Here is a 57,671-nt window from a genome sequence, read left to right as displayed (position 1 = left end):
TGAGACTCTTCTTCCTTTGCGTTCAGCGCCGCCACCTCCTCGCGCATTTCGATGGCAGCTAGAGAAGCAGAATAGGCGTGCTGCGTGTGATCAAGCGGCGCGTTCCAGAACGCCATGACCGCATCACCCATGAATTTGTCGATCGTGCCGTCATGCTGCAAAATTGGTTGTGACAACACGTTGAGAAAGCGGTTCATCAACAGCGTCAGCCCTTGCGGATTGTGCTTGAAACCCTCCGAGATTGCTGTGAAGCCGCGCACATCGCTGAACAGAACGGTGAGTTCCCGCGTTTCGCCGCCCAGCGCCAGACCACCCGGCTTATCCGCCAGCTTGTTGACCAGATCGGGCGAAACATATTGCCCAAAGGCCTGTTTTATCTGCCGCCTGCGACGCTCTTCCTGAAAATAGTTCGCGCCCGACAACACGATGAACACGGCTGTGGTGGAGAGAAACGGGAAGGTCGGATCAATCAACATTCTGAACTGTGAAAAGGCGAGAAACGAGCCCGCGAAATAGCCACCGACCAGAAAGCCGCCCAGGACAAACGACCAGAACGCGCCGAGATAAGGGATGAGCACAATCGCCAAAAGGCCGACCAGCGCAATGGTGGCAAGCTCCGCGCCAATGGCATAATTCGGGCGCACCAGCATGGATTTAGACAGGATGTTCTCGATGATCTGCGCGTGGATTTCCACCCCCGCCATGATCTGTGCCATCGGTGTGGCACGGTAGTCCTCAAGCCCGATGGCGGATGTGCCAACCAGCGTAAGATGCCCGCGCAACCGCTCCGGCGGCACCTTGCCGTCGAGAATATCGCCAGCCGAGACGAAACGCTCCTGCCTGCTCTCAGAGAAATGCGGCCATACCGCGCCGTAGGGGTTGGTCTCGATCAATTGCCTGGCGACCACAATTCCATCAATGCCCGCAGCATTGGACCGCACCGCAAAAGCGTCGCCTCCTGTCGCCACCCGCAGGACTTCGGCGGAAAGAAACAGGCGAACCTTGTCCTGCACCATCATCACCAAGGGGAATCGGCGGAACACGCCATCGGAATCAGGCTCGATTGTGAACACGCCATAGCCTTTGGCTGCCGCTTCCAGCTCGGGCAGGTTTTGCACGATGCTGGGATATTTTTTCATGAACTTGGTCGGATCAGGCCCCAAAAATGCATGAGGAACATCCTTCATTTGCGGTCGTTCGAGTGTGACATCCGCTCCACTGCGCACGCTGGTCTGGCCGACCACAACAGCAGCCTTGGAGATTGCTGCAGCAAAGATCGCATCATTGGATGGTAAGCTCTTAAGCGCGTCTCGCACCTTAGGACTGACTGTCGGATTGTCATCGGCAAATAATTGAGGTGAAAGCCGATCAGGCTCAGCGAAGACAATGTCGAATCCGATGGCAGCAACGCCCATCGCGCCAACCTTGTTCACCAGTTCAGCCAATTTCGTTCGCGGCCACGGCCACTGCCCGTGCTGGCGGATGCTCGCCTCGTCAATATCGATGATTGCCACCGGCTGGCGTTGATATTCCCGCGGTTGCAAGCGTTGGTAGAGGTCGAAAGCCTGATTGCGGAACGATTGGAGCGGGGTCGGGTCCCACACCCGCATCGCAAGCATCATGCCCAATACTGCAAGGCCAGCCAGTCGACCCAGGCCAAATTTGGCAATCAACGCTTTCAAACGGCCATTCCCCAACCAAGCCCCGTTTTTCGAGCGCCTTCTTGCACGCTTGGTATTGTCGTCCCGAAAGCGCCGCTCATGCCATACTGGCAGATTGCAACCAAACAACAAGTTCTCGCGTCAGCAGCGCGATGTGTGAGGAAAGTCGCAGACCGTCCAAGCCCATAAAACGTACAGTTCAGCCCAACAAACGCCGTTCACTATGCACCTACCGAATTGACAGGCAGACTCGCCATAATTCCTTGTGTCTGCTACAAAAATCGAGGGGCGGTGCAATAAACTTGGGGGAGACCGGATATGGTCGCCAGCACTCTGCTTGGAAACGAAAGCGAACAGGCCACCTGGACGGCCCGTTCAGCGTCAGGCGATGCCGTTACAGTTCCCGACACAACACTCATGTTCCAAGGCGACTATGGCCGCATCGGCCATGATCTGCTCATCAGTGACGGTACCAATAGCTTTCGCATTGCAGACTATTTCAAACACACCGACACCCCTGATCTCGTCTCACCAGAAGGCGCTGTTCTTGATGGCCGCACTGTGGAGTTACTGGCCGGCCCCACCATGCCAGGCCAGTATGCGCAGGCTGGCAATGCGCCTGCCGCTGCCCCCATTGGACAAGTGGAGACTGTCACCAACGGTGCCCGCGTTCAGCGCGCCGACGGTACGGTTGAAACTCTCGCGGTTGGCACCAAAGTCTTCCAAAACGATGTTGTCACGACGCTAGAGGGCGGCGGACTATCGCTTACCTTTCTAGACGGCACGATTTTCACCCTGTCGGCCAATGCCCGCATGGTGCTGAACGAAATGGTCTTCGACCCGGCAAGCCAAGACAATTCCGCCGTGTTCAATTTGGTAGAAGGCTCGTTCGTTTTCATCGCAGGCCAAGTGGCCGGAAGCGGTGGCATGGAGGTTAACACCCCCGTTGCCACGATGGGTATCCGCGGCACCACCGTGAAAGTCGATATCGAAACCACCAATGGCGTCACCACGGTTCAGGTATCGCTGAACATCGATCCAGACGGCGGCATCGGCCAAGTTGAACTGACTGACCTCAATGGCAACCTCATCGCCAACATCACAACAACGGACACCAAATGGATTGTCTCACCCGTCGATGGTGAAACCCGCGAAATTGCCCGAACACCTGTTGAACTGGCCAACGATCAAATCATCCTCAATCAGGCGATCAGCGCATTTCAGTCAGCCGTGAACCGGGTGCAGCAGGGCGATCAGTTCGTATCGCCTGACGACCCCAATGAACCAGACCAGCAGCCACCACAGGACGACACACCACCCAATGATCAAGACGATGGTCAGCAAGGCGAAGAGCCAGAACAGCGTGGCGACCTCGGCAGCGGCATCGAAACGGCTTCCGCTACCGATACCCGAACAAATATAGGCGATGGCGGCGACAGCTCCACGGGCGCTTTAGGCGATTCATCCAGCTTTGGTGGTGCATCCGGACCGCGCGGCCCCCTTGGCATTGACGATCTAGGTTCAGGCCCGCGGCCCAGTGGTTCTATATTCACCGCGACGGATGAAGCGCCCACCGAAAATGGCACACAGACGAATCCTGTGCCTTTGGATGTTGCCAATTCCGCACCAGTGATAACCCTGCCGACCCTGACAGGATCTGTGCAGGAAGACGGCGCAATCGCGCTTTCGGGCTTCAACTTGTTCGATGCCGACGGCGACATTCTCACGGTCACGCTGACCGCAGGTTCAACCGTGTCTATCGCTCCCGGAAGCGGTGTCACACTCCTGTCAGGCACAGGCACTGATGACGAGCAGTTGGTGATTGAAGGCACGCCCGACGATCTCAACACCGCCCTCAACAGCATCATTTACAAGCCTACGCCCAACGCCGATGACGAGGGTAGCCTTCAGATTACGGTGACCGATGGCACCAACACATCAAGCGCAACGCTGGTCGTCGATATTGAGCCCATTCAGGACGCGCCAACGGCATTGGACGATTCCGTCAGCCGCGACGCCTCCTCCAACACGTTTGCTGGCGATTTATTGCTAAACGATTCAGACCCGGACACCACGCCAGTTCCCGATGTGCTGACGGTTGTTGATGCCCAATATCAGTCGGCGATCTCTGGCAGCATTTCAGTCCCAGTAGGCTCACCATTTACATTGGATTCCGGCGCGACAATCACGTTGTTTGAAACGGGCCAGTATTCCTTCGATCCCGGCACTTCGTATGCCTTCCTCAACAGCGGCGAAACCGCCACCGAGACAATTACCTATACAATCGATGATGGCGCTTCCAACCGAGCCAGCGCCGCATTGCGGCTGACGATTACCGGCACCAACGATGCACCAACCATCGTGGGTACAAATGAGGTTTCAGGCGAAGAAGGCACAACGATTACGCTGACCGCAAATGAATTAAGCGCCGTTGATCCCGACGATGCCAACGGCGACCTTGTTTACACCATTACCAGCGCCCCAACGAACGGGCAGATCGAAACCGTCTTTGCGGCGGGAACCGCAATCACGGAATTCACACAGGCTGACGTTGACGCAGGCTACGTGGTCTATGTTCATAACGGCTCGGAAACCCAAACCGACAGCTTCGCTTACCAGGTAGCCGATGGTGGGGAAGATGGTGCAGCACCTGTCTCTGGCACCGCAAGCATCAACATCACCCCCGTCAACGATGCGCCGACAGGAAGCGGCCTTCCTGATCGCGCTGAAGTCGATGGCGACGCCATCAGCACTGCGATCAATTTGAGCAGTCTGACACTCTCTGACGATGACGCCGCAACGAACGCGCTGGAGCTTCGCTTCGCTGCGGATGACGGTACGCTTTCAGCCGCCAACGCAATTGGCGTAAGTGTCTCTGGCGCAGGCACCAGCACATTAACGTTGACCGGCTCCATAGACGACCTCATTTCCTATCTGAGCAATCCGAACGCAGTTTCCTATACTGCGTCCGGCAGCATTTTCGGCAGCGATGCTGCACTGATTTCAGTCGAGATTGACGATCTGGGAAATTCCGGTTCGGGCGGTGGTCAAACGACCGGCCTTGGCACCATTGCTCTCGACATTTCTCAATCGAACAGTCCTCCGGACGTCACGACAAGCAACCCTGACGCCATTTCTGAAGGCACACCGCCCACGGTTACCGCGCAAGAATTCGATATTCTCGATTTCTTGGATGCCACTGACCCAGACCCGAGCGATACGCCAACAGTCGTTACTGACAGCATCAGCGTCACTGCCGGCGCTGGCTCGGCCATCACCGACACATCATTTGTCAGCGTCAGCGGCACAACCATCAGCTTCGACAGCGCGCAATACAACGCAATGGCCGTAGGCGAGCAAAGCGTTCTCGTCGTGACATTCGATGTGGAATCAGGTCCAGACACTGTTCAAGCCAGTTTTGAGATCACTGTCACCGGCACCAATGACGGCCCAACCGTTAGCGGTGACTTGGCTTTGAGCGCGACGGAAGGCGAAACCGTTATCATCACTTCCGCAGATTTGGGCGCAACGGATGCCGATGATCTGGACAGCTCGTTGATCTACACTGTTTCCAGCGGACCAACCAACGGTCAGTTGGAATTTGCCGCAACACCCGGCACAGCTATCGCCACCTTTACCCAAGCCCAGCTCGCCGAAGGATTGGTTGTTTACCGTCACGATGGCAGCGAGACCGTCACTGATACGTTTAGTGTTTCCGTATCCGATGGAGGCGAAGACAGCGCTGCACCAGCCGACGCGACAATCACCGTAACAATTGATGCCACCAACGATGCGCCAACGGGTTCAGGTCTAACAACAGAGGCGACGGTAACCGAAGACGAATACACCGCTATCGACTTGTCTGGCCTCACTATAAGCGATGCAGATGCAGGATCGGGCAACCTCACCGTAACCTTCACAGCCAGTGAAGGAACGCTCGCCACGGTCCCTTCCAGCGGCATCACAGTCAATTACATCGATACAACCACACTCAGCCTAAGCGGCACGGTAAGCGATCTGAACAACCAGTTCGCCCAGTTCAACGCACTAAGCTATTTGGGAGAGTCAGACGTTGCGGGCGATAACGCAGCAACGATTGCGGTGAGCATAAACGACAACGGCAATTTTGGCGCGGGCGGCGGCACGGACGTATCGCTCGGCTCGATCACTGTGAGCATTGATGCGGTCAACGATAACCCAACGGGCGCGAACTTACCCAATAGGATCAGCGCCGTTGAAGACACAGCAAGCGATGTGGACCTGTCCACTTTTACGCTTGGCGATGTAGACGCAGGAGCGGGCAGCTTAGCGCTAAAATTATCTGCGGACGTAGGATCGCTAAGCGGCGTGGCAACGGCTACAGTGAGTGTAAACCATGTCAGTGCAGGGGAGATCGAGCTTTCCGGATCACTGGCCGACCTCAACGCATATCTGCAAACCGCCAGCAACATCCAATACACCGGCACAACCAACGCCGAAGGCGTTGATGCCGACATCATCACGCTAACAGCATCCGACCTTGGCAATACAGGCTCTGGCGGCGGCGGTGTGGTGAATTTGGGCACTGTCGTCGTCGACATCACACCCGTCAACGATGCTCCTTCAGTGAGCGGGCTGCCATCAAACCTCACTTTCCTAGAAGACGTGATTGATGCAATCGTCGGCTTCGGCACATCCGTTGACCTAACAGATCCAGATGTTGCCGATACTACTTTGCAGGTTCGATTGTCTGCGGAATCCGGCACTTTGGACGCGATCGCGAATTCCGACATAACGCCGACATTTGACAGCGGTGACGTTGTGCTTACCGGCACCCACAGCCAGCTGGAAAGCTATCTCAGCGGCACATTTGTTAGTTATTCCGCTCCAGCAGATGCAACTGGCACGACTGCAGATAGCATCAGTTTCTCTGTGAGCGACGGCACGGAAACGGTCACAGAAACGATCAGCATTGACCTCACCGCGGTGAACGACGCGCCCATCATCACAACAAATGAAGACGGCGCGAATCTGGTTTCCAATCCGGGCTTTGAAATCGGACCGGATGTGACGCCGCTTACGCTCGTTCCTGCGGGCAGCGGTGCAATCTCAAACTGGAATGTCATCTCCGGCAGTGTTGACCATATTCAAGGCTATTGGACGTCCTCCGAGGGTAACAATTCCATCGACCTGAACGGAGACGGCCCGGGGATCATCGGCACCAGCATCACCACCGTTCCGGGTCAAACTTACATCGTCACCTTTGACCTTGCAGGCGATCCACTGAACGGTGAGCCGATCAAGGACGTTCGCGTTCAGGTTTCCGGCACGACCGTCGAACCTTCGTTTGATACCGCTGGCAACACGCTGGCCAATCCGGGCTGGGAACAACAGACTTTCACCTTTGTGGCGGATGGCACGTCGGCATCGCTGATCTTCACCAGCCTCGACCCGGGCGCCGCTGGCCCCGGCATCGACAACGTGAGCGTGCGAACGGCGGCCTATGAAGTGGCGGAAGACACTGCCACCGCTCTCACCAACATCTCCTTAGACGATGTGGATGCAGACACCGCAGACGCCACCGCCACATTCGCGGTCACCAACGGCACACTGATTTTTGACACCAGCGTGGCTGGCGGCATCAGCGCGGCACAAATCACCGGCAACGGAACCGACAGCCTTTCGATTACCGCGCCACTGGATGCGATCAACGCCACACTTGCCGCCACCGACGGACTACTTTTCACCGGTGACGCAGATTATTTTGGCCCCGCGCAACTCACCATCGGGGTCAACGATCTCGGCAATTCTGGCCTCGGCGGACCGCAGGTGAGCAGCAAGACGGTTAGTATACTCGTCACGCCCGTCAACGACGCGCCCTCGAATCTCGACGAAGATGGCTTCAGCGGCACGATCACCGAATTGTCTGACGGGGACAGCGGCGAGAACGCGAGCACACTGGGCGCAACCATTGCCGATCTGGCGTTCGACGATCCAGACGGAGCGACGCCGACATTCCAGATCACGCCCGATGCAGGCAATCCCAGCGTACCCTTCACCGTTAATTTCGTTGAGCAATTCGTCGACAACGGTGGCAGCCGGGATCGGTTGCAATTGATCGCCCAGATCGAAGACGCTGACATCGCTTATCTCTCTGACGGCGATACGATTGAACTCAGATACGATCTCGTGATCGACGACAATGCAGGCGGCACGACGCCGGTGGCGCTGCAAGCAACCCTGACGATCAACGGTTCTGCCGATGCGCCGTTTGTTTCTACTGTCACCAATCCAGACAATTTCGCTGAAGGCACACAGGGTGTTGTGGATTTGCGGACGATCGATCTTAACACGCTGCTGACCTTCTCCGACGAAGACGCAGCCGACACGCCGTTCATTGACCCCGACAGCATCGTGCTGACGGGCGTTTCGGCTTCTGACATCGGCCAGACCCTGCCCTTCTGGCGGGTGGATGGAACGGAAGTCGCCATCGATCTCGGTCTCTACGATGTGCTGGAAGACGGTCAAACCGCTGCCGTCACCGTGGACTTCAACGTCGTGTCCGGCGAGGACGTTGTGGCCCGCCAGGCGATTTTGACTGTCGATGGCGTGACAGACAGCACGATCAACGTGATCGAAGGCACAATCAATGGCGAAGAATTGATCCCTGCTACTACCAACACCGACGATTTCATAATTGGCGGTGGTAACGCCGACTTGGCCGAAGAATTTTTATCAGGTCGTGGTGGAAACGATATCCTGTTGGGTTCCAACGATCCGGAATCTTTCGACGGCGGCGACGGGAACGACACGATCATCACGGGTGATGGCGGCTTCATCGGTGACAGCGTTAAAGGCTCAACGGGCAATGACCGCATCCAGTATTCGGGCAATCTCGGCGGGTATCAGGCGATCAGCTACGCCGCTCTTGCAGCAGGCATCGTGTTCACCCTTGATACGCCCGCAAACACCGCCACCGTGGACAAGGGATCGGACGGCACCGATACAATTCTCGATATCAACAAGCCGATGGCTGACGAATTTGCCGCTGAAGGCTTCGGCATCGAAGGGACGGTGCTGGCCGACACATTCAACATCACGAACCACGACGCCTTTCTTCAACTACGTGGCGGAGAAGGCGACGATATCTTCAACATCCTCTCCGGCTATGTTCGCCTCGACTATGCGTTCCAGCAGAATTCAACCACCGGTCTCAACATTAATCTGGCAACTGGGAATGTCTCGAATGATTCCACTGGCGGCACAGACACAATTACCGGCACGCAGGCTGTCCGTGAAGTCCGCGCCACCGATGAAGACGATGTGATCGTTGGCTCTGCCGCGGACGAATCCTTTATCCTCAGAGCGGGCAACGACACCCTCGACGCTGGCGACGGTTTCGACCGCGTTCGCTACGACCGCAATGGCGTGTCCAGCGTGAATGTCGATCTCGACACAAATTCAGCAACCGGACTTTGGAAAGTATTTGACCCGACAGGAGAAATAAATGTCATCAATACGTTCAATCACACACTCACCAACGTCGAATGGATCCGTGGCTCCAATCTCGGCGTAGACTTCATTGCTGGTTCCAACGCGGACGAAAAATTCGAAGGCTATGACGGCACGGATTTCATCGAAGGGCGCGGCGGTAATGATGAAATTGATGGTGGGGCAGGCGCTGACGTCCTGAAATTTAGCCCCGGCTCCGGCTTTGACACACTCACCAACTTTCAGATTGGTACAGACCGCATTGATGTCGTCGCATTCGACTTCACCAGCATCAGCCAATTCCAGTCTTTCAATTTTGACGGCACCGATACCCTGATAAGTTTCACCGCGACCGATGGCATCAGAATTGCAGGACAAGAACTGACACCAGCGCAGGCAGAAGATTTGTTTGTTCTTGGGGGGCTTACCGGCACTTCGGAAGATGAAACGCTGGAAGGCAGCACAGGCAACGATATCATCGACGCACGCGGCGGCAACGATCGCGTTTTTGCCGGCGAAGGAAACGATATCGTGTTCTCCGGCGTGGGCAATCAAACATGGATTAACAACCGTTTTGATGGCGACTTCATTGACGGCGAAGGGGGGGACGATCTGCTGATAGCCAGCACAGATTCTTTCGTCAGAATTGTGGGCGGCGAGGGAAACGATACGATCACCGTCGTAAACGTTGCCGATAACAGCGACGAAACGAAGTGGTTTGAAGGCCACGTTGCATCTTATCACTCATCACCCACAGGCATAACCGCAAACCTCACGGGTGGCTCTCTCGGTGGTCTGGCTTCTGGAACGGTAGCTGATGGGTTTGGAACGGTTGATACCGTGAGCGGCATCACAACTATTGCGGATAGCAGGTTTAGCGATGTCATCACGATAGACAGCACGCTTGAAAACCGCCATCCAGAAAATCGGATCGAAGTGCGGCTGAGTGCTGGCGACGACAGTGTTGACTTTCTGACATCGCCCCGCGGACGAATATCGTATCAAGACGCGGAAGATGCCGTCAGCGTCGATTTGGGCGCAGGAACCGGCGCAGACCTGAACCTTGCAAACGGCGATCAGATTGGCAGCGACACATTCAACAACGTCCGAGAAGTTAAAGGCTCAAGGTTTGATGACACGATCATCGGCTCGGCTAACGACGACACTCTGCAAGGCCGTGAAGGCAACGACACGCTTGACGGCTTGGGCGGCATCGATTTCGCAGGCTATTGGAGCAGCTTGGAAGCCATCCGAGTGGACTTCAACCTGAGCACGGACAATGTGTTCCAGGACGGTTGGGGCAGCGCTGATACGCTCTTCAACATTGAAGGCATTGCAGGCTCTCTGTTTGCCGACCGCATCTCCGGCAGCTTTGATAATCAGATCATGGACGGTTACGCAGGCAACGATGTTCTGATCGGTGAAGGCGGAAACGATTTATTGCGCGGCGACTACAACATGGGCGCTGCGGGCTTCGCCGGTGGCGGCGATTTCCTGAACGGTGGAGACGGCAACGATCAGCTTTTCGGCGGCGTCGGCGCGGATATTTTCTTCATAGCGCAGAACAGTTCCCTCGACACAATTGAAGATTTCAACGCAGGACAGGGCGATCTGATCGACATATCTGAGTTTGGGTTCAACTCAACAGCCGATTTTCAGTCCTTCACGTTCGACGGCGCCAGCACCGTCATCGAGTTAGGTAGTACCGACACCGTAACCGTTACCGTCGAAGGCGTCGATCTGACCAGTTTCTCGACGCCCGACAACCTGTTCCTGTTTGACGTTATAAACGTCAACACCGGCAGCGCAGGCACCAGCGGCGACGATTGGCTGCGCGTTGGCAGTCAGTCTAGCAGTGTGGCCGACAGTCTGGTTTCCGCCTTCCAAGGCGATGACATCATCGACTTCTCGCTGGCAGGCGACGCTTTCCACGGCGTCAGCTATAACGGCTTCGGAGCCGACCCGATCACCGTGTTCATCGATGGCGACGCGAACGAAGGCAGTGTCGACAAGGGCTCTCTCGGCGTGGACAAGTTCTTCAACGTCCAAACCGTTCTACAGTCCGGCTTTACCGGCAATACGAACGGCGGCTTCCAGATTTTCGACACGCCTGGAGCGGACCAGTTCAGCCTGGATGGCGGCGACTATTCCTGGATGGCTATCCGCTCGCAGGGCGGCAACGACACGTTCAACATCGATTCCGGCCTCGTTCGGCTCGATTTCAGAACAGCGACCGATAGCGTCAACGCCAATCTAGCAGCGGGAACAATTGCCATTGGAACCGACAGCACGATGAGCGTCGGCGGCGACCGGGGCGCATGGGAAATATTCGGTGGCGACTTCGTGGACACTTTCACGGGCACAGCCAACGATGAGTCCTTCATGACCGGCGCCAGCAACGATATCGTCGATGGCGGCGATGGTTTCGACCGCATCCGATATGATCGGTCCGAACACGGTGTGAGTGGCATCACCGCCGACCTTTCCGCCGGAACCGTGCAAGGAACATGGTCCGGCGTCGCCTTCACGGACACCATCTCCAATATCGAATGGGTACGCGGCAGCGCAGGCGGCGATAGCCTGACCGGAACAACAGCGGACGAACGTCTGGATGGGCGTAATGGCAATGACGTGATCACCGGCGGCGGCGGGAGAGATGTGCTTCAAGGCGGCAATGGCGACGACACCATCACAGTGCCGGACTTCAATTATGAAGAAGTCTCCGGCGGCTTAGGGCAAGACACGCTGGTTATTGAGGGCGGCGGTCAGGTGATCGACTTCACCCAACTCGACCAATTGATGGACGCACCAAAGACATCTGGCTTTGAATATTTCGACCTTGGCTTGGGCGATGGCACAACAGAGATAACCATCGACGAACAGAGCGTTATAAATGTCTCTAACGAAAGCAATTCCCAGCTCAGCGATTTCTTGAGCGGTGGAGCAGAGGCGGTTTTGATCGACGGTGATGGCAGCGATATTGTAAATCTTGAGATCAGCGGTGAGATTACAGGTGCAAGCTGGCAATTTGATGATGCCGCGGGCATTACGGATTACAGACTGTATGTCTTTACTGATGGCGCCACAGACTTCGCTTATGCAGCTATTGATGAGGACATCGTAGTTACATCCTAAATCTGATGCGCGGCGCGTGTCGTGCCGCCTTCTATCAATTCCGGTTGCATCAACACAGCTCGCTGCGTAATCGCGTTCGCTATTCGCGCCACAAGCATCGTCGCGCCCGCCTTCCCCATTTGCGCTCGCGGCGTTTTGATTGTGGTAATCGGCTGATCGAGCACACCGTTAATGTTCAGCCCATTGAAGCCAACAATTCCGACGCCCTGCGGAACAGGAACGCCGCAACGCTCAAATTCTAGTTTGCCGCCGAAAGCCATATGGTCGTTGAGAAAATGCACCACATCCGGTTGAGCCGCCCTGGCCAAAAGCTCACTCACCCCCTTCTGCCCTGCTTCAAACGACACCGCGTCGGACAGACGCACATCAGCTATCAGAGCGCAGCCAGCCGCGTCAAAAACTTCACGAAACCCTTGAACGCGCTTGTCAGCGCGAACATCCCGTCCCTGCTCAACACCCACATAGGCGGGGCGGTGATACCCCAGAGACAACAGATATCGCGCCGCCTGCCGCCCTGCCTCGCGGTGGTCTATGCCGATGCAAATATCGATGGGGTCTGCGGAATAATCCCATATTTCCAATGTTGGAATTCCGCTCTCCGACAGTTTTCGCCGGGAGGTGCGGCTATGGGTGATGCCGCTGAGAACGATGCCAGCAGGGCGCCACGCAATCATCCGTTCAATCCAAGCCTCTTCCCGTTCGGGACGGTATTCGGTCGTGTCGAAGACAGTCTGAAAGCCCAAACGGTTGAACACTGGGCGCATCCCTTCGAAGATTTCGCCGAAGACCGCGTCGTCCAGCGTCGGCACGGAGACGCCAATTAGTGTGGAGTTCGCAGCAGCGAGAGCACCTGCAACGCTACTCGGTTGATAGTTCATGCGCTTGGCAATCTTCAAAATTTTAGCGCGTGTTTTGGGCGACAGCCCCTCCACACCGCGCATGGCACGCGAAACCGACATGATGCTCACGCCAGCCGCTTCCGCCACATCTTCAATCTTTGCGCGTTCCAACAGTCCGCTTGCTCCTCACAATCCATATCGATCATGTGGGAACGTTAGCGCTAACGCAACTTTGCAGATTTGCGTTTGAACAAAGTTGGAAATTGCAGTCTCCTACCAATTGAGGGATTGGGAGGTCTGCTTGCCAACAATCGAATTCAGTCAAGTCGAAAAAAGTTTCGGGCCAGTGCGCGTTTTGCCACCGATGGACCTGACACTGGATGATGGGGAATTCACAGTTCTTGTCGGTCCTTCCGGCTGTGGCAAATCCACGACGCTGCGCATTCTTGCAGGGCTGGAAACTCTCAGCGGCGGAGAAATTTATTTCGACGGCAAGCCAATCAGCGGCCTCGCCCCGAAAGAGCGCGATCTCGCGATGGTTTTTCAAGACTATGCCCTCTACCCGCACATGAACATTGCAAAAAATATGTCCTTCGCCCTGCGCCTCAAGGGCACGCCGAAGGCCGAAATTGACGCCAAGGTGAAGCGCGTTGCCGATATGCTAAACATCGGGCAGTTGCTTGAGCGCAAGCCCGCTCAACTTTCGGGCGGTCAGCGCCAGCGTGTTGCGATGGGTCGAGCCCTTGTTCGCGATGCTTCGACATTCCTGTTTGATGAGCCACTGTCCAATTTGGATGCGAAGTTGCGCGCTAAGATGCGCACCGAACTCGCTGAAATGCGCAACACGCTCGACAAAAACATGGTCTACGTAACCCACGATCAGATTGAAGCCATGACATTGGGTGACCGCATCGTGGTCATGTCCGAAGGACTGATTCAACAACAGGGCACGCCGGAAGAACTGTTCAAGACACCGGCCAACAAATTCGTGGCAGGCTTCATCGGCTCTCCGACAATGAACTTTTTGGATGCGGAGCTCGTGGAAGAAAAGTCACGGCTGCACGCTAAAGGTCCAGGCTTCGATATTCGCCTGACGGGCGACCTTGCAAAACGTTTGCGCGGCGGAAAGGCAAAAGACATCACGCTGGGCATCCGCCCATCATCGTTCAGTCTCGACAAGAAGGCAGGCGAGCCTTTGGAACTGCGTATCGTGGTTGCCGAATACCTTGGAGCACAAAGCACGCTGGTAACGCGTTGCGCTGATGCCGAGGTTCTGGTGGAGCACGAAAGTTCAAGCCCCATTTCCAGCAACACCACCATGAAATTCTACGTGTTGATGGATGAAGTTATGGCGTTCGACCAACAGTCGGGCGTTCGACTATGACAAGAATGAAACTCAGCTAGGGAGGAAACCATTATGCTGAAAACCCTCAAGACCACCTTGGTCGCCACCTCCATGCTCGCCGTGAGCATGACTGCCGTGATCGCCGGAAGCCATAGTGCCGGCCCATACGCACCCTACGCTGGCCAAACCGTGACCGCCATTTTCCCGGCGCATCCCCATTACGATGCGGTGATGAAAGTGTTGCCAGAATTCACCAAAGAGACCGGAATCAAAGTCGAAGTGGACCAACTGCAATATCTAAAACTGCGCGAGAAATCGACGCTGGAACTGACCAAGCGCGAAGGCGACTACGACCTCATGTCCTACGTTGTCTTCTCCAAAGCCGACTACGTTTTTGCGGATCAACTTGAGAACCTCGCCCGCTTCTTCATGAACCCGAAACTGGCTGACCCAACATATGACGCGGACGATCTGATCGACGGCTACGTGCAGAACATCGGCGTTGCTGGCGGCAAGAAGGGCTATCTGCCCGGCCCCACAGGCTCGCTGTTTGGCATTCCTTTTGGTTCCGAAACATCCGTACTGGCCTACCGCAAGGACATCTTCGAGAAGCACGGCATCAAGGTTCCAGAAACCTATGACGAATTGCTGTTCGCAGCTTGTGAAGTGCCGAAGAAAGAGCCGGGCATGGGCGGCATGGCATCGCGCGCTGCGTCCGGCCACCAAGCCAGCCACGCATTTCTTTTGCATCTAGCACCGCTGGGCGGCCGCGTCTTCGACGACAATTGGCAGCCGATCGTCAACAACGAAGCCGGTGTTGCCGCAGCCAATGCGCTGAAAACCATCGTTGATTGTGGTCCTGAAGGCGCAACCACGTTTGGCCCGGCTGAAGCGGCAGAATCCTTCCGCCAAGGCACCAGCGCCATGTTCATGGACTCCATCGCCTTCGCTGCCGGTTTTGAAGACCCATCGAAATCCAAAGTCGCCGGCAAGGTTGGCTATGCGTTGCACCCAAAAGGCGTGCGCCGCGGTTCGCAGACAGGTGGTTTCGGCATCGGTATCCCGAAAAATGCGAAAAACAAGGAAGCAGCCTTCTTGCTGATGCAGTGGCTCACCTCCAAAAAAGGTGACCTGATGATCGCCATGGAGGGCGGCAACCCATCGCGTTTCTCAACCTATGAAAATGCAGAGCTGAACGCGAAATACCCCTATTCCGCAACATTCGGTGAAGCTCTCAAATATGCCGATCCAGACTGGCGGCCGATCATCCCGACATGGGGTAAGATCAACGCTGACATCGGCACAACCATGTCAAAAGTGTTGACCGAGGGTCTAGACCCGCAAGAAGCACTGAACGGCGTGGCGGAGCGGGCCAAGGCCACAATGGAAGAAGCCGGTTACTACACCTGGCAGAAGTGACCTAACGAACGCTGCTTCCCACTGCCCCTGGGCGAGCAGCTGCCGGACCGTGCCTACAGACGCGTCACCGCGTTTCTGGGTACGGTCCGGTTCCCTTCGTTTCCAGCACCGGAATTACTAGACCATGACCGCCGCAGCACGGCTCAACAGGCTCACGCCCTACATGTTTCTTGCACCAGCGCTTCTAGTGCTGGTCGTCGCGCTGATGTATCCGATTGGCTATATGGTCTACGCCAGTTTTCTAGACTGGAGACCTTCACAATACATCTCCGAAGCGGAGTTCGTCGGGTTTCGCAACTACATCAATCTTTGGAACGACGAAGCCTTTCTTGAGAGCTTCGGCGTCACCCTGAAATTCGCTGCTGTCGTCGTCAGCATCGAAATGGTGCTTGGCGTTGGCCTTGCGCTCCTGCTCGACCGCAAATTGCGCGGCATGGCAGCCCTACGCACTATCTTCATTCTGCCGATGATGATCGCGCCCATCGTGGTCGGTCTCATGTGGCGCTATATGTATCACCCCACCGTGGGCATTTTTAACCGCACGCTGAAAGACTGGGGCTTTGAGCCGATCCCATGGCTGGCCGATGGCACATGGTCTTTCATCGCCGTCATCATCGCCGACGTTTGGCAATGGACGCCCTTTATTTTCATTCTGTCGCTTGCTGCCCTCCAGTCACTACCGCAATCAGCGTTGGAAGCTGCGGAAATTGACGGAGCAAGTGGTTGGCAAAAGGTCATCTACATCAAACTGCCGCTGATGATGCCCGTACTTATCGTCGCCCTGCTGCTTCGCCTGATTGATGCATTCAAAGTTCTGGAAGTCATTTTGGTGATGACCAATGGCGGCCCGGGGTTGTCGACCGAAATCCTTAGCCTGCGCATCTATCGAACAGCGCAGGAATTTCAAGAACTCGGCGTGGCAGCGGCGATGTCTAACTACCTGCTTATTCTGCTGATGCTGCTAACGACCATCATGTTCGTCTACAACAAGACGATGGAGAACCGCGCGGCCCGTCTGCGCGCTGCGGCGGAGGAAGACCTATGACCGCCCATACGGACAAGCCAGCCTCTCCAGCATTTTACGCGCTGATGGTGTGCCTTATCATCATGGCGCTCGGGCCAATCATGCTCATGCTGGCGACCTCGTTCAAAACCAATCTCGATATCAACGATGTGAACGTCAGCGCCTTCATCTTTACGCCGACAATCGCAAACTATGAATCCGTGCTGTGTAACGTTCTTTGGTACGAGCGGGCCAATGCAGACTATTGCGACCCGACATTTGGGCGCGCGCTTGGCAACTCGCTCTTCATCGCTCTGGTTTCTACTGCGATCACACTGATCATCGGCTGCATGGCAGCCTATGCACTGGTGCGGTTCCGCTTCATGGGGCGCGGGACGGTATCCATGACAACCCTGCTCATGCGCATGGTGCCACCAGCCGTTTTGCTGGTTCCCGTCTTTGGTATTTGGACCTTCCAGTTTGGCCTTGATGGTTCCTATTCGGGCATAATTCTCGTCTATGTGGCGATGAACCTGCCGTTCGTGATCTGGATATTACAGAGCTTCATCGTCCAAGTTCCCATCCAGCTTGAAGAAGCAGCCACGATGGACGGGGCAAACCCCTTGCAGGTTTTCTTCCTCGTCGTCCTGCCAATCATCAAGCCCGGCCTTGCAGCCGCAGCCATCTTCACCTTCCGTATTGCATGGAACGAATTCCTGCTCGCCAACGCCCTGTCGGGGCGCAGCACGCGCACAGTGCCAGTCACCATCGTCAATTCGATCACCGAATACGATATTGACTGGGGCGCGATCATGGCGACGGGCATGTTGCTGGCAATTCCACCCGTTATTTTCACATTCATTGCTTCAAAGCAGATCATCACTGGGATGACCGCTGGTGCGGTTAAGGGCTGATGTGGGAAGCGCTTTGGCAATGGCTCTGGTTGCCAATAGATGCCTCCCGCGCCCACGGCCTTGAGCAAAACGTTGCGTGGCACGGCCGATTGATGGTTGCCACATGGGGCTTTCTGTTCCCCATTAGCATCATCATCACCCGCTTTTTGAAAGTCACCCCACGCCAGCAATGGCCCAACGAATTGGACAATCGCTTCTGGTTTCGCGTGCATGTTGCCGCGCAGGTCTCAGGCGGTGTCCTCACTGCATTCGCAGTATGGCTTGTTTGGTCACCCGGCAGCGAAGGCAATCTTCCTTGGCTACACCGACTGTGCGGCTGGTCAGTTGTAAGCCTCTATTGTGCACAGTTCATCGGCGGCATAGCACGGGGAACCCGCGGCGGCATGGATGAACCAGCACCAGATGGATCAATACACGGTGATCACTTCGACATGACAACCCGCAGGGTGATTTTCGAATATGCACACAAAACGCTTGGCTACACGTCCATTGTTCTGGCAGCGATGGCGATGCTGCTCGGACTTTGGATCACCAACGCTTACATTTGGATGTGGCTCGGCCTCTTCGGCTGGTGGTGTTTTTCAATTACCGTCTATGCCGCGCTCCAGCGCAAAGGTATGGCACTCGATACCTATCAGGCAATCTGGGGGCCAGACCCAAACCTGCCAGGTAACCAGCGCAAACCCATCGGCTTTGGCATCCAGCGGCGCAATGGATAGAGCGGTGGTTCACTCAATCCACAACGTCCGCGCCAATAGCAGCAAGTGCTGCTTGCGCCACGGCAACGTCTTGCTCGCCACTGCCGGAGCCGACACCTATGCCGCCGACTGCCATACCCCCCTTCAAGATCGGCAAACCGCCAGGCAAGCCTGTAACAAAGCCTTCGGTGGCAGCGCCAATAGCGGGCCGCACTGCTTCTGGAATCGACGTCGTCGGCGCACCGATAGAAGCGGCTGTCATCGCCTTGGCGAGAGCACTTTTGCGGCTAAGAAACTTGGCACCCGTCATCCGCAATTCGCCCAACACTTCGCCGCTCGCGTCGACGATCACGATACACTGCGGCTGACCGATCTCTTCCGCTTTCAACATCGCCGCATCCAATGCCGCCAAAACGGCGCGGTGCGTGAGGTGTTGGCGCGTTTCAAAATAATCCACGATACATTCCATTTGTTCGGGTTCGCTCGGCTGTCACACTATTCTTACCGGAGGAAATCCGCATGTCCTTTTTCGAAGTGATTGATCCAGTCTTCGCCACCTATGTCATGGGCAATGCGCCGGTGAAGCAATTGGCAACCGGCTTCGATTGGGTGGAAGGACCGGTTTGGTTCGGTGATGCCAATTGCCTGCTGTTTTCCGATATTCCCAACAACCGCATCATGCGTTGGTCGCCAGAGACGGGCGTTTCGATCTACCGTGAACCGTCCAACTTCTCGAACGGCCACACCCGCGATCTACAAGGCCGCCTGGTTTCCTGCGAACACGGGGCGCGCCGCGTCACCCGCACAGAATTTGACGGTACGGTCACCGTGATCGCGGATTGCTTTGATGGCAAGCGGCTGAACTCGCCCAACGATGTGGTGGTGAAATCCGATGGCTCGATTTGGTTTTCCGATCCCCACTACGGCATCATGACCAATTACGAAGGCTACAAATCGGAACAGGAATTGCCCTGCAATGTTTATCGGGTGGACCCCGCCACCGGCGCCATTGATGCTGTTATAACCGACATGCAATGCCCCAACGGCCTTGCCTTTTCGCCCGATGAGTCCCTGCTTTACGTGGCAGACACCGGCACGATGTATTCGCCAGATGCCAAAAAGGAAATGCGGGTTTACGATGTGGCGGGCACTAGCACCGCAAACGGACGCTTCTTTCACAAGGTCGATCCTGGCGCGTCAGACGGCTTTCGTCTCGATACCGATGGCAATATCTGGACGTCCGCCGCCGATGGCGTTCACTGCATCGCGCCGGACGGTAAACTGTTGGGCAAGATACTTGTGCCCGAACTGGTGTCGAACGTGTGTTTTGGCGGCCGCGGCAATCACCGGCTTTTCATCACCGCAACAACCAGCTTCTACGCCATCAGCCTGAACCGCGCGGGCCAGCGACACGCACTTCCTGCGTAAGTCCTACTCCGCCGCGTCAGGCAGCGAGGACGGGTTGTTCGGGTGCGTCGTCCAGTTTTCGTAGTTGGGATTGATCGGCTGCTTGGTACGAGGGTCGGTTCCTTCAATGCGCTCCATCGTGATGCAATTATCCACCGGGCAAACATTCACGCACAGATTGCAGCCGACGCATTCCTCGTCGATCACCTCAAAGCGCCGCACACCATCCACCATGTTCGTGATCGCCTGATGGGACGTGTCTTCGCAGGCAATGTGGCAGCGGCCGCATGAGATGCACAAATCTTGGTCAATACGGGCCTTGGTGACGTAGTTGAGATTGAGATATTGCCAGTCGGTCACGTTTGGCACGGCCATACCTCGGAAGTCTTCAATCGTCTCAAAGCCCTTCTCGTCCATATAATTCGAAAGGCCTTCGATCATCTCTTCGACAATCCTGAAACCATAAGTCATCGCCGCCGTGCAGACCTGCACGTTGCCGCAACCGAGCGCTATATATTCTGCTGCGTCGCGCCAAGTGTTCACGCCGCCAATGCCGGAAATCGGCATGCCTCTGGTCTCCGCATCACGGGCAATCTCGGCCACCATGTTCAAAGCAATTGGCTTAACCGCTGGGCCGCAATAGCCACCGTGCGAACCTTTACCGTCGATTGATGGCTGGGGTGAAAAATCATCCAGATCCACTGAGACAATCGAGGAAATGGTGTTGATGAGCGACACAGCATCGGCACCGCCAGCCTTCGCCGCGCGGGCCGGATAGCGAATATCCGTTATGTTTGGCGTCAGCTTCACAATGGTTGGCATACGCGAATGTTGCTTGCACCAACGCGCTACCATTTCGATGTATTCTGGCACCTGCCCAACAGCCGCACCCATGCCACGCTCGGACATGCCGTGAGGACAGCCAAAGTTCAGCTCAATACCATCGGCCTCGGTTTCCTCAACGCGCTTGAGAATTTTTTTCCATGATTCCTCCTCGCACGGAACCATCAGCGATACGATCATCGCCCGGTTGGGCCACTTGCGCTTCACCTCTTTGATCTCGCGCAGATTAGTCTCCAAATCACGGTCGGTGATGAGTTCAATGTTGTTCAGTCCCAAAAGCCTGCGGTCCGGCCCCCAGATCGCGCCGTATCGAGGGCCGTTGACATTGACGACCGGCGGGCCTTCCTCGCCAAGTGTCTTCCAGACGACACCACCCCATCCAGCCTTAAAGGCACGTTCTACGTTGTATGCCTTGTCAGTCGGCGGTGCTGAGGCCAGCCAGAACGGGTTGGGTGATTTGATACCTAAAAAATTCGTTGCGAGGTTGGCCATGGTGTTCTCCTAGCCCATCAATGTGCGGTGAATATCTTCGGCGGCGATCTTGCCGTCTTCGACCGCGACGACCGTCAGATCCTCGCCTCCGGCAACACAATCTCCACCGGCCCAGATTTTCTCGTGATTGGATTTGCGCGCTTCATTTACAACGATCCGACCACGCTCCAAGGCCAAATCAACGCCGCCAAGAGGGCTCGCATCCGCTGTCTGACCTATGGCCTTGAACACCTGGTCGGCTTCGAGAATGACGGTCTCACCCGTGCCTTCCAGCGAACCGTTGCTGCCGCTTGTGTATTCCAATTCGATGGCAGCAACTTTTCCATCTTTCATGTGCAATTGCTTCGGCTGCAACCAGTGACGGATGCTAACGCCGTGGGTCTGCGCCACTTCCTGCTCATAGGCGCTCGCGCTCATGGCATCCGCACCGCGCCGGTAGCAAATGGTGACGTTCTCAGCGCCCAAGAGCTTAACCTGAGTCGCAACGTCAATTGCCGTCATGCCGCCACCGATCACAACCACATCGCGACCAACTGGGAGTTTGGACAGATCATCTGACTGGCGTAGTTGGGCGATGTAGTCGACAGCATTGATGCAATTTTCCGCATCGTCGCCTTCCAGTCCAAGATCATTCACGTCGCTCAGTCCGGCACCGACGAAGACTGCGGAAAAGCAATGGGTCAGGCTTTCAAGGGTCAATTCATCGCCCAAAGCCATCCCATATTTGATTTCAATACCGCCAATGCCCAAAATGAAGTCCACTTCACGGGAGGCAAAGTCATCGGTCGATTTATAGGCCGCAATGCCAAATTCGTTCAGACCACCTGGCTTTTCCCGCGCTTCGTAAATCGTCACATCGTGCCCATGCTGTGCAAGCCGGTGTGCGCAGGAAAGGCCAGCAGGACCAGCGCCGATGATGGCGATTTTGTGCCCTGTCTCTGGTGCTCGTTCAAAAGGCTGCTCACCAACAACTTCCATATAGTGATCAGTCGCATAGCGCTGGAGCAGCCCGATCTTGACCGGCTTGCCCTCCGCCATCTCGCGAACACAGACCTGCTCGCACAACGTCTCGGTAGGGCAAACGCGGGCACACATACCACCCATGATGTTCTGCTCGAAAATCGTCTCCGCCGATCCCTTCGGATTGTCTGTCGAAATTTGGCGGATGAACAGCGGAATATCGATGCTGGTCGGGCAGGCAGTCACGCAGGGCGCATCGTAGCAGAAGTAGCAGCGATCCGATTCCACCAGCGCCTCGTGGCGCGTCAGCGGCTCGTGCATGTCGGTAAAATTTTCCGCGTAAGCCTCCGCAGGCAAGCGCCCAGTCTTGATGTCGATTTCGTCTTTGGAAGTTGCCATGCGCAGTCTCTCCATCAAGCGATGCCTTTGCTGAAATCACTTCAGACCGGGCATTGTGTCGATATCGAAAGCCTACGAAATTTTATCAAAAGGTCAAATTTTTTCTTCGTTCAGGAGCCTGCAACAGTAAACAAAAAGGGCCGCTTCACAGCGGCCCTTTTCAGCGTTAAACGGCGTCTAAGCCTACTGCATAGACATCGCTTTTTTGGTGATAGCGTCCGTCCAAGCACCTTCAGGCTTCTTGGTGATGACAGGGTCATCGCCGCCGGAGAGCAACGATTCTACTGTCACTTCAGCGGCCGCCACATCCAGCGTTCCGTCGGAACCTTCAGTCAGCTTGTTGACCTCGCGCATCATGCGCTTTTGGTGTTCTTCCGTCTGAGCACCGGATGCATCGTTTTCAAGCACAATACCGGCAGCTTCATCAGGGTTCTCACGAGCATAGGCCCAGCCCTTCATGGAAGCCGCAACGAAACGCGCAAGCTTGTCGGCCATTTCCGGATCGTTGAGCTTTTCTTCCGTGGTGTAGAGGCCGTCTTCCAACGTGGCGACGCCTTGGTCTGTGTAGTTGAACACCACGAGATCATCCGGCGAGAAGCCAGCGTCGATGACCTGCCAATATTCGTTATAGGTCATGGTGGACACGCAGTCGGCCTGCTTTTGAATGAGCGGATCAACGTTGAAGCCCTGTTTCAACACAGTCACGCCATCGGCACCGCCTTCGGTGGGAATGCCCAGCTTGCTCATCCACGACAGGAACGGGAATTCATTGCCAAAGAACCACACGCCCAGCGTCTTGCCCTTGAAATCGGCAGGCGAGGTAATGCCTGTTTCCTTGCGGCAGGTCAGCATCATGCCAGAGCGTTTGAACGGCTGCGCGATGTTGACCAGCGGCACCCCTTTTTCGCGCGCGGCAAGCGCGGCCGGCATCCATTCCACGATCACGTCAGCACCACCACCGGCGATGACCTGAGGTGGCGCGATGTCCGGACCGCCGGGCTTGATTTCGACGTTGAGATTGACTTCATCATAGAAGCCTTTGTCCTTCGCGACGTAGTAACCGGCGAATTGTGCCTGCGTTACCCATTTAAGCTGCAAGGTAAGATTATCTGCTGCCCAAGCGAGCGAGGTCGAGGCCAGCGCCATTGCGGCGCCTGCGGCCAGTGAGATCCATTTATTCATTGGTGATACTCCTTTGTTGAACTTCGGTAGGTTTAGTCCTCGTTACCTGACTCCCGGTCTTTGCCGCTCTCTCCATCCTCAGGTTCTGTTTGACGGATGCCAGAAGGTCACAGACCGCTCGATCAGCGCAAGTGCGCCATAAGAGAGCGATCCGGCCAAGGCCGCCACGAAAATGGTGGCCCAAACCATGTCGACATTCAATCGTCCGACTTCGGCAGAAATTCGGAAGCCCATCCCAACGATGGGGGTGCCGAAAAACTCGGCCACGATCGCGCCGATCAAGGCAAGCGTCGAATTGATTTTGAGCGCATTGAAAACGAAAGGCATGGCAGCAGGAAGCCGCAGCTTCAGCAGCGTCTGCGATTTTGATGCCGCATACGTGCGCATCAAATCGCTCTCCATCGCACTGGTCTGGTTCAGCCCCGCCACGGTGTTCACCAGCATGGGAAAGAACGTCATGACGATCACAACGGCGGCCTTCGACTGCCAGTCAAAGCCGAACCACATCACCATGATGGGCGCGATGCCGATGATGGGAAGCGCCGAGACCAGATTGCCAATGGGCATGATGCCCGCTTTCCAGAAGGGTGAGCGGTCGACCAGAATAGCGGTCAGGAAACCCAGCCCGCAGCCCATCACATAGCCGCTGATGACGGCCTTCAGATAGGTCTGCTGGAAGTCAGCCCAGAGGATCGGCAAGGAATTGATGATCCGCTCCCATATCATCGACGGCGGCGGAAGAATGACAGGTGGCACACCCAGCCCTCGCGTCACGCCCTCCCAAAGTGCGATAAGCGCCGCACCGAAAAGAACAGGTATCGCCAAGTTGACCATAGTTTGCTGCGTCGCATTTGTCGTCTCAATCCGTGAGAGGCGGGTGTTGGCGAACCATGCGGCCAGCCAAAAGACCACGCAGACCGTGAGAAGAACCGTCCCGCTCACAGCGCCGCCTCCTGCACGCCCATGCGCCGGTTCACCCGCTTGCCGATAACACCGATCAGCGCCACCAGCGTGCCGGCGAGGATGGCGGCGACGATAAGCGCCGACCAGATTTGCACCGTCTGCCCGTAATATGAACCAGCCAGCAGCCTAGCGCCAAGACCCGCCACGGCACCAGTCGGCAATTCGCCGACGATGGCACCGACGAGCGATGCAGCGATGGCAATTTTCATGGACGTGAAAAGGTAAGGCACAGCCGTCGGCCAACGCAATTTCCACAGCACTTGAGAAGCGGGCGCAGAATATGTCTTCATCAAATCGAGATGCATCCGATCCGCCGAGCGCAGCCCTTTGACCATGCCAACGGCCACGGGGAAGAAAGAAAGATAAGTCGAGATGATCGCCTTTGGCAGCAGGCCGGTCACCCCAACCGAGTTGAGCACAACGATAATCATCGGTGCGATGGCAAGAATGGGGATCGTCTGCGATGTGATGATCCACGGCATCAGCGATTTATCCAGTACCCGCGAATGCACTATGCCGATGGCCAGCGCGACGCCCAGCAGCGTGCCGAAGACAAAGCCCAACAGGGTCGCCGAAAGCGTGATCCAAGCGTGATAAATCAGACTGCGCTTTGAGGTGATTTTCTTCTCAACAGTCGTCTCCCAAATTTCCACCGCCACCTGATGCGGCGCGGGCAGAACGGGACGCTTCTGCGCCATCGTCGCGGGCAGGACTTCGATAAAACTGACGGACTTACCCGCCCGTTCCGCCTGGTCGTATTGAAACTTGGCGTTGAGCAAAGCCGCGCCCGCGTACCAAAGCGCGATGATCATCGCGACAACGGTGATGACAGGCAGTGCGCGGCTCCTAATCATAGGCGTGCCCCGCTTTCAGCCCGTCGCGCACCTTTTGGGCAATCTTCAGAAATTTCGACGTCTCGCGGATTTCCAGCGGCCTGTCCTTGCCCAGATTGCAGTCGATCACCTCATGAATGCGTCCGGGACGCGGGCTCATGACGACGATTTTGGTGGAGAGATAAACCGCTTCGGGGATGGAGTGCGTGACGAAAACGATGGTCTTCTGCGTCTCCGCCCAAAGCTTTAACAATTGCTCGTTCAGGTGATCGCGCACGATTTCATCCAGTGCGCCGAACGGTTCGTCCATCAGCAGCATGTCCGGCTGAACCGCCAGCGCCCGCGCAATCGATGCCCGCTGCTGCATGCCGCCGGAAAGCTGCCAAGGGAACTTCTGCTCAAAACCGGTAAGGTCCACCAGCGCCAGATTGCCACTCACACGCTTATGCTGCTCATCCTTGGAAAGTCCCATCACTTCCAGCGGCAGCGCGATGTTGTCGGCAATCGTGCGCCAGGGAAACAAAGCCGCCGCCTGAAACACATAGCCATAAGCCCGCTTCAGCCGCGCCTGCTCAGGCGTCATGCCGTTCACCGATATCGTGCCGCCGGTTGGTTGCTCCAGATCAGCGATCACGCGAAGCAGGGTCGTCTTCCCGCAGCCCGAAGGACCAATCAGCGAGACGAATTCGCCCTTCTCGACATCCAGATCAATACCCGATAGCGCATGCACCGGCGCGTCGGCCGTCTGAAACGTCAGATCAAGACTGCGAGCGGAGATGACGGTCAATGTGGCCTCACCGTTTCGCTTGCCCCCGCTGGCACGTCAAACCCCCGTTGCCGGAATGCCGGTGCGTTTTACGGGTGTGGGGGCGGTCAGCTCTTTCCACTTCGACAGAGCTGCGTTGACGGGTGCGTTTGGTTTGCGTTTGACAAATTTGCCGTGGCCCTCGCGGGTCTTCACTTCGCCGTCGTGGATCGAGACATGGCCACGAGAGAGGGTGAAGCGCGGAAGGCCCCTCACCTGCTGACCTTCGAACACGTTGTAGTCGATGGCGGATTGCTGCGCACCTGCGCTGATCGTCTTTTCCTTCTCGGGGTCCCACACCAGGATATCGGCGTCCGCACCGACGATGATCGCGCCCTTTTTAGGATACATGTTCAGGATTTTCGCGATATTCGTGGAAGTGACTGCAACGAACTCGTTCATCGTCAGGCGGCCCGTCTCGACACCGTGGGTCCACAGCATCGGCATGCGGTCTTCCAGACCACCGGTGCCGTTGGGTATTTTGGTGAAGTCACCCACACCGAAGCGCTTCTGTTCGGTTGTGAAGGCACAATGGTCGGTCGCAACAACGGAAAGCGAGCCGGATTGCAGACCGGCCCAGAGCGAGTCCTGATGCTTCTTGTTGCGGAACGGCGGGCTCATCACGCGGCGTGCGGCATGGTCCCAGTCCTGATTGAAATATTCGCTCTCATCAAGCGTCAGATGCTGGATGAGCGGCTCGCCCCATACCCGCTTGCCCTGCATCCGTGCCCTGCGGATGGCCTCGTGCGCCTCCTCGCAGGACGTGTGCACCACGTAAAGCGGCGCACCTGCCATGTCGGCAATCATGATCGCGCGGTTGGTCGCTTCGCCTTCCACCTGGCTGGGGCGCGAATAGGCGTGTGCCTCCGGCCCCGTATTGCCCTCGGCCAGCAGCTTGGCGGAAAGCTCCGCCACCACATCGCCGTTCTCCGCATGCACCATCGGCGTAGCGCCAAGCGCAGCGCAGCGCTGGAACGAGGCGTAGAGCTCGTCGTCGTTCACCATCAGCGCGCCTTTATAGGCGAGGAAGTGTTTGAACGTATTGATGCCGCGGTCCTTGACGACCGTTTCCATCTCGTTGAACACCTGCTCGCCCCACCAGGTGATCGCCATGTGGAAGGAATAATCGCAGTTCGCGCGGGTCGATTTGTTGTCCCACATCTGAATGGCATCCAGCAGGCTCTGCTCCGGCGACGGCAGACAGAAGTCGACGACCATCGTCGTGCCGCCAGCAAGCGCCGCACGGGTGCCGGATTCAAAGTCGTCGCTGGAATAGGTGCCCATGAACGGCATTTCGAGGTGCACATGAGGGTCGATACCGCCGGGCATGACGTAGCATCCCGTTGCGTCCAATTCCGTACCGCCGGAAAGGTTCGGCCCGATCTCCGTGATAACCCCACCTTCGATTTTAACGTCGGCTTCATAGGTGAGATCGGCGGTGACGACGGTGCCGTTTTTGATGATGGTTGTCATGGGTCAAACCTTTCAATGACTATGTCACGATGAATAAGAGACCAATTTGGGTTCATCCGGATTCCCCATGTGGGATTGTCGATCAGCCACTTGGCCGCATCTTCAATTCTCTCAAACTCGCGATACTCGGAAAGGGAATTGTCAGGTTTCTTCAAGCCACACACAAATCGGTTATTGGCGTTTTTTTCAGCAACTTGATTGCTAGATGATTTTCGTATCTTCACCCCACAATCTCCGCCGCTTCCACAACGGCGTGGAACAACACTTCCGCCCCCGCCGTGCTCCACTCTTTCGAAATATCTTCCGCCTCGTTGTGCGACAGGCCATCGACGCAAGGGCACATCACCATCGCCGTCGGCGCGACGCGGTTAATCCAGCAGGCGTCGTGGCCCGCGCCGCTCACGATATCCATGTGCGAATAGCCGAGCCGTTCCGCCGCGTCGCGGATGGATTGCACCAGTTTCTTGTCAAATGCTGGCGGATCAAATTGGCCAACGATTTCAGCCGAAAATTCCACGCCAATCGCCTCGCACAGTTTCGGTGCCTCGGCCATTAGCCGCTCATTCATCCCTTGAAGCGTATCCAGTTCGTGACTGCGGAAATCCACCGTGAAGACCACCTTCCCCGGAATGATGTTGCGGCTGTTGGGATAGACATCGATATGGCCGATGGCACCCACTGCGTTCGGCGCGTTGTCCATCGCGATCTCGTGGACGAGCTCCGTCACCTGCGCCAGACCGCGCCCGGCATTTTTGCGCATTAGCATGGGGGTGGAGCCGGTATGGCTCTCCTTGCCGGTAATCGTACATTCGATCCACCGCAGCCCCTGCCCATGGGTAACGACGCCGATATCCTTGCCCTCAGCTTCAAGGATCGGCCCTTGCTCGATGTGCAATTCGAGGAAAGCGTGCATCTTGCGCGCGCCAACCTCCTCATCACCTTTCCAGCCAATCCGCTCAAGTTCATCACCAAATTTCAGGCCGTTGGCATCGACCTTCTCGTAAGCCTCTTCCTTTGGAAAGATGCCCGCGAACACGCCAGACGCCATCATGGCGGGGGCAAAACGGGTGCCTTCTTCGTTCGTCCAGTTCGTGACCACGATCGGGTGTTTGGTTTTAATATCGAGGTCGTTAAGCGTGCGGACGATCTCCAGCCCGGCCAGCACACCCAGTACGCCATCATAGCGCCCGCCAGTCGGCTGCGTATCCAGATGCGAGCCCACGTAGACCGGCAGCGCGTCCGGGTCCGTGCCTTCACGGCGCATGAACATCGTGCCCATCTGGTCAACACCCATCGATAAGCCAGCATCTTCGCACCACGTTTGAAACAGCCGGCGCGCCTCAGCGTCTTCATCCGTCACCGTCTGGCGGTTGGAGCCGCCAGCCACGCCAGGACCGATTTCTGCGATTGCGTGTATGGTATCCCAGAGCCTGTCGCCGTTTACCCGAAGGTTTTCGCCCGGTGCCGCCATTGCTGCCTCACTTGTTGAGCCGAAATAAAAACTTGACTGCTTGGTCAAATTTGAAGGCTATAAAGGCGACCAGCATTGGTCAAGCGGGATTTCAGCAAGCCAGCAAGGGGGCCACAGAACTTTGGCAGCGACAGCAAAGAAAAAACGCAGCCGCATCCAAACGGCTAATCGCAGCGCAATCATCGAAGCGGCACTCGACGTGTTTTCCACAGACGGTTACCGCGGCGCCACGCTCGACCGCATAGCCGACCGCGCGGGCTTATCAAAAACCAACCTGCTCTACTACTTCCCTTCAAAAGAAGAGGTTTACAAAACCGCCCTGGAGCAAACAGTCGAAGGCTGGCTTGATCCGTTCGAAGAAATATCGCCCAACGGCGACCCGATTGAAGAGCTGCGCCGCTACATAACCTACAAACTGCAAATGTCAGCCAAACAGCCCGAGGCATCGCGCCTCTTTGCCAACGAGGTGCAACGCGGGGCACCCTTGATGCTGGAATTTCTGCAAACGCGCCTGAAGGCTTTGGTAGACGAAAAAGCGTCCGTCATTCGCGGCTGGATAGACGAGGGAAAGTTAGCCCCCGTTGATCCCTATCATCTGATTTTCATGATCTGGGCAACCACACAGCACTACGCCGACTTCGACACCCAAATCGTCGCCATCATGGGAAAACAGAGCGCAAAGAAGGGCTTCCACGAACAAACTGCACACGCAGTGCTGTCGATAATACTAAACGGCATAAAGCCTCGATGACTGAGGACAATTGTAGGTGAATAGTGTTTGTAAGTTGGTTGCGGGGGTAGGATTTGAACCTACGACCTTCAGGTTATGAGCCTGACGAGCTACCGGGCTGCTCCACCCCGCGACAGTGTCGAATACGACGAGGCTTATATGTAGGTTTGTCCAGTGGAATTCAACCCGAATTCGACACCGACATTGCCTTTGTTTCGCAAAAGGCTGACAAAATCGCAGTTATTATATGATGGGCAAACCGCAATGAGCAGTCGAACCAAAATGTCGAAGCCGAAGAGATTTGTTTTGTTGATTGCAGGGCCCTCCGGTAGCGGGAAAAGCACATTTATCCAGCAGCTCAGAGATGGTGTTTTGCCTGCTGAAATCAGATATATTCTACCTCAAAATTGCTGTGACTGGCCGATGATAGAAGGGAATGACCTGCTGAAGATAGAACGTCGTCCGTCAAGAAAGAGCGCATTGGACGAGTTGGTATCTGCAGCAGAAATAATCGCCCATTACGACTCGTATTTTATTCGCAACACACCGTGCGTTCGATATGACGAAGATCCGGCCCATGGCCTGTGGGCTACAGCGGAACAGTTCGCGGTCGTCAGTGTTGAAATTGACCACGAGGAAAACCGCGCGCACCTTTTGAAGCGAAAGCAACTTGCGAGAAAGAAGAGTACGGCCAGTCGAATTTGGGCGTCATCGAAGCGCTTGTTTGGGCGCCGCCGCAAGGAGATCACAATGGAGCAGATGCTCGAAAACGAAGAACTACTGGACATTTGGACTGCAAAGTGGACAGCCTACCTTGTAGAATTGGGAACCATGCCAAATTGTGTGCTGATCTCAAAAGTGAAGCCAGATCGCGAAAGAAACGGAGGGTTTAGGCTTGCTTGAGAGTTCCAACGCTTAGGTTTTAAAGACGCCCAGCTCTTTAAGTCTCTCTGCCAAGGCCGAACCGCCAAGCAAATCCAGTTTTTCTAGATGCTCCATCGCTTCCGTGCTGTTATCGCTGGAGTGAACCACACGCATAGGCTGGCCACCCGGCCCTGGCATCAAAGCTCGAATTTCCTGCTTTGCTGCGCGAACCCGGTCATTATCAAGATTAGGAAACTTTCGGCCCGTGCGTTTGGTGGGTATCTCTACGCTATGATCCCAAGTCACAAAGATATGCGTAGGAAGAGCTAAGGTGTTCTGCTCTTTGTCATGCCAATTGCCGCCGCGTATCTCGCTAACAGCGAGCTTTTGCATCTCGGCGGTGAGGTCAACTTCTTTCAAAATTTCAAATCGCTTATCCAGCAGAACTCTTACGTTCTCAACTGCTTGCGGATACATCGCAAAATCCCGTACCAGAAATGTCGCTAACCCAGCCTTCAAACCATCTGCCTGCACATATCGCCCTTTAACAAAGGGGTTACGTCTCGCGTAGAAGGCCATAAGATCGTGACCGGGAAAATATCCCTCGGCTTTTAGGGCAGCTTCAATATCGCTGATAGTTTGCGGGCGGGCCATCAGCGCTTCGCTGGCAGCATCGCACAAGTCTTGATAGGTGGTCGCTGACTTGAATGTGTGTTGGTCGAGGCTTTCGTGTTGGGGGTCAAGATGCGCGCTCTTGGCATGAAACAGAACATGGTAGCCTAGTGACAGGTAACGCATTCGCGCATTGGCCGCCTTGATCCCGCTTTCTCTTTGCTGAGAGGTCGTCAATATATCTTGCGCAAAACGCGGCACAAAGTAGGGCACTGTTTTATAGTCATGCCCACCAACGCCCGATACGCTGTAGACATCCATCGCAACCGTGGAGACGGTTTTTGAAAACGTTTCATGCAGGCTTTCGATATCTTGATCATCAACCAGCAGATCCAAGTCCTTAAAAGGCGTCTGATTTTCAACTCGTTCGATTGAGCGAAGAAGGACATATTTCAGCTCCTTCAACTTGTTCAATGCTTCCATAGGCTTCAATTCGCGCGGATAGAAAGCGTGGCGGTTGTCAGTCAATTTTGGCGCTACTGCCAAGACAATGAAGGCGCGTAGCTTTCCTCCGTGCTCAATTTCCACAGTGCCGATCCGCGACAGCAACCCACTTTTGAAATATCGACGACCAAGCCAGACGATAATTTCAGTGGACACACTCATGGGCATCAAAAGATGCCTAATTCTTGCAGCGAAGAAATATCGTTTTTTGAGAAGGGCCAGCCTCGAGATGCCCGAAAGAATGACTGTCGAACAATTACTGGCAGCAATATCGCGCCAATGGGTATAGGGACCGCTCAACCACTCGTTGCGTTGCCAGTCATTTTTTCGAGGATTCAGTTGGAGAACATCGTGTGCGCCAAAGTTGAGAACCGCTTGTGCCAGCGTCTCATCGTCAGAGTTTATCAGAGCAACAAGTTTGTCGCCGAGAACGGTCTGTTCAAGATTTTGTTCTTGGTCCATTGGCGAGCAACCTGGATCCGTGTCACGGTCGGTTTGGCGTGATATGTTGGGCGCGGCAACCCTTTTGTTCAAACATTTTCTGAGTCTTCCATTGTGAAACTGCTTCTCATCAGCGATGGCCGTCCTGGCCACGTGCATCAAAGCGACGGAATATTGGCAGCGATTCGCAAGATGAGCCAACCAGAAGTTTATAGAGCACATCTAGAAAAACGCAGTTGGCCGCCCAGGCGCATCAGGACCGCAATCCTAGCGTCAAAAAACATGCGGCAGATCTTGCCCACTGCCACCAGCTTAAAACTCGCGGGTTTGGATGTAGGGTCAATACCGTTCAAACCGGACATTATTATATCGACCGGTGGCGCCTGTCTTGGAGCCAGTGTAATGGCTGCTCAAGTGTTTAACGCAGTGAATATCCACAGCGGGTCAACGCGTGGTTTTTCTGACAGTGACTTTTCTGTCGTCCTGCATCTCAATCCGTCTTTTTCCGATCGATCCAATTACATTATTGGGTTGAAGCCATCTGCTATACAGCCCATTCCACGCGCGGCTGATCAAAAGTCCGGCCTTGCATTGCTCATTGGAGCACCAACATCGAGTCATCCGTTCTCAAAGGCTGAGTGGAGCGCACTTGTCAGTTGGCTTGAGAAAACTGAGTTTCAACTGGAAATTCTAAGTTCGCCAAGAACGCCCTTAGCGTGGACGAACGATTTGCTTCGGGTCTCATCATCAAACAGCGCTAGGATTATGTTTCGTAACTTTCAATCTGAAGGCGTGGGAGGCGTTGCAGAAGCACTCGCATCTTCAATGGGCGTGATGGTGACAGCGGATTCCAATTCCATGATTGCTGAAGCCGTGGCGGCCCAAGTGCCTGTCGTCTCTTTAGAACCAAGTTCATATGGCAAGGTTCCGGATGTGGAATACAATCAATTGCTGCGCAGCAACGGTTGGGTTGAGACTCTCAAGATAGAGATCATTTCCGACGAGCAAATCGCAAAGAAAATAGCTACATGCACGCCCATGACTGAGAATCATCTAGATACTCTCGTCAAGAACTTAAGGGAAAAGCTCCCGCAACTTTTTGGGTCTTTGTGAACGTCAAAATCGCTGACACCTTCCAAAACAAAAAAGCCCTGAGCGATGATGCTCAGGGCTTTTTGTTTGGGTATGCAGAGAATTCCATGAATGCGATTGGCAGAGCTGGCAGCGACCTACTCTCCCGTGCCTTAAGACAAAGTACCATCGGCGCTGGAGCGTTTCACTTCCGAGTTCGGGATGGGATCGGGTGCAGCCACTCCGCCATAACCACCAGCTCGGCCAAGCGCATTCATGTGTGAAACTGGAATTTAATATATTTTTCGATTGTTTGCCAGAAAACCCAAATTTGGGCTCATGGTCACAAGTAATGAGAACGATCAAGCCGATCGGACTATTAGTACTGGTAAGCTTCATACCTTACGGCACTTCCACACCCAGCCTATCAACGTCGTAGTCTTCGACGATCCTGTTTAGGGAATACTCGTTTCGAGGTTAGTTTCCCGCTTAGATGCCTTCAGCGGTTATCTATTCCGTATATAGCTACCCTGCAATGCGGCTGGCGCCACAACAGGTCCACCAGTGATACGTCCATCCCGGTCCTCTCGTACTAGGGACAGATCCTCTCAATATTCCTACACCCACGGCAGATAGGGACCGAACTGTCTCACGACGTTCTGAACCCAGCTCACGTACCGCTTTAATTGGCGAACAGCCAAACCCTTGGGACCTGCTCCAGCCCCAGGATGCGATGAGCCGACATCGAGGTGCCAAACAACCCCGTCGATATGGACTCTTGGGGGTCATCAGCCTGTTATCCCCGGCGTACCTTTTATCCGTTGAGCGATGGCCCTTCCACGCGGGACCACCGGATCACTATGACCGACTTTCGTCTCTGCTCGACTTGTCAGTCTCGCAGTCAGGCTGGCTTATGCCATTGCACTCAACGACCGATTTCCGACCGGTCTGAGCCAACCATCGCGCGCCTCCGTTACTATTTGGGAGGCGACCGCCCCAGTCAAACTACCCGCCACACAATGTCCCGGACCCGGATAACGGGCCGCGGTTAGACATCAATAATAATAAGGGTGGTATTTCAAGGATGGCTCCACGCTATCTGGCGACAACGCTTCAAAGCCTACCACCTATCCTACACATATTATCACTAATGCCAGTGTGAAGCTGTAGTAAAGGTGCACGGGGTCTTTCCGTCTAACCGCAGGAACCCCGCATCTTCACGGGGAATTCAATTTCACTGAGTCTATGCTGGAGACAGCGGGGAAGTCGTTACGCCATTCGTGCAGGTCGGAACTTACCCGACAAGGAATTTCGCTACCTTAGGACCGTTATAGTTACGGCCGCCGTTTACTCGGGCTTCAATTCAAGGCTTGCACCTCTCCTTTTAACCTTCGAGCACCGGGCAGGCGTCAGACCCTATACGTCGTCTTGCGACTTCGCAGAGCCCTGTGTTTTTGATAAACAGTCGCCACCCCCTCTTTTGTGTCACCATACGCGGCTTGCGCCACGCAAGGTCATGCTTATCCCGAAGTTACGCATGCAATTTGCCGAGTTCCTTCAGCATAGTTCTCTCAAGCGCCTTAGTATTCTCTACCTGTCCACCTGTGTCGGTTTGGGGTACGGTCTTAACGGTGGAGCTATTTCCTGGAACCGCTTCATTGCCCACTCAATCCAATAAGAGTGAACCACTTACGCGATCCGTCACTACCACCAGGTACAGGAATATTAACCTGTTTCCCATCGACTACGCATTTCTGCCTCGCCTTAGGGGCCGACTAACCCTGCTCAGATTAACTTTAAGCAGGAAACCTTGGACTTTCGGCGAAGGGGTCTCTCACCCCTTTTATCGTTACTCATGTCAACATTCGCACTTCTGATACCTCCAAGAGCTCTCACGAGTCTCCCTTCACAGGCTTACAGAACGCTCCGCTACCGCGTGCCCGAAGGCACACCCGCAATTTCGGTGTATGGCTTTAGCCCCGTTACATTTTCGGCGCAGAAACCCTTATTTAGACCAGTGAGCTGTTACGCTTTCTTTAAATGATGGCTGCTTCTAAGCCAACATCCTGGTTGTTTTGGGATTTCCACTTCCTTTCCCACTTAGCCATAACTTGGGGACCTTAATTGGCGGTCAGGGTTGTTTCCCTCTCCACTACGGACGTTAGCACCCGTAGTGTGTCTGCCGACTAGTACTCCTCGGTATTCAGAGTTTGGTTAGGATCAGTAAGACGGTGAGTCCCCATAGCCCATCCAGTGCTTTACCCCCGAGGGTATTCGGTCGACGCTCTACCTAAATAGATTTCGCGGAGAACCAGCTATTTCCGAGTTTGATTGGCCTTTCACCCCTATCCACAGGTCATCCCCGCATATTGCAACATGCGTGGGTTCGGTCCTCCAGTGCATGTTACTGCACCTTCAACCTGCCCATGGATAGATCACTCGGTTTCGGGTCTAATGCAACGAACTGAACGCCCTATTCAGACTCGCTTTCGCTACGCCTACACCTATCGGCTTAAGCTTGCTCGTTACACTAAGTCGTTGACCCATTATACAAAAGGTACGCAGTCAGGCTCGTAGCCCTCCTACTGTTTGTAGGCATTCGGTTTCAGGGACTATTTCACTCCCCTTGTCGGGGTGCTTTTCACCTTTCCCTCACGGTACTTGTTCACTATCGGTCATGCACGAGTATTTAGGCTTGGAGGGTGGTCCCCCCATGTTCAGACAGGATTTCACGTGTCCCGCCCTACTCAAGGACAATAAGAAGAATTACGCATACGGGGCTATCACCCACTATGGCCAAACTTTCCAGAATGTTCCGCTTGTCTTCAAATTGTCACTGGCCTGGTCCGCGTTCGCTCGCCGCTACTGACGGAATCTCGGTTGATGTCTTTTCCTACGGGTACTTAGATGTTTCAGTTCCCCGCGTTCGCTTCTTACACCCTATATATTCAGATGTAGATACTCTTTAGTTGAAACCGTTAGTCCGACACCGTGCAGATCGAAATCAACACGATGTCAAAATAACGGTCTCTAGAGTGGGTTTCCCCATTCGGAAATCGCCGGATCAAAGCTTATTCGCAGCTCCCCGACGCTTATCGCAGCGTATCACGTCCTTCATCGCCTGTGCATACCAAGGCATCCACCAAACGCCCTTAAGACACTTGATCGTTCTCATTACCAATAACCATGACGACCACATCCAATTTGAGAGAAGATGTGGACCAAAGCCGCGCCTTTTGAAATCGCAGCAATGATCATTGGCAAACAATCTAATATATACCGCACTTCAATATCGGTTCGTGTGCACTCCCCGATAAGGGCAAAACTGCTCAATGGCGTGAAAGCCAAACTCCGCTTGAAGGAGCATGGATATCAAACCACAGATTTGCAGTGCGATTTTGCCAGCACGGGAGGAGTGTAGCACCCTGGAAGGTGCAGCCCATACTGGCGAAAGACCAGTTTCACGAGATATAAAAGCGGCCAACGGTTAGGATGGCTTTTCGTAAGATTGGACCGCCGGCTAAATAAAGCGGCCAATCGGCTCTCATATCTTCTCTCTACAATGTTCTGGAACAGGCATCAGACGCGGCTAGCGCGACGATGCAATATCGTTTCTTAATTCTCGGATGTTCTTCAGCGCGCCACATGGCGTCTCAAGAATATGGTGGAGCCAGACGGGATCGAACCGACGACCTGAAGCTTGCAAAGCTACCGCTCTCCCAACTGAGCTATGGCCCCTAAACTGCTTGAGTTCACGACCTAATTTCAGCGAGGGAAATTGGTGGGCCGAGGAAGATTTGAACTTCCGACCTCACGATTATCAGTCGTGCGCTCTAACCAACTGAGCTACCGGCCCAATCTCTTTAATTTATGACAGGCCAACAGCACTCAACCTGCCTATTCCGGCAAGACGAGGAGTGGTGTGCATCCGAGAAGAAAGAGAAACGAAGGCGGCGGTTCCGCAATTTTGGAAATCCATGACTTAGGATTTCCTATGTTCTATGAAATTCCAATAGCTGCCTGCCGATAAATCGACATTTGGCTGAAGGAGTATCCTTAGAAAGGAGGTGATCCAGCCCCAGGTTCCCCTAGGGCTACCTTGTTACGACTTCACCCCAGTCGCTGACCCTACCGTGGTCGCCTGCCTCCTTGCGGTTAGCGCAGCGCCTTCGGGTAGAACCAACTCCCATGGTGTGACGGGCGGTGTGTACAAGGCCCGGGAACGTATTCACCGTGGCATGCTGATCCACGATTACTAGCGATTCCAACTTCATGCTCTCGAGTTGCAGAGAACAATCCGAACTGAGATGGTTTTTGGAGATTAGCTCGACCTTGCGATCTCGCTGCCCACTGTCACCACCATTGTAGCACGTGTGTAGCCCAGCCCGTAAGGGCCATGAGGACTTGACGTCATCCCCACCTTCCTCCGGCTTATCACCGGCAGTCCCTCTAGAGTGCCCAACTAAATGCTGGCAACTAAAGGCGAGGGTTGCGCTCGTTGCGGGACTTAACCCAACATCTCACGACACGAGCTGACGACAGCCATGCAGCACCTGTATCCGATCCAGCCTAACTGAAGGAATCCATCTCTGGAAACCGCGATCGGTATGTCAAGGGCTGGTAAGGTTCTGCGCGTTGCTTCGAATTAAACCACATGCTCCACCGCTTGTGCGGGCCCCCGTCAATTCCTTTGAGTTTTAATCTTGCGACCGTACTCCCCAGGCGGGAAGCTTAATGCGTTAGCTGCGCCACCAAAATGTATACATTCTGACAGCTAGCTTCCATCGTTTACGGTGTGGACTACCAGGGTATCTAATCCTGTTTGCTCCCCACACTTTCGCACCTCAGCGTCAGTATCGAGCCAGTGAGCCGCCTTCGCCACTGGTGTTCCTCCGAATATCTACGAATTTCACCTCTACACTCGGAATTCCACTCACCTCTCTCGAACTCTAGACTGATAGTTTTAGAGGCAGTTCCTGGGTTGAGCCCAGGGATTTCACCCCTAACTTTCCAATCCGCCTACGTGCGCTTTACGCCCAGTTATTCCGAACAACGCTAGCCCCCTTCGTATTACCGCGGCTGCTGGCACGAAGTTAGCCGGGGCTTCTTCTACGGTTACCGTCATTATCTTCACCGTTGAAAGTGCTTTACAACCCTAGGGCCTTCATCACACACGCGGCATGGCTGGATCAGGCTTGCGCCCATTGTCCAATATTCCCCACTGCTGCCTCCCGTAGGAGTCTGGGCCGTGTCTCAGTCCCAGTGTGGCTGATCATCCTCTCAGACCAGCTATTGATCGTCGCCTTGGTGAGCCATTACCTCACCAACTAGCTAATCAAACGCGGGCTCATCTATCTCCGATAAATCTTTCCCCCGGAGGGCGTATACGGTATTAGCACCGATTTCTCGATGTTGTTCCGTAGAGATAGGTAGATTCCCACGTGTTACTCACCCGTCTGCCACTCCCTCCGAAGAGGGCGTTCGACTTGCATGTGTTAGGCCTGCCGCCAGCGTTCGTTCTGAGCCAGGATCAAACTCTCAAGTTTGATATTTGAGATTTTGTTCCGGCTATAATTCAACTACCGCGAACCATAAATGGCACTCAATGCAGTAGCTGGGTCACGCTTCCGATCTTGCGATCAGAATTTGCGATGATCCGGGAAGGATCATCACGAATTGACGAGAACATTTAACACACCTGAAATTCACCGAAGTGAACTTCTGGTATTTGTAACATTCTCGAAAAACGTGTCCGCCGAAGTCTCGTTTCGGACCATAAGGAAATGGTCCAGCAGAACTCCGCCGCCCACGTTTCTCTTTCTTCATATTCAATTTTCAAAGAACCAAAACCCGACAGGTTTTGTGATCGGTCACACCTAAGCGCTTACCAATCTGGGGTAGGTTTTCGCCGAAGCGACGCCTTTCCGGGGTGACCAAGTCAGCAGCATGTGTGCGCTCAAGGCGCTGTCTGCTTCGTCGGTGAGCGCTATATAGGTTAAACCGCTTGAAACTGTCAACACGCTCAATTCGCTTTTTCAAACTTTTTTCGAAAAAATTCGAAAGCAAATACGAAAGTCGCTCAAAACAAGGCATTTACCCCGCTTACTCGCCTGCAGGCATACCAAAATATGGTCCACAACACCAATCCAGGGATATGATTGCCGATCGTGCTGTGGACAAATTGTCGATCCTCGCATGCTATATCCTTCACCGCCCCACTTTAGCACCAAATATCCTGCACATGCGTCTCACTTGAACATATGTGCAGCCTACGCTTAAACAGGCGGACAGCCGTTTTGGTGCTGCTTTGCTCCTGGGCGGCGACATCAAAACACATCCAACGGGAGCCGCCAAAATTCATGGCACTGCATCGTAAGTCTCAAACCAACGTTCAGCGCGTGATCGACAATCTTGGCAACGACAAACCACTCGTCAGTGACAATGGTCGTCGCCCGCCAGATCGCCGCCGTGTATCGCTGCGTTGGTTAAGCGGAACCGTGCTCACTGGTGTGACATCCGTACTTCTTATGGGCGGTGCTTTATATGTGGCCTTCGATGGCAGACAACAAATGTCTGTACCAGCCAATATCATGCAAGGTATTTTGGCCAACTCCACTGCATCGAATGTGGTGAAGGGGGACCGCCTTATTTCCGTGGTTGCGCTTGAGCCTGCCCGTGAGCGGGTTTTGCAAGTCTCAACCGTCACGAAAGTCGGCAATAAAAACGTCATCCGCAAAAAGCCGTTTACCTATGCATCTGCGCCATTGGCAATCGTACCTGCAAAAAAAGTAGACTATCCGGCCTTTGACGCATTGGCCGTCTTTTCCACAAGCGGCGAAAAGGAACGGATCGCCGCCAGTGATGTGATCTACTCCGCAAACGTCGAGGGCGAGGTAACGATTGAAACGGCTCCCTTCCCTATTAAAACGGCAACTTACGAGACCGCAGCAGAAATCTCCGCGTTCGAAGCGGAACTCGCGGTCGCAAGAATCGCAGACACATTAACCGACGGCGATATCCAGACCGCAGCGATGCCCTACCTGAACCCAACCCGCTTTGCGCTAGACCCCAACGCTGTCATCGAAACCCCCGATCTGGTGGCAAAAGTAACGGCGGAGAATGTAACCGTCACCACTCCTTCTGACGATGAAACATCGCAAAAGGCCTATTCGGAAGAAGTGATCGTACTTTCTCAACCTCAGAGTCTCACAGCAGCCCTTGGTTCCTTTGATGCCGACGGCGATTCTACCAGCCGGATGGCTGCAGAACTTGCCGAACAACTGAAAACCAAAGAGCTCGCCGCCGGAACCCGCCTGCGTGTTGTTTGGGAACGCCCGTCGCCGGAAGCCCGGATCGAATTGCGCCGCGTATCGGCATATCGGTCGGGCAAGCACCTTGGCTCTGTCGCAATGACGGATGATAGAGAAGTTTCCGTTGCCCTGGAGCCGGCACCCATTCCAGCGATTGAAAGTAATGGCGATGACGAACGTGTTATTGCAACGGTCGCCCGCGCCAATCTGCCAAACGTGTACAACGGCATTTATCGTGCGGCACTCTCCCAAGGACTTTCCAAAGAACACGCAAAACGTATCGTCAACACGGTCGCTTTTGACGTGGATTTTCGCTCAACGATAGGACCGAAAGACGAACTGGAAGTCTTTTACTCTGTGGAAGAAGATGACGAACTCGCCAGTGCCCAATCCGAGATTGTTTACATTGGCTTGACCATCCAAGGCGTTAAGCGCCGCTACTATCGTTTTCGCGCAGGCGACGATGATAGCGTTGATTATTATGACGAGACAGGAAAGAGCGCCAAACAGTTCCTGCTTCGCAATCCGGTCCCTACGGGCAAGTTCCGCTCAAAATTCGGTCCACGCCGCCACCCAATCTCACGCCGCGTGAAAATGCACTGGGGCGTCGATTTCTCGGCCCCCACCGGCACGCCCATTCTAGCTGCTGGCAATGGTGTGGTGGAAAAAGCCGGATGGTCTTCAGGCTACGGAAAACAAACGATCATCCGCCATGCCAACGGTTACAAAACCTCCTACAACCACCAACACCGCTGGGGCAAAGGCATCAAAGCCGGCGCACGTGTGCGCCAGGGTCAGATTATCGGGCAGGTTGGCTCAACAGGATATTCCACCGGCCCTCACTTGCATTACGAAGTCATCGTGAACGGCAACAAGGTCAATCCGATGAAAATCCGCTTGCCCAGCGGCAGAACACTGAAAGGCGCCCAGTTGGCAGCCTTCGAACGTGAACGCAACCGCATCGATAGTTTGATCGAAAAGAGCCGCGAGCCGGACACCACCGTCGCATCGCTCTAATTCAAAGCATCAGCCGCCTGATTTTTTGCCACGGGCGCGATTGTAAACCACGCAACCACTACGCCAACGAAACTTAAGACCGACAGAGTCGCACACAGCGTTGCAACAGCAGCATTCATGCCCAAAGTTTGCGCAGTCTGGGTCGATATCTGATACAGCCCGCCCGTCAGGCGCTCGCCAAAACCCGCCTGCGCGACCATGGCAGCAATATCCGCTGGCAACCCGCTCTCCATGACCGATGCCACATAGACCGCCGCAACCAAAATTCCCAAAGCTGCAACGCCGATCAAGCCAGACATGCGCGCCACCATATTGTTGATGCCTGATGCTACCCCGGATTTATCGTCAGGCACTGCGGAAAGCACCGCGACCGCCACCGTTGAACCTGCCAGCCCCAAAGATATGCCGATTAGAAATTGTGATGGCAGAACACCATACCAATAGTCCTGCACCCAGACGGCTCTGCTCATGCTGGCATATCCAATGACCGAGAAAATACCGCCGGCGATCAAAAATGGTCGCGGTCCGAGCTTATCAACATATCGCCCGACAATCGGAGAGAGCGTTGCGATCACCGCCGAGAAAGGTAGAAACATAAGCCCCGCGTAGAACTCACTCATCTGCCAGCCCACCACGACAGTCATCGGCAGATAGAAAAACAGCGTGCCAAGGCCCATCCAGACCAAAAACGTGAAAACATTACCGCCCCAAAAGGTGCGTTCAGTAAATAGAGCCAAATCAATCATCGCATGCGGTGTGCGCCATTCCCAAAGCAATGCGAAAACCAAAAGAACCAAGCCAGTACCAAAAATCACCAACGAGCCCAAACCGCCTCCAGCCTCGCCATATAACGTCAAGCCACCAGCAATTGCACCGAGAGACAGCGTAACCAATACCGCGCCCATCAAATCCAGCCTCTTGCGCTCTCGTGGCGCATCGTTGGGCACCTGCCACCACAACAGTGCCAAAGCCAATCCGCCCAGGGGCAAGTTGATTGCGAAGATAAAGCGCCAGATTTCCCCATCAGCTTGAGACAACAGCAAGCCACCAAGCAATGGTCCCATAGACGTGGTGATTGAAGAGGCTGCCACCCAAATACCCAAAGCCTTACCCCGTTCTTCACGGGGAAAATTACGGGCAATAATAGACATAGACCCCGGCACCATAATCGCAGCACCCATGCCTTGCAGCATTCGAAAAACGATCAGCGATTCTGGCGACCAGGCCACCGCGCATAATTGTGAAGCGGCAATGAACAACCCAATCCCGAATCCAAACGTTCTGCGGATGCCAAAACGGTCGCCCGCAGCACCCCCAACCAGAATGAATGCGGCGAGAAACAAAATATAAGCGTTGTGGACCCATTGGGCTTGCGCAAAACTGGCATCCAGACTTTGACGAATTTGCGGGATGGCAATTGAGACAATCGATCCGTCGATAAAACCAAGCGCGCTCGCCAAGATCGCGGTGATCAACACATATTTCCGTTTGTCCGGCGCACAATGGTGAGCGCTTGTCTGGGGTATGTCAGTCAAAAAAATCGGCCTAAGAATTGCTTGCTCAAGACCGTCACGCCAAGACCGATCAATTGTCAACCAAACGGAAGCGCGACCACACGAGATCAACGCACATTTGGTTTCACCGATACCGCAACAGACCTCAAAATTTTTATATCAGGGTGCGACGAGAAGTCATGAAACTTGCCCCAATCTGAACTCGTTCTTCTTGTGAATGCAGAAGCGTTCAACCAAACAAGCTCCCAAGAGGAAACGAACATGAACATCTTTACAAAGACACTTGCATCCGCCGCCATTCTCGCTGCTGCAGTAATGCCAGCCAGCGCCGCCGATATCGTCGATACAGCAGCTGGCAACAGCGACTTCTCCACACTGGTCGCCGCTGTAAAAGCTGCTGGCTTGGTAGATACGCTGAAAGGCGAAGGTCCGTTCACTGTATTTGCACCAACCAACGCTGCCTTTGAAGCCCTGCCAGCAGGCACGGTTGAGGATTTGCTGAAGCCAGAAAACAAGGACAAACTCACGGCAATCCTCACCTACCACGTTGTCGCTGGCAAAGTGATGTCAACAGACCTCACAGACGACATGATGGCGAAAACTGTCCAAGGCCAAGAAGTCAAAATTGACCTCGACAACGGCCCGATGGTCCAAGACGCGAAGATCGTTACAGCCGACATTGAAACAGACAACGGTGTGATCCACGTCATCGACAAAGTGATCCTTCCAAAAGAATAAGCGGTCTTATCCCCGCTTTGAATGCGAAAGCCCGGTTCGAAAGAACCGGGCTTTTTCTTTGCTGGGATCAATTTGTTATAAAAGGGCCAATCGAAGCTACTCTACAAACTCCACCGTCACGCCTTCGCGCACCAACCCTGCCAACTCCCTTGCGTCCCAATTGGTCAATCTGATGCAACCATACGAATTGGTCTTACCAATTTTATCGGGATTTGGTGTGCCGTGAATTCCGTAAGTCGGTTTGGATAAAGCAATCCAGACCGACCCCACAGGACCGTTTGGACCAGGCGGAATGGTGAGCACCTTATCATTATCACCCTGCTTAAAATTCTTTTGCGGGTTGTAGGTGTAATTGGGATCAAGAGCGATGCGAGAAATCTCGACCTTGCCGGACGGTGAAGGCGTGGCTGCACTGCCGATTGTGGCGGGATATGCAGCAACCAGCCCACCGTTGCGATCATAGGCCCGCACTTGTTCTTTCGCTTTGTCAGCCAAGATATAGTGCACTTTCCGCTTTACATATGATCCCGTATCCACCACCCGAATGGTCGTGCCAGCAGAATTGAAATCTGCACCGGGGTTCAGTCGTCGCAGATACGCTTCACTCATATGAAAGCGCTCCGCCAATTTCTCCAGAGGCGATGTGAAAGCCATGCTCTCCATCCGCGCTTTCTCGCCATAGTCGATGGGAATGGATGCTACAAAGGGGCCAGCCACATCGGCGCGGGTGATCCTATAGGTCTTGAACCCGTCGCCAGATTTCTTGATCATCGCTTCCAGCACCAAGGGGTTTGTGAGATCAGCATTCGACCCCTTCGCCTCCTGCCAGGCCCGCAGAGCTTTCACCATGTTCTCACCCCACGCGCCATCGATCACACCGGGTGAAAAGCCCTCCCGATCTAGGAATATCTGTAACTTCGCAACGCTGGCTTTAGAAATATCCGGCTTGGTGAAATACCAATCAGGGCGCGAAGGTCTAGCCCGCTCCAGTTGCGGCGCAACATCAGACGGCTCCGGCAGCCGTGCCAAGCGATCACCATCGTCACGCGGCTCAGCCAACGGCGCGCGCTCTACGCGGTCATCGAATGGCTCAGGTTCCCTGTTACGCTGCGCACGTTGGCGGTCTTCGTATTCATCAAGATAGAAGCCGCCCGGTTGGCGCGGACGATCATCAAACGTTTCGTCTTCGAAGTTGCGATCGTCATCCCAACCCAACACACGGTCCAACTCGCGCCGCAACTTTGCGCGGCGACGTTCGCGGCGTTCCTCGCGCTCCAACTGCCGCATACGCCGCTGCTCTCGCATGAAGGCTCTGGTTTGGCTCCTTGGAATAACGCGCAAGACCTCGCCCGTGTAAGGATCAACCAGAACACGGCGGCCATAATCATCAATGAAAATATCATAATCCTGCGCCAATGCAGGAGCGCCTAGAAGCGCGAGGCCGATTGCGCTGGCAAACAGAGAACGTTTGAAATGTTTGTTCATACCGATCCTCCACCGAAACAAGCCTGAGAGTAAGACTTCTAACATGAACCGGACATGAAGATGGCGGCGGCTCGTCGTATCGTTAAGATGAGCCGCCAGCCCTGTCAGATCAGGCCGCTTCTTTCGGTACAGATTTTAGCTTCGAGCCTTTAACGTGGAACTGAAGCCGCTTGGTGCCGGACGTAACCTTGACGATTGCGCCATCTGCGATGTCACCAGCCAGAATTTGCTCCGCAAGCGGGTCTTGCAACTCGCTTTGGATAACCCGCTTCAGCGGACGCGCTCCGTAGGCCGGATCGTATCCTTTGTCAGCCAGCCATTCCATCGCATCATCGTCCAACTCGATGACGATCTTGCGATCCTCCAACAACTTCTCAAGCCGTGCCAGTTGGATTTTGACGATGGCTTTCATGTTCGACTTCTTCAGCCTGTGGAACAGGATCGTCTCGTCCACACGGTTGAGGAATTCAGGTCTGAACGATGCGCGCATCATGTCCATCACAGGCTCACGCACCTTATCAACATCCTCATCTTCTTTCAGATTGACGAGGAAATCCGCGCCGATGTTCGACGTCATGATGATCAGCGTGTTGCGGAAATCGACCGTGCGACCCTGTCCGTCGGTCAAGCGCCCATCATCAAGCACCTGCAACAGCACGTTGAAGACATCCGGATGAGCCTTCTCGATCTCGTCGAACAGCACGACTTGATACGGCCTGCGGCGAACGCTTTCTGTCAGTACACCACCTTCGTCATAGCCGACATAACCGGGAGGCGCACCGATCAAACGAGCGACCGAATGTTTCTCCATGAATTCCGACATATCCAGCCGCACCATGGCGCTGTCGTCATCGAATAGATAATCGGCCAGCGTCTTGGTCAGCTCCGTCTTTCCCACACCCGTGGGCCCGAGGAAGATGAACGAACCAAGCGGACGGTTCGGGTCTTGCAACCCGGCCCGCGAACGCCGCACGGCGCGGGAAACGGCAGCAACAGCCTCTCCCTGCCCCACAACGCGCTCGCCCAGAACGTCTTCCATCTTGAGCAGTTTCTCGCGCTCACCTTCGAGCATTTTGTCAACGGGAATGCCCGTCCAGCGGGAGACAATGTGAGCGATGTGATCGGGCGTGACCGCCTCTTCCACCATCGCCTTGGCATCATTGTCTTCCTCGCCCTCGGCTTCCTCGATCTGCTTTAGCAGATTGGGGATAACGCCGTAGGACAACTCACCCGCCTTCGCCAAGTCGCCATTACGCTGCGCGATTTCCAATTCGGAGCGCGCATGGTCCAATTGCTCCTTGAGGTCGCGGGTGCCGGACAGCTTGTCCTTCTCCGCCATCCAGCGGGCCGACAATTCCTGCGCCTTCTCTTCCAGATCGGACAGATCCTCTTCCAGCTTTTCAAGCCGGTCGGCAGAGGCCTTGTCGGTCTCCTTCTTCAGGGCCTCGCGCTCAATCTTTAACTGGATGATGCGGCGGTCTAATTCGTCCAACTCTTCAGGCTTGGAATCCACCTGCATCCGCAGTCGTGATCCGGCCTCGTCCATCAGATCGATAGCCTTGTCCGGCAAGAAACGGTCGGTGATGTAGCGGTTCGACAGCATCGCAGCCGACACCAGTGCGGAATCGGTGATGCGTACGCCGTGGTGAAGTTCGTACTTTTCCTTAATGCCGCGCAGAATCGAGATCGTGTCTTCCACCGTCGGTTCAGCGATAAACACAGGCTGGAAGCGCCGCGCCAAAGCAGCGTCCTTCTCCACATGCTTGCGGTATTCATCAAGCGTAGTCGCGCCAACGCAGTGCAGCTCGCCCCGCGCCAAGGCAGGTTTCAACAGGTTAGAGGCATCCATCGCGCCTTCGGATTTACCGGCACCGACCAGCGTGTGCATTTCGTCGATGAACAGGATGATGTTGCCGGCTGCATCCTGCACCTCGGTCAGCACAGCCTTTAGGCGTTCCTCAAATTCACCCCGGTATTTCGCGCCAGCGATCAGAGAGCCCATGTCGAGCGCCAGCAACTGCTTATCGCGCAAGCTTTCCGGCACATCGCCGTTGACGATGCGCAACGCAAGACCTTCGGCAATCGCGGTTTTACCCACGCCCGGCTCGCCGATCAAAACAGGGTTGTTCTTCGTGCGCCGCGACAAAACTTGAACGGCACGCCGAATTTCCTCGTCGCGCCCGATCACAGGGTCCAACTTGCCTTCACGGGCATCTTTGGTCAGATCGCGGGCGTATTTCTTCAGCGCATCATAGCCTTCTTCGGCGGACGCCGTGTCCGCCGTGCGGCCCTTGCGGATTTCCTCGATGGCATTGTTCAGCCCTTGGGCGGTAACGCCGGCATTCTTTAAGATCGCATGGGTGGGCGCATCTTTTTCCATCGCCATCGCGAGCAAAAAGCGTTCTACAGTGACGTAAGAATCGCCTGCTTTCTTGGCGACCTTGTCGGCCTGTTCAAAAACCTTGGCCAAAGCGGGTGTAAGATAGAGCTGACCTTGCGAGCCAGAGACTTTCGGCAGTTTCGCAATCGCAGCTTCGGTTGCCAAATGGGCCTTCTTGGCGTCGCCCCCAGCACGGTCGATGAGCGAAGCAGCCATGCCCTGCTCGTCATCGAGCAAAACCTTCAAGAGATGTTCTGGTGCAAATTGCTGGTGTCCGTCCGCCAGCGCTTTAGCTTGCGCCGACTGCACGAAACCGCGCATTCTTTCGGTGTAATTGTTCAAGTCCATGACATTTTCCTTTCCTCGTCCACCGCCCGAATTCGGCCCGGCAGACACGGTCAAAGATGTAGGCTCCCAAGAGCGGCAAGCCTGTTACTCTAAATATGTAGGAAGGAAATTCGCCCTTATAAGAGGCAAGTCTCTATTTTGCTAAAGCACCGGACGGCGCACTGGTCGGGGTTTTAAACTCAATGAGAAGTCGCAATATTTTCTCCAGTGGCCCCTGCTTGAAACGACTGAGCCAGAACGATGCCAACCAAATCTGAAAAAGGGTCAAAACAAGAAACAAGATACCGATCTCATAGTGCTCCAAAGCACCAAAAAGCCCGAGGCCGGAACCAAGGAACAGCCCGTTGCACATCACCGTTTGTAAAACGTAGAGGCTCAATGCCATGCGCCCACATTTGGAAAGGATACCATTAAACCAAGGCGCAATGCCGAAGCGTAAGATGAGCGCGAGACTGGCAAGATTGGCCAGCGCCAAGAGTAGGCGCCGATAGTCGTACCCGTAGCCATCCGCCAGCGCCGAAAGGTTTTGCAAAAGCCCGGCATCTTCCACATCCATCCGGCCCAAAAACCCGATGGTAAGACCAATCGCATATCCAATCACAGCAATCCGCAGATAGACAGCTGTGTGCAATTTCCCAGTCAGAAACCCATTTTTGAAGAGCGCGAACCCCAGCAGAAAGAACGTGCCGATATCGAGCAAATGATTGGTCGCCATTTCTTCGGTCTGTTGGGCCAATGACAATGGCGCAAAGGCGAAGAAGTTGGAAATATACCCCTGTTGCCTTTGCTCAATCTCATCGTTGATGCTTTTTGCAATCGCTTCAATTCCAGAAAGATCTTCCTGAGAAGGCGCAGCCAGGTCTTCCTGCACAGCGTCGCTTTGAACCGTGTTTTGCGCCATCACCGAGCCAGCATCAGCCATCTGAACGGTTAGCTGGAGGCCCGGTATAGGTGTCAGAAGCGAGCCATCAAATTCCTCCATCAGCGGTTCGGCATCACGCAATTGCTGAAGCTCTTCTTCACTCAATTCCTGTTCCAGCGTCTCGCTTGCTGCCGCGATTTCGCTTTGATTTTCCGCCGTCAGCACGCTTGAGGCGAAAACCATCACCGCGACCATCACCAATAGCGTTTTCACCGGTAAATTGCGGAACGGAAACAGCAAGAGGCCGATCACGCCATAAACAAACAGAATATCGTGCGGCCACAGCAAAACGTAGGAGTGGATGAGGCCAAAGACGATCAGCAAAAGCAAACGGCGGAAATAGCGGTCCAATTCACCGAAACCATCAGCAGCGCCCTGCGCGCGCATCAGCATCAAATACGCAGCGGCGCCGAAAAGGATCGAAATCATCCCTCGCATCACACCAGAAAACCAAATGACCGCAGTTTCCCAAACCAAAGTGTTTGCGAGATTATGCTCTCCCCAAACACCGGGAATAATCATTGCCTCAAACGGCAGAGCAAAAATGAAAATATTCAGGCCCAAAATGCCGAGAATGGCGAAGCCACGGGCCACATCCATCAGTTCAACACGGGAAACCGGCTGGCCGTGGTTTTGAGGGATAAGCATCGCCGTCGCTCCAAAACAAAAGCCGGCCCCGCGCCCGCATCTTGCTGCGCCGCGGAGCCGGTGGCTCATTGCGTGGCGCTATTCGACGATAGCCATTTCGTTCACGACGTTGTCCGTGCCATCGTTTTCGTAGTCGATCTCAACCTGAGTTCCGACTTCCAACGCTGTTAGGTCCATGTCTTCCGGCGCTTTATAGCTTTCACCGTTATCAAGAACGATCACGTTGGTTTCAGTATCGAGGGATTCGATCGTACCGCTCACCATTTCAGCGTGAGCAATTGTGGCTGCCAGCAGGGTGCCTGCAGCCGCGAGGGACACAATGAACTTGTGCATCTTCTGTTTTCTCCAAGAAGGTTAGAACAGACTGCCGCTTTCTCCACACTTCGTGCTCAGGCACTCGGTGCGATAGAACGACCTGTTCCGCGCTCGCAGATATTCCTCGAATTGTGGCTTGGCAATCGCAAAAATGCGTCTTGGAGAAACTATTTTTTCGGCGGGCGCGACGTCAGCATCATATAGTTGACGTCCATATCGCTACTCTTGTTCCAGCGATCCTGCAAAACATTGTAAAACACGCCAGTACGGTCGATGACCTCCATCCCAGCGGCGCGAACGGGCGCTTCGATTTCTTCCGGCTTCACCAGCTTGTCAAATTCATGCGTGCCCTTTGGCAACCAGCGCAAAACGTTCTCTGCCATGAAAATCGCCAGCGCCCGCGCCTTCAGGGTGCGGTTGATGGTGGCGACGAACATCAGACCGTTGGGTTTGACCATGTTACAGCAAGACGTCAGGAAGAAATCCACGTCCGAGACATGCTCCACCACTTCCATGTTCAGAACGACATCGAACTTCTCACCGGCGGCTTCCAGCGCTTCCGCTGTGGTGGCTCGGTAATCCACTTTCACGCCAGACTGCTCCGCATGGACCTTCGCAACCTCGATGTTGAATTCAGACGCATCCGCGCCAACGACATCGGCACCCATGCGTGCCATCGGTTCACACAACAAACCGCCGCCGCAACCAATATCCAAGACGCGAATGCCCTTTAGCGCATCATGGTCGCGTACATCGCGGCCAAACCGGGCGCAAACCTCTTCGCGAATGTATTCCAAACGGACAGGATTGAATTTATGGAGCGGCTTGAACTTTCCAGTCGGGTTCCACCACTCAGCGGCCATTGCCGAGAAACGATCAACCTCTGCCTGATCAATTGTGGTTTCTGGTGGCGTGTGCGCTCTTGCTTCGCTCATTGTCGGTTTCCCTATTTTCTTCTCGATATCTGAAAAGAACGGAGGCAAAAGGCAAGGGTTCGCTCATGCGGCATATCCTCTTACGCCTAAATGTTTGGAAAATACGCGATGCCAGCCACTTCCTCCGTCAAAATTCTCAAAAACCCGCTTCGTCACGTTGGTTTGCCGTCAATAGCGGGCTTGGCGCGAGGCGATGTTGAGACGGACGCTGCAGCCGCACGTGCCCTTTATGCGCACTGCCCTGCTGCGGCTGCCACACCGCTGATCCAGGCGGACGGCTTAGCCGCAGAATTGGGCGTCGCCCATCTGGCGCTGAAAGATGAACGCGAGCGCATGGGACTCGGCTCGTTCAAAGCACTTGGCGCAGCGTATGCAATCGCCAAGCAAGCCGCCGCCAAAGCAGATGCAGCAGACCCCATCGCTATGGCCAAAGCGCTGGAAGGCGAAACCTTCGTCTGCGCCAGCGCCGGAAACCATGGCCTTTCGCTGGCAGCCGGAGCGAAGCTGTTCGGTGCTCGCGCTGTCGTCTATCTGGCCGAAACTGTGCCGGAAGACTTTGCCAACCGCCTCCGCGCCAAAGGTGCAGATGTTGTGATCGAAGGCGCAGACTACCAAGCCTCAATGGAAGCGTCCAAAAAGGCTGCCGCTGAAAACGGCTGGCTTCTCCTCTCCGATGGTTCATGGCTCGGCTACAGCGACCCCGCCCGCGATGTGATGGAGGGCTATCTCATCATGGGGCACGAAGTTGCCGAGCAGATAAGCACGCCGCCCACGCATATCTTTCTCCAAGCCGGAGTTGGTGGCCTAGCCGCAGCCTGCGCCGCAGCTGCGCGCTCCCATTGGGGCGATGATGTCGTGCTGATCGTCGTAGAGCCGGAAGCGGCCCCGGCTTTGATCGAAAGCATCAAGGCTGGAACCAGCGTGGATACGTCCGGCCCGGTCTCCTCGATGGGCAGGCTCGATTGCAAGACGCCGTCCCACTTGGCGCTGAAATATCTCGCTAAGGAAGCCGACTTTTTCACCACCATTTCCGACGCCGATGTGGCGACCAGCCTCGCCCTATTTGCCGAGCACGGCATCACCACCTCCCCTTCCGGCGGCGCTGGCCTTGCCATGTTGCACCAAGCCAACAAATCCGCTTTCGGCATCGAAGGCACATCGCGCGTCCTGTGCTATATCTCCGAAGGAGCGTAAACGCGATGGATTATCCTACAGCCGAATACGAAGCCCGCCTCGCCCGCGCCCACAAAGCGATGGGCGAAGCTGGACTCGACGCACTGTTCCTGTGCAGCGAAGCGGAAATCCGCTGGTTTACCGGCTTCCGCACGCTCTTTTGGCAAAGCCCAACACGTCCGTGGTTTTGCATCGTGCCGATCGACAAAAAGCCGATCGCGGTCATTCCCGAAATCGGTACGCCACTGATGGCACAGACCTGGATTGACGACATCCGCACATGGTCTGCACCTGCCCAAAAGGACGATGGACTGTCAGCGCTGAAGCTCGCCATGGCGCCCTACATCAACATCGGCATGGCCATGGGGCATGAAACCAGCCTGCGCATGCCGCTTGCTGACTTCGAAAAACTGGGGCGAGATTTCGCCGACGCAACCAAGCTCATCCAACGCCTGCGCATGATAAAATCCGAAGCCGAAATCGCCACCCACCGCGAAATTTGCACCATCGCCAGCAACACATTTGCCCGCGTTGACGAACTCTTCCACATCGGCCAACCGCTGAGCGAAGCCTTTCGCACCTTCAAGATCGCGCTGCTACAAGCGGGAGCCGAAGACGTGCCCTATCTGGTCGGCGGCGCGGGTGCGCTGGGCTATGACGACGTCATCTCTCCCCCCTCCGATACGCCTTTGCAGAAAGGTGATGTGCTGATGTTGGACACCGGCGCCACTCTGCGCGGCGCGTTCTGCGATTTCGACCGCAACTTCGCCTTTGGCCACGCCGCTGAAGCCGTCAAAGCCACCCACCGAACGCTCTGGCAGGCGACAGAAGCAGGCTTAGCCGCAGCAAGACCGGGCGCAACGTGCTACGACCTGTTCGAAGCCATGCACGAAGTGATTGCGGAAGCGAGCGATACGCCCGCATCCTCCGGCGGAGTAGGCCGCTACGGCCACGGGCTAGGAATGCAACTCACCGAGCAGCCCTCAATAATCGACTGGGACCAAACCGTACTGGAAGAAGGCATGGTGATGACGCTCGAACCTTCAATGCCCGTCCCCGGCGGCGGCATGCTGGTGCACGAAGAAAACATCGTTATTCGGGATGGAAAGCCGGAATTGCTGAGTGTGCGGGAGATTGGGGAATTGAGGGTGATTGGATAGTTGGGTGGGACGGCAGCAGTGCGGACCTTGCAGTCGTTCGAGGGCATTACTCAAACGTCTAATTTTGAACGCGATCAATATCTTGCGCTTTTATTTAGCTTACATTTGTAAAATTGAATTTGTTTGGTGGGTTGATAGTTGAAGCTTATTGAGCACTTGTTCGCAAAATGCTTGACTTTGAGTGGCCCAACCCTCAAATTGGTACTGAGGCGCAAGCTTGTATTGCCCTCTTTCCGAGACCCACGCGTAAGCGTGGGTTTTCGTGTTTATGGGGAAGTGTGTGACCTACGTAGTGTATTTGGATGAATTTGGTCACATTGGGCCATACATCAGCCGAACAGATCCACGCCATAATGATAGCCCAGTCTTCGGCTTGGCTGGCTTTGCCCTACCAATAGACCAAGTGCGAGGATTCGGTACATGGTTCTTCCAACGCAAACAGGATCTACTTGCGTTTGAGATAAATAGGTCAGATCAACATCCAGCAGTCTGGGAAAAGAAAGGGGCGAGCCTCTACACAATAAATAATGTTACGAAGTATGAGGAACTCCGTAGGTTCACGTTCAGGCTATTTAACAAGATTGATGCGCTAGGTGGTTTTCTGTTCCATGTCGGCGGCACAAAACCTCATTCACCGGAAGAGCATAACGCAAACCACCTTTACCGCATTGTATTGAGAGAGGCGATCAAACGTATTAACCAGCACTGTGAAGAAGATTGTGAACAATATGAAAATTTCATTTTGATACTTGATGAGCACGATCAGCGAGATGCATTGATTACTGAGGCTGCCATAGCCATGTATAATTCTGCTGAACCGCGGCGTTGCTTAATTGAGCCACCATACCAAGTTGAAAGTCACCGCTATCAAACGATGCAGGCTGCTGATTGGATTGCAGGACTTGTCGGACGCTTTGGTGCGGTCTGGAAAGCTCCTGTAGAGTACCCCGAAAACGAAATATTTCGGACATACTTCGAAGATCGGTTCAATCAAAAGTCTGTTCGCAGTGGTATTCGTGGCTAGCCCCACCCCGTAAGCAAAACTTCTGCTGCAATTGCAAAATCAGCCGTTCGTTCGGATAGAAGTGTCAGTCACTTTGGGCTCAAAGCAGACCAACTCCTCAGCACCGCGCAGCCCCAAATCCCCTACCCCACAATCCCCGAAGCCCGTTGCCGCTTGGGGCGGCGGACGCGGCGGGTTGTGGTTTGCTCGGCGAACAATTCGGCCAGCTGGTCGGTCATGGCACCCGCTAGTTCCTCAGCGTCCACAATGGTGACAGCGCGCTGATAATAACGCGTCACGTCATGGCCGATGCCGATGGCGAGCAATTCGACGGGTGAGCGCTCCTCAATTTCTTCAATCACAAACCGCAAATGGCGTTCCAGATAATTACCGGGGTTCACCGAAAGCGTGGAATCGTCCACAGGCGCACCGTCGGAAATCATCATCAAAATCTTGCGCTGTTCGGGCCGCGCCAACAGCCGCTGGTGCGCCCAGTCGAGCGCTTCGCCGTCGATATTCTCTTTCAACAATCCCTCGCGCATCATCAGGCCAAGATTGCGCCGCGCACGACGCCAAGGCGCATCCGCGCTCTTATAGATTATGTGGCGCAGGTCGTTGAGTCGGCCCGGATTGGCAGGCTTGCCCGCCTTAAGCCAAGCTTCGCGCGATTGCCCGCCCTTCCAAGCTTTCGTGGTGAAGCCCAAAATCTCGACCTTCACGCCGCAACGTTCCAGCGTGCGGGCCAGAATATCGGCGCAGGTAGCCGCGACCGTGATCGGCCGTCCGCGCATGGAGCCTGAATTGTCGAGCAGCAGCGTCACCACCGTATCGCGGAACTCCGTATCGCGCTCCATCTTGAACGACAGTGGCGCGGTGCGGTCCGTCACGATGCGGGTCAGCCGCGCAGAGTCGAGATAACCCTCTTCTAGGTCAAAGTCCCAACCGCGGTTTTGCTGCGCCATCAGGCGGCGCTGCAATCGGTTTGCCAAACGCCCCACGACGCCTTGCAGATGCGCCAATTGCTTGTCGAGGAAAGCCCGAAGGCGCTCCAACTCGGCCTCATCGCAAAGCTCTTCCGCCGCAATCGTCTCATCATCAGCGGTTGAGAAAATCTTGTAGTCGGAAATCGGTGGCAGGTTTGAAAACGGCGGGTCGGGACGCGGCGCTTCGCCCGGCGTCTCGGCGTCCTCGCCGTCATCATCGTCCATCATGTCTTCGCCGGACGTGTCAGACGATTCCATCTCGCCCGTTTCCTGCTCGTCGCCGGTCGCTTCCTGCTCTTCGGGCGAAGCCTCGTCGGAGCCGGTCGTTTCTTCGTTTTCGCGTTCGAGATCTTCCTCGGCGTCCGCCTGTTGTTCTTCTTCCGATTCTTGCTCTTCGTCGTTGGTCTGCGGGTCCTCACCCAACTCGTCGGCCATTTCCAGATCGGCGATCAGATCGCGCGCGGCTTTGGCAAATGCCTCCTGGTCGTCCAGCGCGGAATCGAGATTGTCGAAATTGTCGCCAGCCCGCTCCTCAATCCAGTCGCGCCAGATATCGAGCACAGCTTCGGCAGATTTTGGCGCAGCCCGCCCTGTGATTTTCTCCCGCACGAGAAGCGCAACCGCTTCTTCCAGCGGCGCATCGGAACGATCCACAACGTCAGCGAGGTTGGCGCGGTGAAAGCGATCTTCCAGCATGTCATCAAGGTTCGACGCCATGCCCTCCATTGCTTTTGAGCCGATAGCTTCCACCCGCGCCTGCTCAACTGCATTGAAAACAGCCCGCGCATTTTCGCCCATGGGAACGTGCTTGGCGTGGATAGCGCTGTCGTGCTTGGCACGGCGCAGAGCCATGGAATCGGACAGGCCACGTGTGACAGATATTTCCCGTGCCGTTGGCTTGGAAGAAGGATCCGGCAAGCGCACACGCTGGCCCGTCATGCCCGGCTTGTCCTTGCCAAACGTGATTTCCAGCTCTGCATCCTGAGCAATCGCCCGCATGCAGCCCGCAACGGAAGTCTTCAGCGGTTCCACATCCGCGATGGAGTTCTTATTGCCAGAATTATCGCCGATGCGGGACATGGTTTTCCAGCCTAACTCAACGCCACATTCACGGCGCTTTCCTTCAACTCTTCGCCAAACGCACGCTGGTAGAATTCTGCCACCAAGGGCCGTTCCAGCTCATCGCATTTGTTCAAGAAGGTCAGGCGGAAGGCGAAAGAGATGTCGCCGAAAATAACCGAGTTCTCGGCCCATGTGAGAACGGTCCGCGGGCTCATCACGGTGGAAAGATCGCCGTTGATGAACGCGGCGCGGGTCATGTCAGCAACCCGCACCATCTTGTTGATGTTATCGCGCCCTTCGGCGTTTGCCCATTCGGACGTTTTAGCGGCAACGATATCGACCTCGTGGTCGTGCGGCAGATAGTTGAGCTGCGTAACGATCGACCAGCGGTCCATCTGGCCTTGGTTGATCTGCTGCGTGCCGTGATAGAGGCCGGACGTATCGCCAAGGCCCACCGTGTTGGTCGTCGCAAACAAGCGGAAGGCCGGGTGCGGTTCGATCACGCGGTTCTGGTCAAGCAGGGTCAGGCGACCGGCGACTTCCAGCACACGCTGGATAACGAACATCACGTCCGGGCGGCCAGCGTCGTATTCATCGAACACCAGCGCCACATTGTTTTGCAGCGCCCACGGCAGGATACCGTCCTGGAATTTCGTAATCTGCTGGCCGTCTTCCAGCACAATCGCGTCTTTGCCGACAAGGTCGATACGGGAAATGTGGCTGTCGAGGTTCACGCGAACCGTCGGCCAGTTCAGCCGTGCGCCGACCTGTTCAATATGCGTGGATTTACCCGTGCCGTGATAGCCCGTCACCATCACACGGCGGTTGTTGGCGTAGCCGGCCAAAATCGCGAGTGTTGTTGTGCGGTCGAACAGATAGTCCGGGTCGAGCGCTGGCACGTGCTCGCTCTTCTCGCTGTAGGCGGGAACTTCCCAGTCGGAATCAATGCCGAAAACCTCACGGACCGAAACCATTCGGTCCGGCAAATTGGCGTGCTCTGTCATGATGATCGTGCTTCTTTATTCGCGCGGGCCGGTCGGCCCAAATGGATGTGTTGGAAATCGGTTTAACGAAAGGCTGCTTTCAATACAAACGGCTTGAAAGCCTCACGCAATCCCCGACGATTTGAGTTGTTTATAAGCTG

Annotated in this window: 36 protein-coding genes, 3 tRNA genes and 3 rRNA genes (2 of these 42 cut by a window edge); 15 read left to right on the top strand and 27 right to left on the bottom strand. The window is 55.1% G+C overall.

Translation table 11 applies throughout. The features are described 5' to 3' along the window. On the bottom strand, positions 1 to 1,682 hold the 5' portion of the coding sequence (locus ACFQ14_RS01695; RefSeq protein WP_377210961.1) for a CHASE2 domain-containing protein. It extends 559 nt beyond the left edge of the window; only the first 1,682 of its 2,241 coding nucleotides appear in the window; its start codon is at positions 1,680 to 1,682; the stop codon falls past the left edge of the window. A gap of 297 nt (positions 1,683 to 1,979) precedes the next feature. Here ACFQ14_RS01695 and ACFQ14_RS01690 point away from each other — a divergent pair, with 297 nt between their 5' ends. Further along, a complete protein-coding gene (locus ACFQ14_RS01690) occupies positions 1,980 to 12,266 on the top strand; it encodes a choice-of-anchor C family protein (RefSeq protein ID WP_377210960.1) in 10,287 nt (3,428 codons plus the stop codon). Here ACFQ14_RS01690 and ACFQ14_RS01685 read toward each other — a convergent pair. Then, a complete protein-coding gene (locus tag ACFQ14_RS01685) occupies positions 12,263 to 13,276 on the bottom strand; it encodes a LacI family DNA-binding transcriptional regulator (protein ID WP_377210959.1) in 1,014 nt (337 codons plus the stop codon). The two genes, ACFQ14_RS01690 and ACFQ14_RS01685, sit on opposite strands and share 4 nt — an antisense overlap. A gap of 130 nt (positions 13,277 to 13,406) precedes the next feature. Between ACFQ14_RS01685 and ACFQ14_RS01680 the strand changes: the two genes are divergently transcribed. The 5 genes from ACFQ14_RS01680 (at position 13,407) to ACFQ14_RS01660 (ending at position 18,505) form a co-directional block, all read left to right on the top strand. Then, positions 13,407 to 14,489, top strand: coding sequence for an ABC transporter ATP-binding protein (locus ACFQ14_RS01680; protein WP_377210958.1), 1,083 nt, complete (start codon positions 13,407 to 13,409; stop codon positions 14,487 to 14,489). 33 nt (positions 14,490 to 14,522) lie between these two features. After that, positions 14,523 to 15,869 (top strand): extracellular solute-binding protein, encoded by a 1,347-nt coding sequence (locus tag ACFQ14_RS01675; RefSeq protein ID WP_377210957.1) that lies wholly within the window; start codon positions 14,523 to 14,525, stop codon positions 15,867 to 15,869. Positions 15,870 to 15,993: 124 nt separating this feature from the next. Further along, positions 15,994 to 16,914: a carbohydrate ABC transporter permease gene (locus tag ACFQ14_RS01670; protein WP_377210956.1), complete on the top strand. Its 921-nt coding sequence runs from the start codon at positions 15,994 to 15,996 to the stop codon at positions 16,912 to 16,914. Next, entirely contained in the window at positions 16,911 to 17,786 is an 876-nt protein-coding gene (locus ACFQ14_RS01665) for a carbohydrate ABC transporter permease (RefSeq protein WP_377210955.1), read from the top strand. Before ACFQ14_RS01670 ends, ACFQ14_RS01665 begins: the two co-directional genes overlap by 4 nt. Continuing rightward, positions 17,786 to 18,505, top strand: a complete 720-nt coding sequence (locus ACFQ14_RS01660; RefSeq protein ID WP_377210954.1) for a cytochrome b561 domain-containing protein — start codon at positions 17,786 to 17,788, stop codon at positions 18,503 to 18,505. The genes ACFQ14_RS01665 and ACFQ14_RS01660 overlap by 1 nt, the downstream gene beginning before the upstream one ends. Before the next feature lie 13 nt (positions 18,506 to 18,518). Here the strand turns inward: ACFQ14_RS01660 and ACFQ14_RS01655 are convergent, their stop codons facing one another. Next, positions 18,519 to 18,941, bottom strand: coding sequence for a GlcG/HbpS family heme-binding protein (locus ACFQ14_RS01655; protein WP_377210953.1), 423 nt, complete (start codon positions 18,939 to 18,941; stop codon positions 18,519 to 18,521). Between the two features lie 62 nt (positions 18,942 to 19,003). Between ACFQ14_RS01655 and ACFQ14_RS01650 the strand changes: the two genes are divergently transcribed. Then, the gene (locus ACFQ14_RS01650) at positions 19,004 to 19,912 is read left to right on the top strand and encodes an SMP-30/gluconolactonase/LRE family protein (protein WP_377210952.1); all 909 of its coding nucleotides are present in this window, start codon (positions 19,004 to 19,006) and stop codon (positions 19,910 to 19,912) included. Between the two features lie 3 nt (positions 19,913 to 19,915). Here the strand turns inward: ACFQ14_RS01650 and preA are convergent, their stop codons facing one another. From preA to ACFQ14_RS01610, 8 genes are all read right to left on the bottom strand, one after another. Beyond that, positions 19,916 to 21,226, bottom strand: a complete 1,311-nt coding sequence (gene preA, locus ACFQ14_RS01645) for an NAD-dependent dihydropyrimidine dehydrogenase subunit PreA (protein ID WP_377210951.1) — start codon at positions 21,224 to 21,226, stop codon at positions 19,916 to 19,918. 9 nt (positions 21,227 to 21,235) lie between these two features. Continuing rightward, positions 21,236 to 22,585 carry an NAD(P)-dependent oxidoreductase gene (locus ACFQ14_RS01640; protein WP_377210950.1) on the bottom strand — a complete coding sequence of 450 codons (1,350 nt, stop codon included), beginning with the start codon at positions 22,583 to 22,585 and terminating at the stop codon, positions 21,236 to 21,238. Between the two features lie 183 nt (positions 22,586 to 22,768). Beyond that, positions 22,769 to 23,767, bottom strand: a complete 999-nt coding sequence (locus ACFQ14_RS01635) for an ABC transporter substrate-binding protein (RefSeq protein WP_377210949.1) — start codon at positions 23,765 to 23,767, stop codon at positions 22,769 to 22,771. A 78-nt stretch (positions 23,768 to 23,845) separates the two neighbouring features. Next, a complete protein-coding gene (locus ACFQ14_RS01630; RefSeq protein WP_377210948.1) occupies positions 23,846 to 24,709 on the bottom strand; it encodes an ABC transporter permease in 864 nt (287 codons plus the stop codon). Beyond that, positions 24,706 to 25,584 carry an ABC transporter permease gene (locus ACFQ14_RS01625; protein WP_377210947.1) on the bottom strand — a complete coding sequence of 293 codons (879 nt, stop codon included), beginning with the start codon at positions 25,582 to 25,584 and terminating at the stop codon, positions 24,706 to 24,708. Before ACFQ14_RS01625 ends, ACFQ14_RS01630 begins: the two co-directional genes overlap by 4 nt. Further along, a complete protein-coding gene (locus ACFQ14_RS01620) occupies positions 25,577 to 26,350 on the bottom strand; it encodes an ABC transporter ATP-binding protein (RefSeq protein WP_377210946.1) in 774 nt (257 codons plus the stop codon). The genes ACFQ14_RS01625 and ACFQ14_RS01620 overlap by 8 nt, the downstream gene beginning before the upstream one ends. A gap of 36 nt (positions 26,351 to 26,386) precedes the next feature. Continuing rightward, complete coding sequence (gene hydA / locus ACFQ14_RS01615; RefSeq protein ID WP_377210945.1) at positions 26,387 to 27,841, bottom strand: dihydropyrimidinase; 1,455 nt, start codon at positions 27,839 to 27,841, stop codon at positions 26,387 to 26,389. A 220-nt stretch (positions 27,842 to 28,061) separates the two neighbouring features. Next, positions 28,062 to 29,312 carry a Zn-dependent hydrolase gene (locus ACFQ14_RS01610; RefSeq protein ID WP_377210944.1) on the bottom strand — a complete coding sequence of 417 codons (1,251 nt, stop codon included), beginning with the start codon at positions 29,310 to 29,312 and terminating at the stop codon, positions 28,062 to 28,064. A gap of 121 nt (positions 29,313 to 29,433) precedes the next feature. Here ACFQ14_RS01610 and rutR point away from each other — a divergent pair, with 121 nt between their 5' ends. Further along, positions 29,434 to 30,063, top strand: coding sequence for an HTH-type transcriptional regulator RutR (gene rutR / locus ACFQ14_RS01605; RefSeq protein ID WP_377210943.1), 630 nt, complete (start codon positions 29,434 to 29,436; stop codon positions 30,061 to 30,063). 35 nt (positions 30,064 to 30,098) lie between these two features. Here the strand turns inward: rutR and ACFQ14_RS01600 are convergent. After that, a tRNA-Met gene (locus ACFQ14_RS01600) sits at positions 30,099 to 30,175 on the bottom strand. Positions 30,176 to 30,216: 41 nt separating this feature from the next. On the opposite strand from ACFQ14_RS01600, the gene ACFQ14_RS01595 reads away from it, so the two are divergent. Then, a complete protein-coding gene (locus ACFQ14_RS01595) occupies positions 30,217 to 30,945 on the top strand; it encodes a hypothetical protein (protein WP_377210942.1) in 729 nt (242 codons plus the stop codon). 12 nt (positions 30,946 to 30,957) lie between these two features. On the opposite strand, the gene ACFQ14_RS01590 is transcribed toward ACFQ14_RS01595, so the two are convergent. Further along, complete coding sequence (locus ACFQ14_RS01590; RefSeq protein WP_377210941.1) at positions 30,958 to 32,484, bottom strand: hypothetical protein; 1,527 nt, start codon at positions 32,482 to 32,484, stop codon at positions 30,958 to 30,960. 93 nt (positions 32,485 to 32,577) lie between these two features. Here ACFQ14_RS01590 and ACFQ14_RS01585 point away from each other — a divergent pair, with 93 nt between their 5' ends. After that, complete coding sequence (locus ACFQ14_RS01585; RefSeq protein WP_377210940.1) at positions 32,578 to 33,576, top strand: ELM1/GtrOC1 family putative glycosyltransferase; 999 nt, start codon at positions 32,578 to 32,580, stop codon at positions 33,574 to 33,576. A 103-nt stretch (positions 33,577 to 33,679) separates the two neighbouring features. Here the strand turns inward: ACFQ14_RS01585 and rrf are convergent. From rrf to ACFQ14_RS01560, 5 genes are all read right to left on the bottom strand, one after another. Then, positions 33,680 to 33,794: ribosomal RNA gene (gene rrf, locus ACFQ14_RS01580) — 5S ribosomal RNA — on the bottom strand. Between the two features lie 98 nt (positions 33,795 to 33,892). Then, a 23S ribosomal RNA gene (locus ACFQ14_RS01575) occupies positions 33,893 to 36,701 on the bottom strand. A gap of 495 nt (positions 36,702 to 37,196) precedes the next feature. Continuing rightward, a tRNA-Ala gene (locus ACFQ14_RS01570) sits at positions 37,197 to 37,272 on the bottom strand. Positions 37,273 to 37,313: 41 nt separating this feature from the next. Beyond that, a tRNA-Ile gene (locus ACFQ14_RS01565) sits at positions 37,314 to 37,390 on the bottom strand. A gap of 204 nt (positions 37,391 to 37,594) precedes the next feature. Next, a 16S ribosomal RNA gene (locus ACFQ14_RS01560) occupies positions 37,595 to 39,080 on the bottom strand. The 16S, 23S and 5S rRNA genes sit together here with 2 tRNA genes alongside, the layout of an rRNA operon. Positions 39,081 to 39,893: 813 nt before the next feature. Here ACFQ14_RS01560 and ACFQ14_RS01555 point away from each other — a divergent pair. Then, positions 39,894 to 41,861, top strand: coding sequence for a M23 family metallopeptidase (locus ACFQ14_RS01555; protein ID WP_377210939.1), 1,968 nt, complete (start codon positions 39,894 to 39,896; stop codon positions 41,859 to 41,861). Here the strand turns inward: ACFQ14_RS01555 and ACFQ14_RS01550 are convergent. Then, on the bottom strand, positions 41,858 to 43,396 hold the full coding sequence (locus ACFQ14_RS01550) for an MFS transporter (RefSeq protein ID WP_377210938.1): 1,539 nt from the start codon (positions 43,394 to 43,396) through the stop codon (positions 41,858 to 41,860). The two genes, ACFQ14_RS01555 and ACFQ14_RS01550, sit on opposite strands and share 4 nt — an antisense overlap. Positions 43,397 to 43,636: 240 nt before the next feature. On the opposite strand from ACFQ14_RS01550, the gene ACFQ14_RS01545 reads away from it, so the two are divergent. Further along, positions 43,637 to 44,113, top strand: a complete 477-nt coding sequence (locus ACFQ14_RS01545; RefSeq protein ID WP_377210937.1) for a fasciclin domain-containing protein — start codon at positions 43,637 to 43,639, stop codon at positions 44,111 to 44,113. 96 nt (positions 44,114 to 44,209) lie between these two features. On the opposite strand, the gene ACFQ14_RS01540 is transcribed toward ACFQ14_RS01545, so the two are convergent. The 5 genes from ACFQ14_RS01540 to ubiG all read right to left on the bottom strand — a co-directional run bounded on the left by ACFQ14_RS01540 (position 44,210) and on the right by ubiG (position 51,146). Beyond that, on the bottom strand, positions 44,210 to 45,598 hold the full coding sequence (locus ACFQ14_RS01540; RefSeq protein WP_377210936.1) for a L,D-transpeptidase family protein: 1,389 nt from the start codon (positions 45,596 to 45,598) through the stop codon (positions 44,210 to 44,212). Between the two features lie 109 nt (positions 45,599 to 45,707). Continuing rightward, on the bottom strand, positions 45,708 to 48,326 hold the full coding sequence (gene clpB, locus ACFQ14_RS01535) for an ATP-dependent chaperone ClpB (protein ID WP_377210935.1): 2,619 nt from the start codon (positions 48,324 to 48,326) through the stop codon (positions 45,708 to 45,710). A 133-nt stretch (positions 48,327 to 48,459) separates the two neighbouring features. Continuing rightward, positions 48,460 to 49,896, bottom strand: coding sequence for a DUF418 domain-containing protein (locus ACFQ14_RS01530; protein WP_377210934.1), 1,437 nt, complete (start codon positions 49,894 to 49,896; stop codon positions 48,460 to 48,462). A 78-nt stretch (positions 49,897 to 49,974) separates the two neighbouring features. After that, the gene (locus ACFQ14_RS01525; protein ID WP_377210933.1) at positions 49,975 to 50,229 is read right to left on the bottom strand and encodes a DUF1344 domain-containing protein; all 255 of its coding nucleotides are present in this window, start codon (positions 50,227 to 50,229) and stop codon (positions 49,975 to 49,977) included. Positions 50,230 to 50,378: 149 nt separating this feature from the next. Further along, a complete protein-coding gene (gene ubiG, locus ACFQ14_RS01520; protein WP_377210932.1) occupies positions 50,379 to 51,146 on the bottom strand; it encodes a bifunctional 2-polyprenyl-6-hydroxyphenol methylase/3-demethylubiquinol 3-O-methyltransferase UbiG in 768 nt (255 codons plus the stop codon). Positions 51,147 to 51,254: 108 nt separating this feature from the next. On the opposite strand from ubiG, the gene ACFQ14_RS01515 reads away from it, so the two are divergent. The 3 genes from ACFQ14_RS01515 to ACFQ14_RS01505 all read left to right on the top strand — a co-directional run bounded on the left by ACFQ14_RS01515 (position 51,255) and on the right by ACFQ14_RS01505 (position 54,503). Then, on the top strand, positions 51,255 to 52,340 hold the full coding sequence (locus tag ACFQ14_RS01515; protein ID WP_377210931.1) for a pyridoxal-phosphate dependent enzyme: 1,086 nt from the start codon (positions 51,255 to 51,257) through the stop codon (positions 52,338 to 52,340). A 5-nt stretch (positions 52,341 to 52,345) separates the two neighbouring features. Next, positions 52,346 to 53,479: a M24 family metallopeptidase gene (locus ACFQ14_RS01510; protein ID WP_377210930.1), complete on the top strand. Its 1,134-nt coding sequence runs from the start codon at positions 52,346 to 52,348 to the stop codon at positions 53,477 to 53,479. Between the two features lie 280 nt (positions 53,480 to 53,759). Beyond that, the gene (locus ACFQ14_RS01505) at positions 53,760 to 54,503 is read left to right on the top strand and encodes a DUF3800 domain-containing protein (RefSeq protein ID WP_377210929.1); all 744 of its coding nucleotides are present in this window, start codon (positions 53,760 to 53,762) and stop codon (positions 54,501 to 54,503) included. Positions 54,504 to 54,625: 122 nt separating this feature from the next. On the opposite strand, the gene cobT is transcribed toward ACFQ14_RS01505, so the two are convergent. The 3 genes from cobT to ACFQ14_RS01490 all read right to left on the bottom strand — a co-directional run. Then, complete coding sequence (gene cobT, locus ACFQ14_RS01500; RefSeq protein WP_377210928.1) at positions 54,626 to 56,545, bottom strand: cobaltochelatase subunit CobT; 1,920 nt, start codon at positions 56,543 to 56,545, stop codon at positions 54,626 to 54,628. 11 nt (positions 56,546 to 56,556) lie between these two features. Further along, the gene (gene cobS, locus ACFQ14_RS01495; protein WP_377210927.1) at positions 56,557 to 57,531 is read right to left on the bottom strand and encodes a cobaltochelatase subunit CobS; all 975 of its coding nucleotides are present in this window, start codon (positions 57,529 to 57,531) and stop codon (positions 56,557 to 56,559) included. Between the two features lie 102 nt (positions 57,532 to 57,633). Next, positions 57,634 to 57,671, bottom strand: partial view of a J domain-containing protein gene (locus tag ACFQ14_RS01490; protein ID WP_377210926.1) — the 3' portion only. 583 nt of this gene lie beyond the right edge of the window; 38 of the gene's 621 nt are visible here — the last part of the coding sequence; the start codon falls outside the window, past its right edge; the stop codon is at positions 57,634 to 57,636.

It is taken from the genome of Pseudahrensia aquimaris (assembly GCF_042676045.1).
Taxonomy (GTDB): domain Bacteria; phylum Pseudomonadota; class Alphaproteobacteria; order Rhizobiales; family Rhizobiaceae; genus Pseudahrensia; species Pseudahrensia aquimaris.
Note: the sequence above shows the minus strand (reverse complement) of the source record. Positions and strands in the feature narration are given on the sequence as shown.

Excerpts from the sequence above, each read along its gene's own strand:
- ACFQ14_RS01690 (WP_377210960.1), top strand. The coding sequence starts at position 1,980 with ATGGTCGCCAGCACTCTGCTTGGAAACGAAAGCGAACAGGCCACCTGG.
- ACFQ14_RS01675 (WP_377210957.1), top strand. The coding sequence starts at position 14,523 with ATGCTGAAAACCCTCAAGACCACCTTGGTCGCCACCTCCATGCTCGCC.
- ACFQ14_RS01670 (WP_377210956.1), top strand. The coding sequence starts at position 15,994 with ATGACCGCCGCAGCACGGCTCAACAGGCTCACGCCCTACATGTTTCTT.
- ACFQ14_RS01665 (WP_377210955.1), top strand. The coding sequence starts at position 16,911 with ATGACCGCCCATACGGACAAGCCAGCCTCTCCAGCATTTTACGCGCTG.
- ACFQ14_RS01660 (WP_377210954.1), top strand. The coding sequence starts at position 17,786 with ATGTGGGAAGCGCTTTGGCAATGGCTCTGGTTGCCAATAGATGCCTCC.
- ACFQ14_RS01650 (WP_377210952.1), top strand. The coding sequence starts at position 19,004 with ATGTCCTTTTTCGAAGTGATTGATCCAGTCTTCGCCACCTATGTCATG.
- preA (WP_377210951.1), bottom strand. The coding sequence starts at position 21,226 with ATGGCCAACCTCGCAACGAATTTTTTAGGTATCAAATCACCCAACCCG.
- ACFQ14_RS01640 (WP_377210950.1), bottom strand. The coding sequence starts at position 22,585 with ATGGCAACTTCCAAAGACGAAATCGACATCAAGACTGGGCGCTTGCCT.
- ACFQ14_RS01635 (WP_377210949.1), bottom strand. The coding sequence starts at position 23,767 with ATGAATAAATGGATCTCACTGGCCGCAGGCGCCGCAATGGCGCTGGCC.
- ACFQ14_RS01625 (WP_377210947.1), bottom strand. The coding sequence starts at position 25,584 with ATGATTAGGAGCCGCGCACTGCCTGTCATCACCGTTGTCGCGATGATC.
- hydA (WP_377210945.1), bottom strand. The coding sequence starts at position 27,841 with ATGACAACCATCATCAAAAACGGCACCGTCGTCACCGCCGATCTCACC.
- ACFQ14_RS01610 (WP_377210944.1), bottom strand. The coding sequence starts at position 29,312 with ATGGCGGCACCGGGCGAAAACCTTCGGGTAAACGGCGACAGGCTCTGG.
- ACFQ14_RS01590 (WP_377210941.1), bottom strand. The coding sequence starts at position 32,484 with ATGGACCAAGAACAAAATCTTGAACAGACCGTTCTCGGCGACAAACTT.
- ACFQ14_RS01555 (WP_377210939.1), top strand. The coding sequence starts at position 39,894 with ATGGCACTGCATCGTAAGTCTCAAACCAACGTTCAGCGCGTGATCGAC.
- ACFQ14_RS01545 (WP_377210937.1), top strand. The coding sequence starts at position 43,637 with ATGAACATCTTTACAAAGACACTTGCATCCGCCGCCATTCTCGCTGCT.
- ACFQ14_RS01540 (WP_377210936.1), bottom strand. The coding sequence starts at position 45,598 with ATGAACAAACATTTCAAACGTTCTCTGTTTGCCAGCGCAATCGGCCTC.
- clpB (WP_377210935.1), bottom strand. The coding sequence starts at position 48,326 with ATGGACTTGAACAATTACACCGAAAGAATGCGCGGTTTCGTGCAGTCG.
- ACFQ14_RS01530 (WP_377210934.1), bottom strand. The coding sequence starts at position 49,896 with ATGCTTATCCCTCAAAACCACGGCCAGCCGGTTTCCCGTGTTGAACTG.
- ACFQ14_RS01525 (WP_377210933.1), bottom strand. The coding sequence starts at position 50,229 with ATGCACAAGTTCATTGTGTCCCTCGCGGCTGCAGGCACCCTGCTGGCA.
- ubiG (WP_377210932.1), bottom strand. The coding sequence starts at position 51,146 with ATGAGCGAAGCAAGAGCGCACACGCCACCAGAAACCACAATTGATCAG.
- ACFQ14_RS01515 (WP_377210931.1), top strand. The coding sequence starts at position 51,255 with ATGCCAGCCACTTCCTCCGTCAAAATTCTCAAAAACCCGCTTCGTCAC.
- ACFQ14_RS01510 (WP_377210930.1), top strand. The coding sequence starts at position 52,346 with ATGGATTATCCTACAGCCGAATACGAAGCCCGCCTCGCCCGCGCCCAC.
- cobT (WP_377210928.1), bottom strand. The coding sequence starts at position 56,545 with ATGTCCCGCATCGGCGATAATTCTGGCAATAAGAACTCCATCGCGGAT.
- cobS (WP_377210927.1), bottom strand. The coding sequence starts at position 57,531 with ATGACAGAGCACGCCAATTTGCCGGACCGAATGGTTTCGGTCCGTGAG.